General features: G+C 68.8%; 57 protein-coding genes (1 of these 57 running past the window's edge). 32 read left to right on the plus strand and 25 right to left on the minus strand.

The genetic code is table 11. The features are described from left to right. Window positions 1-35 precede the first annotated feature (35 nt). Window positions 36-701: an HAD family hydrolase gene (locus ACFV15_RS14660; protein WP_378350866.1), complete on the minus strand. Its 666-nt coding sequence runs from the start codon at window positions 699-701 to the stop codon at window positions 36-38. 8 nt (window positions 702-709) lie between these two features. Then, window positions 710-4,273 carry a methionine synthase gene (gene metH, locus ACFV15_RS14665; RefSeq protein ID WP_378350868.1) on the minus strand — a complete coding sequence of 1,188 codons (3,564 nt, stop codon included), beginning with the start codon at window positions 4,271-4,273 and terminating at the stop codon, window positions 710-712. A gap of 39 nt (window positions 4,274-4,312) precedes the next feature. Between metH and ACFV15_RS14670 the strand changes: the two genes are divergently transcribed. Next, on the plus strand, window positions 4,313-5,221 hold the full coding sequence (locus tag ACFV15_RS14670; protein ID WP_378350870.1) for a PAC2 family protein: 909 nt from the start codon (window positions 4,313-4,315) through the stop codon (window positions 5,219-5,221). On the opposite strand, the gene ACFV15_RS14675 is transcribed toward ACFV15_RS14670, so the two are convergent. The 3 genes from ACFV15_RS14675 to ACFV15_RS14685 all read right to left on the minus strand — a co-directional run bounded on the left by ACFV15_RS14675 (window position 5,214) and on the right by ACFV15_RS14685 (window position 8,551). Next, on the minus strand, window positions 5,214-6,104 hold the full coding sequence (locus tag ACFV15_RS14675; protein ID WP_378350872.1) for a phosphotriesterase: 891 nt from the start codon (window positions 6,102-6,104) through the stop codon (window positions 5,214-5,216). The genes ACFV15_RS14670 and ACFV15_RS14675 overlap by 8 nt on opposite strands. Before the next feature lie 341 nt (window positions 6,105-6,445). Further along, entirely contained in the window at window positions 6,446-7,525 is a 1,080-nt protein-coding gene (locus tag ACFV15_RS14680; protein WP_378350873.1) for a C40 family peptidase, read from the minus strand. 69 nt (window positions 7,526-7,594) lie between these two features. Next, window positions 7,595-8,551, minus strand: a complete 957-nt coding sequence (locus ACFV15_RS14685; RefSeq protein ID WP_378350875.1) for a hypothetical protein — start codon at window positions 8,549-8,551, stop codon at window positions 7,595-7,597. A 148-nt stretch (window positions 8,552-8,699) separates the two neighbouring features. On the opposite strand from ACFV15_RS14685, the gene ACFV15_RS14690 reads away from it, so the two are divergent. Continuing rightward, on the plus strand, window positions 8,700-10,181 hold the full coding sequence (locus ACFV15_RS14690; RefSeq protein WP_378350877.1) for an exo-alpha-sialidase: 1,482 nt from the start codon (window positions 8,700-8,702) through the stop codon (window positions 10,179-10,181). A gap of 63 nt (window positions 10,182-10,244) precedes the next feature. Beyond that, window positions 10,245-10,571 (plus strand): plasmid stabilization protein, encoded by a 327-nt coding sequence (locus ACFV15_RS14695; protein ID WP_378350879.1) that lies wholly within the window; start codon window positions 10,245-10,247, stop codon window positions 10,569-10,571. Window positions 10,572-10,680: 109 nt separating this feature from the next. On the opposite strand, the gene ACFV15_RS14700 is transcribed toward ACFV15_RS14695, so the two are convergent. The 3 genes from ACFV15_RS14700 to ligD all read right to left on the minus strand — a co-directional run bounded on the left by ACFV15_RS14700 (window position 10,681) and on the right by ligD (window position 13,096). After that, entirely contained in the window at window positions 10,681-11,157 is a 477-nt protein-coding gene (locus ACFV15_RS14700; RefSeq protein WP_378350881.1) for a hypothetical protein, read from the minus strand. An 83-nt stretch (window positions 11,158-11,240) separates the two neighbouring features. After that, window positions 11,241-12,143, minus strand: a complete 903-nt coding sequence (locus ACFV15_RS14705) for a Ku protein (RefSeq protein WP_378350883.1) — start codon at window positions 12,141-12,143, stop codon at window positions 11,241-11,243. 2 nt (window positions 12,144-12,145) lie between these two features. After that, entirely contained in the window at window positions 12,146-13,096 is a 951-nt protein-coding gene (gene ligD / locus ACFV15_RS14710) for a non-homologous end-joining DNA ligase (RefSeq protein WP_378350884.1), read from the minus strand. 112 nt (window positions 13,097-13,208) lie between these two features. Between ligD and ACFV15_RS14715 the strand changes: the two genes are divergently transcribed. Continuing rightward, window positions 13,209-13,646, plus strand: coding sequence for an anti-sigma factor (locus ACFV15_RS14715; protein WP_378350886.1), 438 nt, complete (start codon window positions 13,209-13,211; stop codon window positions 13,644-13,646). A gap of 14 nt (window positions 13,647-13,660) precedes the next feature. Next, a complete protein-coding gene (locus ACFV15_RS14720) occupies window positions 13,661-14,434 on the plus strand; it encodes a SigB/SigF/SigG family RNA polymerase sigma factor (protein WP_378350888.1) in 774 nt (257 codons plus the stop codon). 279 nt (window positions 14,435-14,713) lie between these two features. Here ACFV15_RS14720 and ACFV15_RS14725 read toward each other — a convergent pair whose 3' ends face one another. Next, the gene (locus ACFV15_RS14725; RefSeq protein ID WP_378350890.1) at window positions 14,714-16,219 is read right to left on the minus strand and encodes a CHAD domain-containing protein; all 1,506 of its coding nucleotides are present in this window, start codon (window positions 16,217-16,219) and stop codon (window positions 14,714-14,716) included. 16 nt (window positions 16,220-16,235) lie between these two features. Further along, window positions 16,236-17,177: an anti-sigma factor RsbA family regulatory protein gene (locus tag ACFV15_RS14730; protein ID WP_378350892.1), complete on the minus strand. Its 942-nt coding sequence runs from the start codon at window positions 17,175-17,177 to the stop codon at window positions 16,236-16,238. A gap of 92 nt (window positions 17,178-17,269) precedes the next feature. On the opposite strand from ACFV15_RS14730, the gene ACFV15_RS14735 reads away from it, so the two are divergent. The 5 genes from ACFV15_RS14735 (at window position 17,270) to ACFV15_RS14755 (ending at window position 21,061) form a co-directional block, all read left to right on the plus strand. Next, window positions 17,270-18,064, plus strand: coding sequence for a hypothetical protein (locus ACFV15_RS14735; protein ID WP_378350894.1), 795 nt, complete (start codon window positions 17,270-17,272; stop codon window positions 18,062-18,064). A gap of 55 nt (window positions 18,065-18,119) precedes the next feature. Further along, entirely contained in the window at window positions 18,120-18,737 is a 618-nt protein-coding gene (locus ACFV15_RS14740; protein WP_378350895.1) for a response regulator transcription factor, read from the plus strand. Between the two features lie 71 nt (window positions 18,738-18,808). Next, a complete protein-coding gene (locus ACFV15_RS14745) occupies window positions 18,809-19,210 on the plus strand; it encodes an ATP-binding protein (protein WP_378350897.1) in 402 nt (133 codons plus the stop codon). Further along, window positions 19,167-20,684, plus strand: a complete 1,518-nt coding sequence (locus ACFV15_RS14750) for a PAS domain S-box protein (protein WP_378350899.1) — start codon at window positions 19,167-19,169, stop codon at window positions 20,682-20,684. Before ACFV15_RS14745 ends, ACFV15_RS14750 begins: the two co-directional genes overlap by 44 nt. After that, on the plus strand, window positions 20,681-21,061 hold the full coding sequence (locus tag ACFV15_RS14755) for a response regulator transcription factor (protein WP_378350901.1): 381 nt from the start codon (window positions 20,681-20,683) through the stop codon (window positions 21,059-21,061). The genes ACFV15_RS14750 and ACFV15_RS14755 overlap by 4 nt, the downstream gene beginning before the upstream one ends. Here ACFV15_RS14755 and ACFV15_RS14760 read toward each other — a convergent pair. Then, window positions 21,048-21,428: an STAS domain-containing protein gene (locus ACFV15_RS14760; protein WP_378350903.1), complete on the minus strand. Its 381-nt coding sequence runs from the start codon at window positions 21,426-21,428 to the stop codon at window positions 21,048-21,050. The genes ACFV15_RS14755 and ACFV15_RS14760 overlap by 14 nt on opposite strands. 130 nt (window positions 21,429-21,558) lie before the next feature. On the opposite strand from ACFV15_RS14760, the gene ACFV15_RS14765 reads away from it, so the two are divergent. From ACFV15_RS14765 to ACFV15_RS14780, 4 genes are all read left to right on the plus strand, one after another. Continuing rightward, the gene (locus ACFV15_RS14765) at window positions 21,559-22,287 is read left to right on the plus strand and encodes a GAF and ANTAR domain-containing protein (protein ID WP_378350905.1); all 729 of its coding nucleotides are present in this window, start codon (window positions 21,559-21,561) and stop codon (window positions 22,285-22,287) included. Between the two features lie 78 nt (window positions 22,288-22,365). Beyond that, a complete protein-coding gene (locus ACFV15_RS14770) occupies window positions 22,366-22,521 on the plus strand; it encodes a DUF6131 family protein (RefSeq protein ID WP_378350907.1) in 156 nt (51 codons plus the stop codon). 160 nt (window positions 22,522-22,681) lie between these two features. Then, on the plus strand, window positions 22,682-23,887 hold the full coding sequence (locus ACFV15_RS14775; protein ID WP_378350909.1) for a protein kinase: 1,206 nt from the start codon (window positions 22,682-22,684) through the stop codon (window positions 23,885-23,887). Further along, window positions 23,884-24,966, plus strand: a complete 1,083-nt coding sequence (locus ACFV15_RS14780) for a glutamate--cysteine ligase (RefSeq protein WP_378350911.1) — start codon at window positions 23,884-23,886, stop codon at window positions 24,964-24,966. The genes ACFV15_RS14775 and ACFV15_RS14780 overlap by 4 nt, the downstream gene beginning before the upstream one ends. Before the next feature lie 5 nt (window positions 24,967-24,971). On the opposite strand, the gene ACFV15_RS14785 is transcribed toward ACFV15_RS14780, so the two are convergent. The 4 genes from ACFV15_RS14785 to ACFV15_RS14800 form a co-directional block, all read right to left on the minus strand. After that, complete coding sequence (locus tag ACFV15_RS14785; RefSeq protein WP_378350913.1) at window positions 24,972-25,634, minus strand: PAS and ANTAR domain-containing protein; 663 nt, start codon at window positions 25,632-25,634, stop codon at window positions 24,972-24,974. A gap of 142 nt (window positions 25,635-25,776) precedes the next feature. After that, window positions 25,777-26,229, minus strand: a complete 453-nt coding sequence (locus tag ACFV15_RS14790; protein ID WP_378350915.1) for a hypothetical protein — start codon at window positions 26,227-26,229, stop codon at window positions 25,777-25,779. A 61-nt stretch (window positions 26,230-26,290) separates the two neighbouring features. Next, a complete protein-coding gene (locus ACFV15_RS14795) occupies window positions 26,291-27,124 on the minus strand; it encodes an aldo/keto reductase (protein WP_378350917.1) in 834 nt (277 codons plus the stop codon). 81 nt (window positions 27,125-27,205) lie between these two features. Beyond that, window positions 27,206-27,667: an SRPBCC family protein gene (locus ACFV15_RS14800; protein WP_378350919.1), complete on the minus strand. Its 462-nt coding sequence runs from the start codon at window positions 27,665-27,667 to the stop codon at window positions 27,206-27,208. A 132-nt stretch (window positions 27,668-27,799) separates the two neighbouring features. On the opposite strand from ACFV15_RS14800, the gene ACFV15_RS14805 reads away from it, so the two are divergent. Genes ACFV15_RS14805 through ACFV15_RS14815 form a run of 3 tightly spaced genes read left to right on the plus strand, consistent with a single transcriptional unit; the run spans window position 27,800 to window position 28,763 of the window. Then, window positions 27,800-28,213, plus strand: coding sequence for a phage holin family protein (locus ACFV15_RS14805; protein ID WP_378350922.1), 414 nt, complete (start codon window positions 27,800-27,802; stop codon window positions 28,211-28,213). Next, window positions 28,210-28,500 carry a DUF3618 domain-containing protein gene (locus ACFV15_RS14810; protein WP_378350924.1) on the plus strand — a complete coding sequence of 97 codons (291 nt, stop codon included), beginning with the start codon at window positions 28,210-28,212 and terminating at the stop codon, window positions 28,498-28,500. The genes ACFV15_RS14805 and ACFV15_RS14810 overlap by 4 nt, the downstream gene beginning before the upstream one ends. Then, window positions 28,497-28,763: a DUF4235 domain-containing protein gene (locus ACFV15_RS14815; protein ID WP_378350926.1), complete on the plus strand. Its 267-nt coding sequence runs from the start codon at window positions 28,497-28,499 to the stop codon at window positions 28,761-28,763. The genes ACFV15_RS14810 and ACFV15_RS14815 overlap by 4 nt, the downstream gene beginning before the upstream one ends. A 45-nt stretch (window positions 28,764-28,808) precedes the next feature. Here ACFV15_RS14815 and ACFV15_RS14820 read toward each other — a convergent pair whose 3' ends face one another. Continuing rightward, window positions 28,809-29,189: an STAS domain-containing protein gene (locus ACFV15_RS14820; RefSeq protein WP_378350928.1), complete on the minus strand. Its 381-nt coding sequence runs from the start codon at window positions 29,187-29,189 to the stop codon at window positions 28,809-28,811. A gap of 215 nt (window positions 29,190-29,404) precedes the next feature. Here ACFV15_RS14820 and ACFV15_RS14825 point away from each other — a divergent pair, with 215 nt between their 5' ends. The 3 genes from ACFV15_RS14825 to ACFV15_RS14835 all read left to right on the plus strand — a co-directional run bounded on the left by ACFV15_RS14825 (window position 29,405) and on the right by ACFV15_RS14835 (window position 32,186). Further along, a complete protein-coding gene (locus tag ACFV15_RS14825) occupies window positions 29,405-31,186 on the plus strand; it encodes a thiamine pyrophosphate-requiring protein (RefSeq protein WP_378350930.1) in 1,782 nt (593 codons plus the stop codon). 565 nt (window positions 31,187-31,751) lie between these two features. Further along, window positions 31,752-31,991: a hypothetical protein gene (locus tag ACFV15_RS14830; RefSeq protein WP_378350932.1), complete on the plus strand. Its 240-nt coding sequence runs from the start codon at window positions 31,752-31,754 to the stop codon at window positions 31,989-31,991. A 12-nt stretch (window positions 31,992-32,003) separates the two neighbouring features. Continuing rightward, complete coding sequence (locus ACFV15_RS14835; RefSeq protein WP_378350933.1) at window positions 32,004-32,186, plus strand: DUF2795 domain-containing protein; 183 nt, start codon at window positions 32,004-32,006, stop codon at window positions 32,184-32,186. A gap of 6 nt (window positions 32,187-32,192) precedes the next feature. On the opposite strand, the gene ACFV15_RS14840 is transcribed toward ACFV15_RS14835, so the two are convergent. Then, the gene (locus ACFV15_RS14840; protein WP_378350935.1) at window positions 32,193-33,125 is read right to left on the minus strand and encodes an aromatic prenyltransferase; all 933 of its coding nucleotides are present in this window, start codon (window positions 33,123-33,125) and stop codon (window positions 32,193-32,195) included. A gap of 142 nt (window positions 33,126-33,267) precedes the next feature. Between ACFV15_RS14840 and ACFV15_RS14845 the strand changes: the two genes are divergently transcribed. The 5 genes from ACFV15_RS14845 (at window position 33,268) to ACFV15_RS14865 (ending at window position 39,742) form a co-directional block, all read left to right on the plus strand. Further along, entirely contained in the window at window positions 33,268-34,203 is a 936-nt protein-coding gene (locus tag ACFV15_RS14845) for an ABC transporter permease (RefSeq protein WP_378350937.1), read from the plus strand. Beyond that, a complete protein-coding gene (locus ACFV15_RS14850; RefSeq protein ID WP_378350939.1) occupies window positions 34,203-35,198 on the plus strand; it encodes an ABC transporter permease in 996 nt (331 codons plus the stop codon). The genes ACFV15_RS14845 and ACFV15_RS14850 overlap by 1 nt, the downstream gene beginning before the upstream one ends. Window positions 35,199-35,214: 16 nt before the next feature. Then, entirely contained in the window at window positions 35,215-36,903 is a 1,689-nt protein-coding gene (locus tag ACFV15_RS14855) for an ABC transporter substrate-binding protein (protein ID WP_378350941.1), read from the plus strand. A gap of 3 nt (window positions 36,904-36,906) precedes the next feature. Beyond that, complete coding sequence (locus ACFV15_RS14860) at window positions 36,907-38,481, plus strand: ABC transporter ATP-binding protein (RefSeq protein ID WP_378350943.1); 1,575 nt, start codon at window positions 36,907-36,909, stop codon at window positions 38,479-38,481. A 271-nt stretch (window positions 38,482-38,752) separates the two neighbouring features. Continuing rightward, window positions 38,753-39,742 (plus strand): DUF3800 domain-containing protein, encoded by a 990-nt coding sequence (locus ACFV15_RS14865; RefSeq protein WP_378350945.1) that lies wholly within the window; start codon window positions 38,753-38,755, stop codon window positions 39,740-39,742. On the opposite strand, the gene ACFV15_RS14870 is transcribed toward ACFV15_RS14865, so the two are convergent. Both ACFV15_RS14870 and ACFV15_RS14875 read right to left on the minus strand, forming a co-directional pair. After that, on the minus strand, window positions 39,720-41,129 hold the full coding sequence (locus ACFV15_RS14870) for a phenylacetate--CoA ligase family protein (RefSeq protein WP_378350947.1): 1,410 nt from the start codon (window positions 41,127-41,129) through the stop codon (window positions 39,720-39,722). The genes ACFV15_RS14865 and ACFV15_RS14870 overlap by 23 nt on opposite strands. Window positions 41,130-41,188: 59 nt before the next feature. After that, window positions 41,189-42,193 (minus strand): trypsin-like serine peptidase, encoded by a 1,005-nt coding sequence (locus ACFV15_RS14875; protein WP_378350949.1) that lies wholly within the window; start codon window positions 42,191-42,193, stop codon window positions 41,189-41,191. 579 nt (window positions 42,194-42,772) lie between these two features. Between ACFV15_RS14875 and ACFV15_RS14880 the strand changes: the two genes are divergently transcribed. The 5 genes from ACFV15_RS14880 (at window position 42,773) to ACFV15_RS14900 (ending at window position 48,607) form a co-directional block, all read left to right on the plus strand. Continuing rightward, on the plus strand, window positions 42,773-43,342 hold the full coding sequence (locus tag ACFV15_RS14880) for a DUF4383 domain-containing protein (RefSeq protein ID WP_378350950.1): 570 nt from the start codon (window positions 42,773-42,775) through the stop codon (window positions 43,340-43,342). A gap of 530 nt (window positions 43,343-43,872) precedes the next feature. Beyond that, entirely contained in the window at window positions 43,873-45,072 is a 1,200-nt protein-coding gene (locus ACFV15_RS14885; RefSeq protein ID WP_378350952.1) for a cytochrome P450, read from the plus strand. 226 nt (window positions 45,073-45,298) lie between these two features. Further along, window positions 45,299-46,252: a LysR family transcriptional regulator gene (locus ACFV15_RS14890; RefSeq protein WP_378350954.1), complete on the plus strand. Its 954-nt coding sequence runs from the start codon at window positions 45,299-45,301 to the stop codon at window positions 46,250-46,252. 84 nt (window positions 46,253-46,336) lie between these two features. Then, window positions 46,337-46,828, plus strand: a complete 492-nt coding sequence (locus ACFV15_RS14895; RefSeq protein WP_378351036.1) for a DUF2127 domain-containing protein — start codon at window positions 46,337-46,339, stop codon at window positions 46,826-46,828. 18 nt (window positions 46,829-46,846) lie between these two features. Further along, the gene (locus tag ACFV15_RS14900; RefSeq protein ID WP_378351037.1) at window positions 46,847-48,607 is read left to right on the plus strand and encodes a fatty acyl-AMP ligase; all 1,761 of its coding nucleotides are present in this window, start codon (window positions 46,847-46,849) and stop codon (window positions 48,605-48,607) included. On the opposite strand, the gene ACFV15_RS14905 is transcribed toward ACFV15_RS14900, so the two are convergent. Continuing rightward, on the minus strand, window positions 48,580-49,491 hold the full coding sequence (locus ACFV15_RS14905) for an NADP-dependent oxidoreductase (protein ID WP_378350956.1): 912 nt from the start codon (window positions 49,489-49,491) through the stop codon (window positions 48,580-48,582). The two genes, ACFV15_RS14900 and ACFV15_RS14905, sit on opposite strands and share 28 nt — an antisense overlap. Window positions 49,492-49,635: 144 nt before the next feature. On the opposite strand from ACFV15_RS14905, the gene ACFV15_RS14910 reads away from it, so the two are divergent. Next, the gene (locus ACFV15_RS14910; protein WP_378350958.1) at window positions 49,636-50,487 is read left to right on the plus strand and encodes a helix-turn-helix transcriptional regulator; all 852 of its coding nucleotides are present in this window, start codon (window positions 49,636-49,638) and stop codon (window positions 50,485-50,487) included. Here ACFV15_RS14910 and ACFV15_RS14915 read toward each other — a convergent pair. Beyond that, on the minus strand, window positions 50,471-50,860 hold the full coding sequence (locus ACFV15_RS14915; protein ID WP_378350960.1) for a nuclear transport factor 2 family protein: 390 nt from the start codon (window positions 50,858-50,860) through the stop codon (window positions 50,471-50,473). The genes ACFV15_RS14910 and ACFV15_RS14915 overlap by 17 nt on opposite strands. Before the next feature lie 66 nt (window positions 50,861-50,926). On the opposite strand from ACFV15_RS14915, the gene ACFV15_RS14920 reads away from it, so the two are divergent. After that, window positions 50,927-51,370, plus strand: a complete 444-nt coding sequence (locus ACFV15_RS14920; RefSeq protein WP_378350962.1) for a MarR family winged helix-turn-helix transcriptional regulator — start codon at window positions 50,927-50,929, stop codon at window positions 51,368-51,370. Window positions 51,371-51,385: 15 nt separating this feature from the next. Here the strand turns inward: ACFV15_RS14920 and ACFV15_RS14925 are convergent, their stop codons facing one another. The 4 genes in view from ACFV15_RS14925 to ACFV15_RS14940 are tightly spaced (at most 10 nt apart) and all read right to left on the minus strand, a layout consistent with a single transcriptional unit that may run on beyond the window. Beyond that, on the minus strand, window positions 51,386-52,222 hold the full coding sequence (locus ACFV15_RS14925; protein ID WP_378350964.1) for a DUF4380 domain-containing protein: 837 nt from the start codon (window positions 52,220-52,222) through the stop codon (window positions 51,386-51,388). Next, on the minus strand, window positions 52,216-53,364 hold the full coding sequence (gene dgoD, locus ACFV15_RS14930) for a galactonate dehydratase (RefSeq protein ID WP_378350966.1): 1,149 nt from the start codon (window positions 53,362-53,364) through the stop codon (window positions 52,216-52,218). The genes ACFV15_RS14925 and dgoD overlap by 7 nt, the downstream gene beginning before the upstream one ends. Before the next feature lie 10 nt (window positions 53,365-53,374). Beyond that, window positions 53,375-54,064 carry an SDR family NAD(P)-dependent oxidoreductase gene (locus ACFV15_RS14935; protein WP_378350968.1) on the minus strand — a complete coding sequence of 230 codons (690 nt, stop codon included), beginning with the start codon at window positions 54,062-54,064 and terminating at the stop codon, window positions 53,375-53,377. 9 nt (window positions 54,065-54,073) lie between these two features. Continuing rightward, window positions 54,074-54,932: the end of a hypothetical protein gene (locus ACFV15_RS14940; RefSeq protein WP_378350970.1), read on the minus strand. Its footprint extends 1,181 nt past the window's final position; only the last 859 of its 2,040 coding nucleotides appear in the window; its start codon lies beyond the right edge, outside the window — the gene reads right to left on this strand; it ends in the stop codon at window positions 54,074-54,076.

Consider the following 54,932-nt stretch of genomic DNA (forward strand, 5'->3'; position numbering starts at 1 on the left):
GGAGTGGTATGGCCGGTTAGAACCGGCCGTACCACTCACGACTCCAGAAGCCTGCGCAACTCCGCGACATCCACCCCGACCAGGGAGTCGCGGAAGATCCGGCGCGGGCCCTGGTCGACCGGGACGTCGTTCGGGATGACCAGGACCGTGCAGCCCGCGGTGGCCGCCGACGCGGCGCCGGGCGGCGAGTCCTCGACGGCGACACACAGCTTGGGGTCGACGTCGAGGAGCTGCGCGGCCAGCAGGTACGGCTTCGGGTGGGGCTTGTTGAGGCCGCTGACCTCGTCGCCGCAGACGGTCACGTCGAAGAACTCACGGCCGATCGTGTGCAGCGCGAGTTCGGTCAGCGAACGCTCGGTCGAGGTGACCAGCGCGGACGGGATGCCCGCGTTCCGCACCGCCGCCAGCGCCTCCTGGGCGCCGGGGCGCCACGGGAGCGCGTCGTCGAAGAGCCCGGCCGTACGGTCGCGGATCCACTCCCCCGTCGACGCGATCGCCTCCGGGGTCGCCGGCTTGCCGCACACCTCGAGCAGGTAGCTCGAAGTGTCATTCATGTTGGACCCGACCAGCGTCATCCGCTGCTCTTCCGAGATGGTCCCGCCGAGCCACTCCGCGCACTCGTACAGCGCCACGTCCCAAAGCTTTTCGGAATCGACCAGCGTGCCGTCCATGTCCCACAGCACGGCGGACAATTCGCTCACATTCACTCCTAGGTGTTGAAGTACTTGGCTTCGGGGTGGTGGCAGACGATCGCGTCGGTCGACTGCTCGGGGTGCAGCTGGAACTCCTCGGACAGCTTGACGCCGATCCGCTCCGGCTCCAGCAGCTCGACGATCTTCGCCCGGTCCTCGAGATCGGGGCAGGCGCCGTAGCCGAGCGAGAACCGCGCGCCGCGGTAGCCGAGCTTGAAGAAGTCCTCGACGTCTTCGGGGTCCTCTTCGGACAGTGCGACGCCGCTGGAGAAGCGCAGTTCCTGCCGGATCCGGCAGTGCCAGTACTCCGCGAGCGCCTCCGTGAGCTGCACGCCGAGGCCGTGCACCTCCAGGTAGTCCCGGTAGGCGTTGGCGGCGAACAGCTCGTTGGCGTAGTCGGCGATCGGCTGGCCCATGGTCACCAGGGTGAACGGGACGACGTCGACCTCGCCGGCCTCGAGTGCCAGCTCGCGCGGGCGGTAGAAGTCGGCCAGGCACATGCGACGGTCACGCTTCTGGCGCGGGAAGGTGAACCGGGTGCGCTCCGGCGCGTCCGGCGACGGCTCCGTCAGCACGACGAGGTCGTTTCCGTCGGCCACGCAAGGGAAGTAGCCGTAGACGACGGCCGCGTGCTGCAGCAGGCCGTCGGTGGCGAGGCGGTCCAGCCAGTACCGCAGGCGCGGCCTGCCCTCGGACTCGACGAGGTCCTCATAGGACGGTCCGCTGCCGCCGCGCGCGCCCTTGAGGCCCCACTGGCCCATGAACGTCGCGCGCTCGTCGAGCATCGACGAGTAGTCGGCCAGCGGCACGCCCTTGATCACCCGGTTGCCCCAGAACGGCGGCGACGGCACCGGCACGTCGGTCGCGACGTCCGAGCGGGCCGGCTGGTCCTCGATGGGATCTTCGGCTTCCAGCTTGGCTTTGCGCGCTTCGGCGATGCGCAGTGAACGCTCACGGCGCGCCTTGCGCTCGGCACGCTTGGCCTCCGCCTCGGCGTCGATGATCGGCGACTCGCCGCGCTTGGCGGCCATGATCGCGTCCATCAGCCGCAGGCCCTCGAACGCGTCGCGGGCGTAGCGGACGTCCCCGAGGTACATCTCGGTGAGGTCGTTCTCCACATAGGACCGGGTCAGCGCGGCGCCGCCCAGCAGCACCGGCCAGCGCGCGGAGACGCCTCGGGAGTTCATCTCCTCGAGGTTCTCCTTCATGATCACCGTGGACTTGACCAGCAGGCCGGACATGCCGATCGCGTCGACGTTGTTCTCCTCGGCCGCTTCGAGGATCGTGGTGATCGGCTGCTTGATGCCGAGGTTGACCACCTCGTAGCCGTTGTTGCTCAGGATGATGTCGACCAGGTTCTTGCCGATGTCGTGCACGTCGCCGCGCACGGTCGCCAGCACGATCCGGCCCTTGCCGCTGTCGTCTTCCTTCTCCATGTGCGGTTCGAGGAACGCGACGGCCGCCTTCATCACCTCGGCCGACTGCAGCACGAACGGCAGCTGCATCTGCCCCGACCCGAACAGCTCGCCGACGGTCTTCATGCCGGACAGCAGTGTGTCGTTGATGATCTGCAGCGCCGGGCGCTCCTTCAGCGCCTCTTCGAGATCGGCGTCGAGCCCGTTGCGCTCACCGTCCACGATGCGCCGCTCCAGCCGCTCGAACAACGGCAGCCGCGCCAGTTCCTCGGCGCGCGAGGCCTTGCTCGACGCGGCGCTGACACCCTCGAACAGGGCCATCAGCTCCTGCAGCGGGTCGTAGCCCTCGCGGCGGCGGTCGTAGACCAGGTCGAGCGCGACGGCGCGCTGCTCGTCGGGGATCCGCGCCATCGGCAGGATCTTCGACGAGTGCGCGATCGCGGTGTCCAACCCGGCCTGCACGCATTCGTGCAGGAACACGGAGTTCAGCACCTGGCGCGCGGCCGGGTTGAGCCCGAAGGACACATTGGACAGTCCGAGCGTGGTCCGCACGTCCGGGTACAGCTTCTTCAGCTCGCGGATCGCGTTGATCGTCTCCAGCGCGTCCTTGCGGACCTCCTCCTGCCCGGTGGAGATCGGGAAAGTGAGGCAGTCGACGATGATGTCCTCGACCCGCATGCCCCAGTTCTGGGTCAGGTCCTCGATCAGCCGCTTGGCGATCCGGACCTTCCACTCGGCGGTGCGCGCCTGGCCCTCTTCGTCGATGCACAGCGCGACCACGGCGGCGCCGTGCTCCCGCACCAGCCGCATGATCTTCTGGAACCGCGAATCCGGCCCGGCGCCGTCCTCGTAGTTGACCGAGTTGACCGCGCAGCGGCCGCCGAGCTGCTCCAGGCCGGCCTGCAGAACGGCGGGCTCGGTCGAGTCGAGCATGATCGGCAGCGTCGACGCGGTCGCCAGGCGACCGGCCAGCTCGGCCATGTCGGCGACACCGTCGCGGCCGACGTAGTCGATGCAGAGGTCGAGCATGTGCGCGCCGTCGCGGGTCTGGTCGCGGGCGATCTCGACGCAGTCCTCGAACCGGCCGTCCAGCATCGCTTCGCGGAACTTCTTGGAGCCGTTGGCATTGGTGCGCTCGCCGATCATCAGCACGCTGGCGTCCTGCTGGAACGGCACCGCCTGGTACAGCGAGGACACCCCGGGCTCGGGGCGCGGGCGGCGCACGGCCGGCTGGAGGTCGGCGACGGCCGCGACCAGCTGGCGGATGTGCTCGTCGGTGGTGCCGCAGCAGCCGCCGACCAGCCCGACGCCGAACTCGCGGACGAAACCGGACAGCGCCTCGGCCAGTCCTTCCGGGCCGAGCGGGTAGACCGCGCCGTTCGGGCCGAGCTCGGGCAGACCGGCGTTCGGCATCACCGAGAGCGGGATGCGGGCGTGCCGGGAGAGCTGGCGCAGGTGCTCGCTCATCTCGGCGGGGCCGGTGGCGCAGTTGAGGCCGATCAGGTCGATGCCGAGCGGCTCCAGCGCGGCGAGCGCGGCGTTGACCTCGGTGCCGAGCAGCATCGTGCCGGTGGTCTCGACGGTGATCGAGGCGATGATCGGGACCTGGCGGCCTTCGGCGGCCATCGCGCGGTGCGCGGCGATGATCGAGGCCTTGGTCTGCAGGATGTCCTGGGTGGTCTCGACGAGCACCGCGTCGACGCCGCCTGCCAGCAGGCCGCGGACTTCCTCCTGATAAGCGTCACGCAGCGTGACGAAAGGGGCGTGCCCGAGCGTCGGCAGCTTGGTGCCGGGGCCGACCGAGCCGAGCACGAACCGAGAACGCTCCGGCGTGGAGAACTCGTCGGCGACCTCGCGGGCGAGCCTGGCGCCCTCGATCGACAGCTCGAAGATCCGCTCCGGGATGTCGTACTCGGCGAGGTTCGCGAAGTTCGCGCCGAACGTGTTGGTCTCGACCGCGTCCGCGCCCGCCTCCAGATACCCGCGGTGCACGCTCTTCACGACGTCGGGCCGGGTGACGTTGAGGATCTCGTTACAGCCCTCCAGCCCTGCGAAATCGTCGAGCGAGAGGTCGTGGGCCTGCAGTGCGGTCCCCATCGCACCGTCGGCCACCACGACACGGGTTCGCAGTGCGTCGAGAAGCGGTGACGAAACACGATTGGACATACCCACCAGCTTACGGTGGCCTGGTCGTAGGCTGGTCAAGTGAGTGAGCCCGTCGACGAGACCCAGCAGCGCGAGAACGAGGACGCTGAGCGCCCAGACTTCACCGGCCCGATCATGATCATCGCCTTCGAAGGATGGAACGACGCAGGTGACGCGGCCAGCAGAGCCGTCGAGCACCTGCAGCTCAACTGGGATGCGACGCCGCTGGCCGAGCTGGAGCCAGACGACTACTACGACTTCCAGGTGAGCCGCCCCACAGTCCGCATGGTGGACGGGGTCACCCGGAGAGTGGACTGGCCGACGACCCGGCTGTCGACCTGCCACCCGGAGGCGCTCGACCGTGACGTCGTGCTGGTGCAGGGACCCGAGCCCAACATGCGCTGGCGCGCGTTCTGCGCCGAGCTGCTGGAGCACATCGAGCAGCTGAAGGTGTCCACCGTGGTCACGCTCGGCGCGCTGCTCGCCGACACCGCGCACACCCGGCCCGTCCCGGTGACCGGTACGGCCTACGACGCCGAGGCCGCGACCCGGTTCGGCCTCGAGCGCAACCGCTACCAGGGCCCGACCGGCATCGTCGGCGTGCTGCAGGACTTCTGCGTGCAGGCCGGCATCCCCGCGGTGTCGATCTGGGCCGCGGTGCCGCACTACGTCTCGCACCCGCCGTCACCCAAGGCCACGCTCGCGCTGCTGCACAAGCTCGAGGACGTCCTCGACGTCGAGATCCCGCTCGGCGCGCTGCCCGAGCAGGCCGAGGAGTGGCAGCGGACGGTCAGCGAGATGGCCGAGGAGGACGACGAGATCTCGGAGTATGTCCGCTCGCTCGAAGAGCGCGAGGACGAGAACAACGAGGTCAACCCGGAGGATGTCAGCGGCGACAAGATCGCCGCCGACATCGAGCGCTACCTGCGCCGCCGCCGTCCCGGCCAGGAGGGCTTCGGTCCTAAGTAGGCCAGTCGAACGCACGGGCGGGGTTGCCGACGAAGAAGTCCTTCACGGCGGCCTCGCCCAGTTCTTTCTCCAGGCCGGGCTTGATGACCTTGAGCAGGTGCGGCATCCCCGGCTTGCCCCGCGCGGCCGCCGTGGTGGTGTCGCCGCCGAGCAGCACCTGGGTCGCGTGACCGGCTTCGGCGAGCGCGATGAGCGCGTCGAACAGCCGCCAATCGGTCGCGTGGTTGGCCCGGCTCGGGCCGTCGAAGGCCAGGAACGCGCCCGCTTCGGCGGCCCGGCGGTGCACCCGGAGGTCCGGCGACCGGTTGAGGTGCCCGAGAATCACACGATCGGGTGGAACCTCCAGTCGTCCACAGAGGAGTTCCAGCACGTCGAGCGCGCCGGTGCCGAGTTCCAAGTGGACACCGATGGGTGCCCCGGTCGCCTTCTGCGCCTCGGCGGCGGCGGTCATGGTCGCCACGGCGTGCTCGTCGAGCCCGTGGAAGCCGCCGGCGACCTTGATCATGCCCGCCTTGACGCCGGCGCCCTCGATACCCTGCGTGAGCTCGCCGGTGAAAATCCGGCCCAACTCGTTTTTCACCCGCGCGAGGACCTCAGGTGGCGTGAACTCGGCCGCGTGCAGGCCGGTCGCGGCGATCACGTGCACCCCGGCGGCCTTCGCCACCCACGGCAGGTCGCCGGCCCGGCGGCCGAGCCCGTACGGCGTCCACTGAGCCACGGCTCCCCCGCCGAGCGCCCCGAACGCCTTGAGCTCCGCGGTCGCGGCGTCGGGGTCGTCGAGCTCCTGCCCCGGCAGCTTGGGCGTCGCCATGAAGAGATGGTCGTGTGCGTTGCAGATGCCGAGTTCATCGGCCGGAATGTCCCCCAGGACGGTCCTGATCACGAGCCCAGCGTACTGGGAGTCGTGAGTGTTCCCGACGGTTCCATTTGGGCGGAAAGTCAAAGGTGGCATGCTTCGGACCCGCCGATGAAGGCCCCCTTCACCAAGTTCGGGTTGGTGAAGGGAGCCTTCACCCAGCTATGCGTGGTGAACTAGGCCCTCATCCGGCGGTGCCTGGGTGGTGCGCCACCTTGGCCCTTCCGCTCGCATAATCGTCGCGAAGCGAGGGTCCCCCCGAGTGGGTACTACGCACCCAAGGGCCCCCTCGCTTCATGGCCACCTGAGGCTGAGCGCGCCTCGCCGCATCTGGCTTTCCGCGCAATAGCCGGCCATACACTCACGACTCAGTTGAAGACGCGGATGACGTGGTTCATCCAGTTGGCCTGGCCGTACAACGAGCGGATGTGCACGCTCTTGCCGTCGCGGGGCGGTGCCGACTCGAGGAGCTGGTTGCCGCCGAGGTAGAGGGCGACGTGGGTGGTCGACTCGGAATCGTCGCCGTCGCCCCAGAAGATGAGGTCGCCCGCCTTCATCTGGCTGACCGGCACGCGGGTGCCCGCGTTGTACTGCTCGCCCGTCCAGTAGCCGAGGTCGACGCCCGCGCCCTTCCAGAACGCGTACAGCGTCAGGCCGGAGCAGTCGAAGCCGAAGCGCTGGTAGTCATCGCCCTGTGCGGGGTCGTTGTCCGGGTAGTGGTGGATGCCGTAGGACGGGCCACCCTTGCCGCCGCCACCCCACGCGTAGTCGTAACCCTTGCCCACCATGGACTTCGCGGCCGCGATGACGCGGGCGATCTTCTCGGCGGAGGTGCCGGTCGCCGGGCCTGCCGGGCCGGTGTTGCGGCCGTGCTCGCCGGTGTTGGCCGGTGACTCGCCGTCGGTGTCGCAGCGGGGAATGCCTGGCACGTAAGCGTTCGCGACGTACTGGTCGGGCACCCAGAGCGCGTCGGTGGTGTAGTCCCAGATCGTGCCACCCGCGGTGGCCTGGCACTGGACCGGCACCGAGGCTCCTGCGAGGTACTTGTCGACGACCGCGCCGGGCGCGGTGGACGGGTCGCCCTTGTGGACGCGGCCGTTGAGGTCGACCTTGGCGGGGAACGACTTCGGCAGCACGCAGCGCGGTTGCGCGACGCCATTGGTTTCCACGTAAGCGCCGGGGATCCAGTAACCGTCGGAGGTGAGGTCCCAGACCGTGCTGCCGCCATAGGAGGGCCCGGTGTCCTGGCACACCAGTGAAACCTGGGTACCCGCCGGGTACTTGTCGGACACGCGCTGCGTGCCGACCGGGACGTTCGGGTCCTTGACCGTGCGACCGTCCAAAGTGGTCTTGACCGAGTAGGACTGGGCGGCGGCCGCGCCTGGCACCAGCCCGCCTAGGCCGATGCCCGCGACGAGCAGCGCGAGCGCGATCTTCCTTGCTGACATATTCCTTCTCCTGTAATGGAAAAAGGGGCCGGTGACCACTCGGTCACCGGCCCCTCTAGTGGTGCGTGATCACCAGCTGGACGGAACGTACGCCCAGCCGAGGTAGTCGCTGCGGGACTCGTAGCTGCTGGTCTGGTAGACCGACGGCCCGGTGCTGATGGCCGTGCCGCCGCCGAGCGCGAGCATGATGTGCCCGTTCACGGTGGTGCTGGTGAAGAACACCGCGGTGCCCGCCGGTGCGTGCGTGCCGCGGTGGATGCGGCCGTTGTTCTTCTGCCACTGGTAGTGCGTGGTCGCCGAGGCGAACCGGCCGCTGGTGCCGAACGCGCGCTCGACGAACAGCTCGCACTGGTTGTTCCAGTCGGTGTGGCCGAGACGGGCCTTGGCGAACGCGATCGCCTCGTTGGCGCGCGGGTCGGCCCCGTCGCTGGAGGACGGCGGCTTCAGGCCATCGGTGTCGCAGTGCGGGAGGCCGGAGACGAAGCCCTCGGTGCCCGTCTTGACGAACTCGTCCGGAACCCAGAGGTTGTCGGAGGTCTTGTCCCAGATCTCGTCGCCGGCGGTGGCCTGGCAGACGACCGGGACGGACGCGCCTTCCTTGTACTTGTCCGCGACACTGCCCGGCGCGGTCGCCGCGTCACCCTTGTTCGCGCGGCCGTTCAGGTCGGCCTTGGCGGGGAACGACTTCGGGAACGAGCACTTCGGGGCGACCATCGAGGTCGAGCCGGTCTTGACGTAGGTGTCGGCGACCCAGACACCGTCGGTGGTGAGGTCCCAGATGGTGCTGCCGCCGACCTCGGGGCCGGTGTCCTGGCAGGCCAGCGTCACCATGGTGCCCGAGGTGTAGAAGTTCGAGATGCGCTGCTTGCCGACCGCGACGTTCGGGTCCTTGACCGTGCGACCGTCCACAGTGGTCGAAACGGGGTAGCTCGACGCCGCCTGCGCCGTCTGCGCCCCCACACCGAGACCGGTCACGAGCATGGCGAAACCGGTCGCTGCGACAGCGGCTCTGATGCTTGTCTTCACTTCTGCTCCTTGAATTTCCGAGGTGCCAAGAGCTTCACAGCCGCTCGTACAAGAGGCGTACAACCCGGGAACCGCGCATCTTGTACACCTCTTGTACGTCGCCGACCGAGGCTGAAAGCACCGGAAAAGGACTACAGAGGAGTAAAAGGTGAAATTCACGCGGACAGCGTTCGGCCTCGCGGCCGGGCTCGTCGCGGCGGCGGCGATGACCGCGGCCGTGGCGCCCGCCGCACAGGCCGCGGTCGGCAACACGGTGGTGTTCAAGCAGAACAGCGAGGGCTACGACTGTTTCCGCATCCCGTCGGTGGTCAAGGCGAAGAACGGCGACCTGCTCGCGTTCGCCGAAGGACGCAACGGCGGGGCCAGCTTCTGCAACGACCACGGCGACATCGACCTGGTGATGAAGAGATCGTCCGACAACGGCAAGACCTGGAGCGGCCCGCAGATCGTCATCGAGGGATTCGGTGACACCAAGGGAAACCCGACCGCGGTGGTCGTCCCGTCCACCGGGCGGGTCGTGCTGCTCTCGACCATGGAATGCGTCAAGAGCCCTTCGTGCGGGCGGGTGCCGCGCGTGCAGCACAGTGACGACAACGGCAAGACCTGGACCGTGCCCAAGGTGCTGACCCAGCAGCTCGGGTTCGCCGAGGCGCCTGGCTGGCTCGCGACCGGGCCGTCGCACGGCATCGTGCTCACCAAGGGCGCGCACGCCGGGCGGATCGTGGCCGGAATGAGCTATTCGACCGGTTCGAAGGGCACCGGATCGCTGGTCTACAGCGACGACCAGGGCGCGAACTGGAAGCGCGGCGCCACCGACATCAGCGCCAGCACCGGGCTGAACCCGCAGGAGATCAGCGTCATCGAGCTCGCGGACGGCCGGGTCTACGCCGCCGCGCGCAACGACGCCAACAACGACAACAAGTGCCTGGCCGACGGCACACAGAACCGGGCATACGCCATCAGTTCGGACAGCGGCGCGACGTTCTCGACGAAGTTCACCTTCGAGAAGGACCTCATCACGCCGAAGGTGCAGAGCTCGGTCATGCGGATGAGCGGGCCGTACAACCGGCTCGTGTTCGCCGGACCGTCCGTGTGCGACCGTCGCAAGGAACTCGTCGTGCGCTCCTCGTTCGACGAGGGCGGCAGCTGGCAGAGCAAGTCGGAAGGCACGCTGGTGTGGGGCGAGGACGCCGCGTACTCCGACATGGTGCAGCTCGGCGCCGGCTCGGTCGGGGTGCTCTACGAAGCGGGCCCGTCCACGCCGACGCCCAACGCGAACGAGACCATCCGGTTCTCCACGGTCACCGACGAACTGCTGGGCGCGCCCGCCTGCGGGCACGGCTACGGCGTCATCGACTCCGCGCCGCTGGGCACGGAGGGCACCGTGTACCTGTCCTACAACGCGGCGAACGGCAACAACTGCGTGAGCACCATGAAGAAGGCCAACGCGGGCACGCCGACGGCGACCTCGGCCTACCTGGAGGTCGCGGGCTCCGCGCGGAACACCGACTCCGGTTCGTTCTCGTACTTCGCCGGGCCGGTCAAGGCGCCCGCCGGCAACAAGTGCGTGAAGTGGGGCGGCTCGGCGGGTGGCGTGAAGTACGACAGCCCGTCCGAGCACTGCGGCTAGACGTTTGCTCCCTTCCGGCTTCGGGTAATTCTCGATCAAAGCCCGTGACGGAAGGGAGCAGCCGTGCCGCAGCAGGCCTGGAGTGACAAACGTGAACGCCAGTACCAGCACATCAAGGACTCCACGAAGAAGCGCGGCGCGAGCGAAGACCGCGCAGAGGAGATCGCCGCGCGCACGGTGAACAAGAACCGCGCGCGGTCGGGCGAGTCCAAGACGGCCAGCAAGTCGTCAGTGCGGGACAAGTCGCCGCAGAAGCGCGGTGGGCAGCGCTCGCACCAGGGCGCAGGCGGCCCGACGAAGGACCAGCTCTACAACGAGGCGAAGAAGCGCAACATCAAGGGCCGCTCCAGCATGACCAAGAAGGAACTCCAGAGCGCGCTCGGGCGGTGAAAATGACGAAGCGGGCTTTATCCCGACGATAAAGCCCGCTCCGTCGGGCTCGCGTGGACACAAGACACGGGCACACCCCCGACGGGCGCCCGGTTTCGCGCACGCGGGGCTAGGCGGCCACGGCGCGGAGCCAGCCGGGGATCGGCTGGTTGCGCTCACCGCAGATGTCGAGCAGTTCGAGGGTCCAGCACAGGACGTGGACGAAGACCAGCCGCATCTCGGCAGGGCCGGGGACGGAGGCGACGACGTCGAGCTGCAGATCGGCGTCGGCGGGCCGGTCATGGGCATAGGCCAGCATCACCCTGGTGGCGGCGCGCTGGGCCGGTTCGAACTCGTCGATCGAGATCCGGCCGCCGTCGACGTCCTCACCGTCGATCACGAACAGCGGCATCCCGTCGGACGGCAGCTCGACCAGCGAACGCAGCATCTCGACGTTCGCGACCGCCAGCTGGCGGATCCCCTCGCGGGCGAGCTGCTCCGACCCGGTGGTCAGGCAGTCACAGAGCAGCACGGCTTCCTGATCCGCGCCGCGCCGGGCCGCGGCCACCGCGCCGACGAGCATCGCGCGGAGCTGTTCGTCGTTCATGTCTTTCACCCGGCTTTCGTCGGCAGTCAAGCCGGTGGTGCCCAGAGACGCGCGATCACAAACGTCCTCCGGCGAAAAAGTTGTCAAGAAGCCCGCAGAGCCGCCTCGAGATCGGCCCGGTTCATCTTCGATCGGCCTTTTATACCCTTCTCGCGGGCGAGTTTGTCCAGGTCAGCCTTGGTCACGTCCGACAGGTCCCCGCTCGCGCCCTTTCTGCCCCGCACACTGCGCGAAAGGGCGTCGAACAGGTCGACGACACCGGTGGCCTCCCTCGGTTCCGCCTCGGGCTTGACCTTCCGGCCCGCCTTCTTGTCCTTGATCAGCTTGCGCACCCGCGCGGTGTAGCCGTCGCGGTAGTCCCCTGGCCGCCAGTCGTCGGTCATCGAGTCGATGAGGCTCACGGCCATGTCGAGCTCCTTGGGCTTGGGCTTGGGCTTGGCGGCCTTCCTGGGCAGCACCTTGGCGGGATCGCGCAGGTCGGCGGCGAAATGCAGGGTGCTGAGCAGCAGCAGCGCGTCCTGGGCCCTGACCAGAGCGAGGTACTCCTTGCCGCGCATGACGAACTTCGCGACGCCCGCCTTGCCACTCTTCGCCATGGCCTGGGCCAGCAACGCGTACGCCTTGCCGAACTCGTCCTTGGACGGCGCGAGCCAGTACGTCTTGTCGAAGTACATCGGGTCGATCTCGGCCAGCTCGACGAAGGTTTCGATGTCGAGCGTCTTGGACCGGCCCGGCGCGATGTCGTCCAGCTCGCCGGGCTCGATCAGCACATAGTCGCCGTCGTCGAGCTCATAGCCTTTGACGATGTCGTCGTAGCCGACCTCTTCGCCGGTCTTCTCGTTGACTCGCTGGTAGCGGATGCGGGCGCTGGTGCCACGCTCGAACTGCCGGAAGTGCACGGTGTGGTCCTCGACCGCGCTGAAGAGCTGGACCGGCACGGTCACCAGGCCGAAGTTCAGCGCCCCGCTCCAGATCGGCCTGGCCATCGCTACCTCCTCGGGCGCTCCCGCACCACGTCCGCAGGCTTCTTGTCGGCACGCAACCCCAGATAGCGCGGGTGCCGCAGCTTGCCCTCCGGGGTCCACTCGGCGAACTCGATCTGCGCGACCAGCTCCGGGCGTACCCAGTGCGCGCCCTTCTCGCGCACCGGATCGGCGAAGGGCGGCTTGGCCTGCTCGAGTCCTTCGAGCTCGGCGTGCAGCGAGAGCAGGGTCCGGTCGTCGAAACCGGTGCCGACCTTTCCCGCGTACCGCAGCGCGCCGTCTTGGTAGTAGCCCAAAAGCAGTGCGCCGAAACCCCGGCGGGCGCCCTGCGGGTCGGTGAAGCCACCGAGCACGAACTCCTGGCCGGACGAGCATTTGAACTTCAGCCAGTCGGGTGACCGTCCAGGGCGGTACGGCGAGTCCGCGCGCTTCGCGATGACGCCTTCCCAGCCCTTGCCGCAGGCTTCGGCGAAGAACTGCTCGCCGTCGGCGTTGCGGTGATTCGCGTACCGCAGCGGATCCTCGAAGTCGAAGGCGTCCTTGAGCAGCGCCTTGCGCTGGCGCAGCGGCAACGTGGTGGTGTCGTACTTGTCGAAGTACAGCAGGTCGAAGAGGTAGTAGTAGACCTTGATCCCGGTGGCGGCCGCGCGCTCGGGATCGGTGAGGTGGATCCGCGGCTGCAGCTTCGCGAAGCTGGTCTGCCTGCCGTCGAACGCGACGATCTCGCCGTCGGCGACGAACCGCGGCCCGCCCTGCGCGGCGAGCGCCTCGACGATCTCGGGATACGCGCCGTCCATGACCTTCTTGGTGCGCGACCAGAGCACGGGGGTGCCGCCGTCACGCGAGCAGATCGCGCGGACGCCGTCCAGCTTGCGTTCGAACAGCCATCCGGCCGAGGAGAACCGCCGGTCGGTGAGCGTCGCGAGCACCGGTTCACGCCAGCCGGGACCGGTCATGATGCCTCCTCGGGGGTCGGTCGAGGTCAGTACACCACGTCCTTTGTGCACACTCCCGAGATAAACCTCGCCAGTACGTGTCAGCGGTTCCACGACTGGGTATAGCCCCCGCATGGAGGCAAGGCATGAGAAGACCCCGGACAGCATCGACGAGCTACTCGACGAGGTGGTCGAGCTGCGAGTCCCGGCCCACGCTGGTCAGCTGTCGCTGGTCCGCATGCTCGCGCAGGGCATGGCGGCGCGCGCGGATTTCCACCTCGACGCCATCTCGGACGCCAAGATGGCGGTCGACGAGGCTTGCGCGGAGCTGATCGAGCAGGCCGACCTCGGCGCCACACTCAGGTGCCGGTTCCGGCCCGTGGCCGGTGGCCTGCACGTCACGGTCTCGACCACCACCCTGCAGACCGAGGCGCCCAGCACCAGCTCCTTCGGCTGGCATGTGCTCACCACACTGACCGAGTCGGCTTGGAACTCCATCGAGCCGGGTGAAGGTGCCAGTTCCGTGGTGATCATCGAGTTCGTTCTCAGCGCGGGGACAGGTGCGGTGTGAACGCTGAACGGGAAATGACCCGCCAGCGTCGCGACGAGTACGCCCACTGCGTCCCGCTGCTGGAAGAACTCGGCGCACTCGACCCCGACGATCCGCGCCGCGACGCGATCCGGAACCGGCTCGTCACCGAGTTCCTCCCGGTCGCCGAACACATCGCGTACCGATTCACCGGCCGTGGCGAGCCGCGCGAGGACCTGTTGCAGGTCGCGCGGATCGGCCTGATCAACGCGGTCGACCGCTTCCAGCCCGACCGCGGCAGCGACTTCCTGTCCTTCGCGGTGCCCACCATCATGGGCGAGGTCCGCAGGCACTTCCGCGACACCGGCTGGGCCGTGCGCGTCCCGCGCAGGCTCAAGGAGTTGCACCTCTCGCTGAGCCAGGGCTCGAGCGCGCTTTCCCAACGCCTCGGCCGCGCGCCGACCCCGAGCGAGCTGGCCGAGCACCTCGGCCTCGACATCGACGAAGTGCGCGAAGGACTGCTGGCGGGCAACGCCTACCAGACGCTTTCGGTGGACAAGCCGATCTTCAGCGACTCCGAGACGATGTCGCTCGCCGACACCCTCGGCGAGGACGACCTCGACCTGGTCAACGTCGAGAACCACGAGGCACTGCAGCCGCTGCTGCGGGAGCTGCCCGCGCGTGAGCGCTCGATCCTCGTGATGCGGTTCTTCGGCAACATGACCCAGACGCAGATCGCCGAGAAGATCGGGATCTCGCAGATGCACGTCTCGCGCCTGCTTTCGCAGACCCTGGACCAGCTGCGCGGCAAGCTCACCGGCGACGCCTGACCCCAGGCTCGTTCAGGGGACGTGAGCGAGTCGGTCGGGCCGTCGTCGACGGCCCGACCGCGAGCATCTAACGTCCACAAAGGACTCAACGGGCTGAATTTCGCCCCGCGATGTCGCATTTGCCTGCTTTGCGGGGTGGGGTGGACGGAATGAACGGGGCGTATGCGTCGCTCAGCGTTGCGAACGCCCCGTTCGCAACGTTCAACCGCCCTGCGGCACCCGCCGAGCAGCGGGTTTGACCAACCTGCCCGCCCCAGCCGCCGGAACACTCACGAGTCGTTAGCCCTTGGTCACGGCGGGCAGTTTCTTCCACTGCGTTCGGAACTCGCGTTGCTTCGCGTGCGCGAGTTCGGTGTTGTGGCCGTGGAGTAGGCCGTACGTGAACGAGTTGTCGCCGTCTCGGAAGGCGCCGATGGCCAGGCGGTACAGGGTTTCGCGAGTCACGACCGTGTCCTGGTGCTCGCCCAAGGTGCTTTGCACCGCCTTGACCTTCTTACGCCACTTGCCGAGCTTCTTGCCCAGCACCGGCCGCACCGCGTCCGCGGCGTAACGCGCACGCTTCGCCTTCTTGCGTGTCTCGTGCAAGGCGGTGTCGAGATCGGAGGATGCGTCATGTGTCGCCGCTTCAGCACGCTCGAGCTTGGCGCTCGCCTCGCGCACAGCCTTGCGCAACTCCTTGCGCGCGGGGCGACGGGCTCGCTTGGTCAACGGCGGCGATTCGAGCACATCGTCCAAAGTGGACAGCAACGTGAGGTATCGCTTGCTGTTCAACGCTTCCACCGCACGTGTCCGTCCCTCCTCGCTCTCGCGCGAGAAGTGCCGGACGAGCAGCTGCCGCACGCGCCCGAGTACGAACTCCGGTGGCAGCTCGTCGAGCTGCTTGTTCAGCGTCGCGGCCATGACCTCGGTGTCGCGGGCCGGGCCCAGCTCACCCGCGAGCCACTTGAGCTCGGCGGAGAGGGACTCGGGCACGTCGATGATCTTCTTGAACGTGCGGAACGCGCCGCGGAGCCTGCGGGAGGCGACGCGCATCTGGTGGACGGCGTCGTCGGTGTCCCTGCGGACGCCGATGTCGTTGCGGCGCAGGTGGTCGAACTGCTCGCGCAGGTACCCGAGCACGACCGCGCCCGCGTCCGGTTTCTTGCCGATCTTGACCGGCCGCCGCTTCGGGACCAGCTCGCCCACGAGCCTGCGCACCTTGGACGGGTACTTCGACGCGGACGCGCCCGAGGGCACCAGCGCCCTGTCGAGGTCGTCGAGCAGGCGGGGTTCGGCGCCCTCTTCGAGTTCGACCTCGAGTTCGCGCCAGCTGTCGATGTGCGCCACCGCTCCCCCGGCCTCGCCGGTGACGTGGTCGTCGGTGAGCGTGGCGAGCACGTGACCGTCCGCGTCGGCCAGCCGGTAGGAGAACCGGTCGGTCTTGAGATGCGCGATCGGCACCAGGCGCGAGCCTGCCGTGTACGCGGTCACCAAGCGTGCGAGACGGCCAGGGACCTTCGACGGGTTGTTGCGGCGCAAGGGCACCTGGAGTTCTTCACGGGCGTCGGCCGAGACCGGAAGCTTCAGGTGCCAGCCCGCGTCATCGCCGCCGGTGCGGCGGCGCAGGGTGATCCCGGCGCGGGCGAGCCGGTAGTCCTCGGTGTCGAAGTAGGTCGCGTCCAGCAGTTGCTCGACCGGACCCTCTTGCCGCACCACGGCTCCGGCACCGGCGAGTATCGGTACCTGGCCGCCGGCACCCAGGTCGTATTTGCGTTCCCGTTCCATCTGGCTGACGGGTGCTGCCATGGGACTCCTTCCGTTCTCAGAGGCGGAACCAGGCCCTGATCACCGTGCTGCCCGGCACCGAGTAGACGCGGACCAGGTCCGCGAGCTGGTTGACGAGCAGCAGGCCCCGCCCGCCGAGCTGGCCCGGCTGGGCGGGCGACTTGCCTGCCAGCGGGTCGGTCAGATGGCCGTGATCCGCGGACTCGCACACCAGATGACCGTCCTCGTGCCAGATGCGGATCGACGCGCGGTCACGGGCGTGCACGATGCTGTTCGCCGCGAGCTCGCTCGCCACCAGCACGACGTCACCGACCCGGTCTTCGCCGAGTCCGGCCAGCCGCGCGTGCTCGGCGGCGAACACGCGCAGTGCCTTGAGCCCGTTCAGATCGACCGCCAGCGAAAAGGCCTCACCCGGTTCGGGGAACGGCGTGTTGTAGCCGGTGATGATCTCGTCAGGTGCGTAGTGGCCGCTCTCGTGCTCCCCCGACACGTCGATGACGACGGGATGCGTGCGCAGCGCGTCTTCGAGTACCCGCGCCTTGAGCCGGTCCGCGTCGTACGGGCACAGGATCGTCACAGCACGCCCGGTGAAAGCGTGGTTGATCAAGGCCTCGTGCGCGGCGCAGGCCGGGTATTCGCTCTCGGACCGGTCCGGCCAGATGGGCTCGCCGATGATCCGGACGCGCGAGTTCTGGTGCTTGTCCGCGAACGCGCGCAGCACACCGGGGATGATCCGTCCGGGGTTGCGGCCTTCCTTGGTCATGTCAAGCAGCAGCACGTCGTCCGCCGCGTCACCGAGACCGCCGCGGATGAGGTCCAGATTGGGTCCCGGCACCGAGACGGCGACCGGCTCGCCGAGTGCCAGGCCGTCGAGTATGAACGGGACCGTCCCCGTCAGGTACTCCCGCGGCCCGCGGTAGAACAACGCGGGATGGACGAACGGGTTCGCGGCCGCCTCCACAGTCGCCGTGCTCGTCACTGATACCACCCTCTCTCTGCCCCACGTGTACCCCTGCCCGTACGAGATCAACCATGTGGCTTCCCACACGGTGATGTGGTTCGCTGACGGCGATGGAGTTCGAGTCGGTGGTCGACCAACTGTACGCGGGTGAACCGTCGGAGTTCATCGCCGCGCGGAACGCTCATGCCCGCGAGGCGAAGACCGGCGGTGACGCCGGTCTGGCCGAGCGGATCCGCGCGCTGCGCAAGCCGACCGCGGCTGCCGCCGTCGTCAACTGGCTGGCCAGGACCCATCCCGAAGCACTCGGCGAACTCGCCGCGCTCGGCGAGAAGCTCCGCAAAGCACACGCCGAACTCGACGGCGGAGAACTGCGCGTGCTCACCAGGCAGCGACATGAACTGGTCGGCCGCACGCTCAAGCTCAAGCCGTCGCTGAGCGAGCCGGTCGCCCGTGAGGTCGAGGCGACGCTCGAAGCCGTCGTCGCCAACCCCGATGCCGCCGAAGCGGCCGCCGAGGGTCATCTCACCGCCGCGCTGCAGCCGGACTCCGGAGATCACTGGCTGACCGCCGCGACCGTCGAGCTCCCCCGGCGGCCCAAGCTCAAGCTGGTGCCGAAGCCGGTCGAAAAGCCGAAAGCCAAGCAGAAGCCGAAGGCGGAGGACCCTGTCGCGCAGCGGGAACGCGAGCGGCGGCGGCGCGAGGCGGAAGAACTGGGCAAGGCACGCGACACGGCGCACGTCGAACTCACCCGCGCACGAAGAAAAGCCGACCGCGCCGCCGAGGCGACGGCCGCGCTGCGTGAACGGCTCGCCGAGGCCGAAGCGGCCGAGCGGGAAGCCGGGCAGGCACTCGACGCCGCGCAGGCGGGCTACGACGCGGCGCAGGCCGCCGTCGACGCCCACTGACCGTCCACTCCGGACTGATCGGCCGGATGGCCCGCCCGTCGCTAGGATGACCCGCATGGCGATCCGCGTGGTACTCGTCGAGGACCACGACATGGTGGCCGAGGCGATCGGGCTCGCGCTGGAGCGTTCGGGCATGGAGATCGTGGCCAGGGCGCGGTCCATCGCGACCGCGCTGACCGAGACCGCCCGCTGCCGTCCCGATGTCGTGGTGCTGGACCGGCGGCTGCCGGACGGCGACGCCGTCGGTGCCATCGCCGACCTCGAAGCGGCGGGCTCCAGGGTGCTGGTGCTGACCGGCGAGGCGACCGCGGCCGTCGCCGCCAGGGTCGCCGAAGCGGGCGGCGCGGGCCTGGTGCTCAAGTCGTCGCGGCTCGACGAGCTCGAATCCGCCGTCCGCCGGGTCGCCGCCGGCGAGGTGGTGTTCGCGCCGAGCCTGCTGGGCGGGGTGCTCGACCGGCTGACCGGCCGGGCGCGCGTCGGGGCGCTGACCGCGCGCGAACAGGAGACCCTCGTGCTGCTCTCGCAGGGCTCGGACACCGCGCAGATCAGCGAGCGGCTCGGCGTCGCCAGGAACACCGCGCGCAATCACGTCCAGCGGGTGCTGGAGAAGCTCGGCGCCCGCTCCCAGCTGGAAGCGGTGGCGATCGCCCGCCGCGAGGGCCTGGTCGACTGATGCAAATGCACTAGTCGAGGGGTGACCGTCGCATCTCGCGCGCGCGAGGCCCCGTGCCGCACAGTGCCCTCATGGACAACCGGTCTCGCTCGCGGCAGGCGGAGCTCCGCCTCTCCGGCGACCAGACCACGCTCGTCAGGAGCTTCGTCCGCGACATGCTGACGGCCTGGCGTTATGCCGGTGAACACGAAGATGTCGTGCTCGTCGCGTCCGAGCTGGTCACCAACGCGTTCGCGCACGGCGGCGGCACGCCGATGCTCCGGCTGAGCGGCACCCCGTGGCACGTGCGCGTCGAGGTCGCCGACGCCACCACGCACCCGCCCCGGATCCGCAAGTCCGGCAGCGACGGCGGCTGGGGCCTCAAGCTGGTCGAGAACCTGAGCACCAGGTGGGGCTTCACGCCCGCCGATCACGGGAAGGTCGTGTGGTGTGAGTTCACTCCGGCCCTGGTACCCGTCGAGGCCGAAGCCTGATCGCAGCCTCGCGGCCTGCCACCGGGCGCTGATCGTGCCAAGCTACGGTATGCCAGCTGACGGCCACGAATCAGCGCTGAACCTGCTCGTCCAGAATGTCGTGGACTACGCCATCTTCCTGCTCGACCCCGGTGGCCACATCATCACCTGGAACACGGGCGCCGAGCGCATCAAGGGCTACCGCGCCGAGGAGATCATCGGCAAGCACTTCTCCACCTTCTATCCGCCCGAAGACATCGCCGCCGACAAACCCGGCCGCGAACTCGAAACCGCCATCGCAGAGGGCAGCCTCGAAGACGAGGGCTGGCGCCTGCGCAAAGACGGCACCCGCTTCTGGGCCAACGTCATCATCACGGCGCTGTTCGACGAGACCGGCGAGCTGCAGGGCTTCGGCAAGGTCACCCGCGACCTCACCGGACGCCGGGCGACCGAAAACGCGCTCAGGGAGAGCGAGGAACGCTTCCGCCTGATGGTGCAGGGCGTGGTCGACTACGGCATCTTCATACTCGATCCCGGCGGCCACGTGGCCAGCTGGAACGCGGGCGCCGAGCGCATCAACGGCTACACGGCGGGCGAGATCATCGGCAGGCACTTCTCCACCTTCTATCCGCCGGAAGACATCGCCACCGACAAACCCGGCCGCGAACTCGAAACCGCCATCGCGCGAGGCAGCCTCGAAGACGAAGGCTGGCGCCTGCGCAAAGACGGCACCCGCTTCTGGGCCAACGTGGTCATCACCGCGCTGTTCGACGAGACCGGCGAACTCCGCGGCTTCGGCAAGGTCACCCGCGACCTCACCGAACGCCGGGTGGCCGAGAGCGCGCTCGGCGAGCGCCGCCGCCTGCTCACGCACCTGGTCGAGGCACAGGAACGCGAACGCCGCCGCATCGCCTGGGACGTGCACGACGACTCGATCCAGGCGATGGTCGCCGTCGGCATGCGGCTCCAGCTGCTCGCCGCCCAGCTGCCGGAGCACAGCGCCAGGCTGACCCAGCTCGACGAGGCCGTCACCGGCACCATCGGCAGGCTGCGCAACCTGGTGTACGGGCTGCGCCCGCCCGCCATCGACCGGCACGGGCTGGTGGCCGCGCTCACCAGCTATCTGGACGACGTGGTCGGCCCGTCGGGACTGCGGTTCGGCCTGACCCACGCGCTGGCGGCCGAACCGTCGGCCGCGACCGCCATCACGATCTTCCGCATCTGCCAGGAGGCGCTGGTGAACGTGCGTAAACACGCGGACGCGAGCAGTGTCGAGCTGACACTGACCTCGGAGGACGACGGCATCCGGGTGCGGGTCATCGACGACGGCGTCGGCTTGACCGAGCAGGTGGCGAACGCCGCGAAAGAGCATTTCGGGCTGATCGAGATGCGCGAGCGGGCCGAAGCCGCCGACGGTTGGTGGACGGTGCGGGGCGCACCGGGCGAGGGCACCACGGTCGACTTCTGGGTACCGTCCCCCGGAAAGCGGCCATGACCCGGCTCAGCGTGCTCGTCTCGGACGACGACCCGATGATCCGCGAGGCACTGCGCGACGTGCTCGACGCCGAGCCCGACTTCGACGTGATCGCGACCGCGAGCGACACCGACGAGGCGATCGAGCTCGCCGCGCGGTTCACCCCCTCGGTCGTCGTGCTCGACGTCCGGATGCCGGGCGGTGGCGGGACAAGGGCCACGCGGGAGATCCGGGTGCGCTCGCCGCGCACGCGGATATTGGCGTTCTCCGCCTACAGCGACCTCGGCATGGTGCGGGAGATGGAGAAACTGGGCGCCGCCGAATACCTCGTCAAGGGCGTGACCAACGCGGAGATCGTCGCCGCGGTCCGGCGGCTGGGGTCGGCTAGTCCGGGTTAGCGACGGCCCGCACGGCGTCGTCGACCGTCGGGTGGACCGCCAGCAGCTCGTCCAGCCCGGTCACCCGCATCGGCACCAGCACCTCGCGGCTCGCCGCGACCACCGCGAAGGGCACACCGGCGGTCTTGGCGCGGTCCTCGGCCGCGACCAGCGCGCTCAACCCGCTGGATCCGAAGAAGGTGACGCCGGACAGGTCGGCGACGAGGCCGGTGGGGACGGGCTCGAGGGTGCCGGTGAGCGCCTGCTCGACCGTGGCCGCGCTGACCAGGTCCACTTCGCCGGACACCCGCACGACGCAGACCGTTTCCATCCGGCTGATCCGGATGAGCACGTCATCGCCAGGCGGCGGCAGCGGCTCGGTGGGCATACCTGTCTCCTCCCGGCTGAGGGGCACGATAGCGCCGCCGCGCCACCGCTCACAACCAAGCCGGTCACAGCTTGGGCACGCCTGGTCACCCGCGCCGTGGTTTGGGGTGTGACCGGCAGGGGAACCTGTCATGGCTATGGACGAAAGCGCACTGGCCGCGCGATTCGCGGACCTCACGAGAACACTGCTCGATGCCACCACCGTGGCAGGCGCGCTCGAGCGGATCGTGCTCGCCACCTGTGAGCTCGTTCCCGGCGCCGACCTGGTGAGCGTGACGCTGCGCGGCGACGACGGCTCCTTCCACACGCCGGTGGAGACCGAGCCCGCCGCCACCGAGCTCGACCAGCTGCAGTACAAGTTCGGTGAGGGCCCCTGCCTGGACGCGGCCCGCGCGCCGGGACCCGCGGTCGGCCAGAGCGACGACCTGGCCGCGTCGGCCACCTGGCCCCGTTTCGGCCCGGCCGCCGCCGAGCGCGGCTACCACTCGGCACTGGCGACGGCGCTGATACCGGACGCGAAACCGCCGAGGCTCAGCGGCGCGCTCAATATCTTTTCCTCTCGTAAAGCCGCTTTCACGCAATCGGACGCGAACATCGCGCTGCTGCTCGCCACCCACGCCTCGCTCGTACTGGCACACACGCGGGCGCTGGAACTCGCCGGGCTGCAAGCCGAGCATCTGCGCAAGGCACTCGACAGCCGAGACGTCATCGGACAGGCGAAAGGAATCCTGATGCACCGGCGCGGTGTCGACGCGGAAAAGGCATTCGACATCCTGCGCGCCGCTTCGCAAGAACTCAACGTCAAACTCGCCGAGCTCGCCAAAACTTTGGCGACCCGGCATCTGGACCTTGACCTGTGAAAGAAAAACAAGGTTTGAAGCGCCGGGAAACCGGGCATTCCCGCTGTAGACAGTCCCCACTGGAAAAGGACTCGAAAAGTGATCACTCTCGGAGTCATTCTCTTGATCATCGGATTCCTCACCGGGATTTCGATCATCTGGACGATCGGTATTGTTCTCGTGGTGGCAGGACTCGTCCTGGCACTGTTGGGCCGCACCGGCACCATGGTCGGCGGCCGCGCGCACTGGTACTGACACACCGGATCCCCGCGGCGGAGGGCCGGCACCCCTGGTGGGTGCCGGCCCTCCGCCGCGTCACGACTTCCTGGGGTGTACAACGCCGATAGGCTGACCTTTCCGGGCGCGGAAACCGTTTGGCCTGGCGGCCTGGCGGGTAGCCCCGGACTGCTATTCCATGACACCGAGAGGATCGGGTGCGCTGGCGATGGGCGGCAGAGGGCACGACTCCACGAGCACCTGGCCGAGCTTCACGCTGACCAAGCTGGTGCCCGGTCAGCGCGGGCTGGAACCTCGGCTGATCGCGAACCGCTACGAGCTGGGCCCGGTCATCGGGGCCGGTGCCACCGCGCAGGTGTTCCAGGCCCGCGATCGGCTGGAGAACCGGGAAGTCGCGGTGAAACTGTTCCTCCCCGGCACCGCCACCCGCCAGCCGCGCGAGGCCGCCATCCTGCGTGGTCTCGACCACCCCGGGCTGGTGACGATGTCCGGTTTCGGCACCCACGAGGGCAGGCCGTATCTGGTCATGCGGCTGGTCGACGGGCCGACACTGGGCGCCCGGTTGCGCGCGCGGGTGCTCGAACCGGCCGAGGTGACCACGCTGGCGGTGAAGCTGGCCGACGCGCTGGCGTACATCCACGCGCACGGCGTCACGCACCGGGATCTCAAGCCCGGCAACATCTTGCTGGCGGGCGACGAGCCGCTGCTCGGTGATTTCGGCATCGCGCACCTCGTCGAGGCCACCGCGATCACGCGGACCGGCGAGGTCGTCGGGACCGCCGCGTACATGGCGCCGGAACAGGTGCTCAGCCAGGAGGTAGGGCCGGCGGCCGACATCTACGCGCTCGGCCTGGTACTGCTCGAATGCCTCACCGGATACCGGGAGTACCCGGGCACGGCGGTCGAATCCGCGGTCGCGCGGGTGCACCGGCAGCCGGTGATCCCGCCGCACCTGCCGGGTGAGATGTCGGCGCTGCTGCGGCGGATGACCGCCAGGAAGCCGGAAAAACGCCCGGCCGCCGCCGAGGTCGCGGCGCTGCTCCGCCCGCCGGGCACCACCCCCATCCCCGAGCAGCGCGGTGTGCGCCGCAACCGGGTCGTGGCGGCGCTCGGGTTGCTGACCGCGGTTTCGCTGACCTTCGCCGTCGGCAAGAGCTCGGACACCGACCCGCGGCCGTCGGCTCCCCCGCAGCAGGTCGCCGATCCCGGCACGACGACGCGTCCACCGGACGTCGTGGTGCCCATTCCCGCGGTCGCTTCGGCCGAGCTGCCCGCCGAGGCCGTTCACCAGCAACAGGAGCAGGCCGCGACAGCCCAAAAGGGCGAAGGAAAGGCGCAAACGCCGAAGAAGATCAAAGAGAAGGGCAAAGGGCCCAAGGAATGAGCGAACCACTCACATTCGGGGTGGAAGAGGAATTCTTTGTGGTCGACGCGGCAGGTCACCTTTCCCAGTACGGCGGCGAGGTCGTCGAGGAGGCCGAGGAGCCCGACGGCGAGCTGCAGAAGGAACTCACCCGCGCGCAGGCGGAATCGGCCACCGGCATCTGCGTGACCCCCGGCGAGGTGCTCGCCCAGCTGAAATCGCTGCGCGCGAAACTCGCGGGCGCCGCCGCCAGGCGCGGGCTCCGGCTGCTCGCGAGCGGCACCGCGCCGCTGCCTGAACCGGGCCCGCCCGGCATCACGCGCGGCGCGCGGTATCAGCGGATGGCCGAGCATTTCGGGGCCACCGCCCAGAGCGGCGCCACCTGCGGCTGCCACGTCCACGTCGCCATCCCGGACAGGGAAGCGGGTGTCCGGGTCATCAACCAGGTCCGGCGAAGACTTCCGGCACTGCTCGCGCTGCTGACGAACTCACCGATCGCCGACGGCGCGGACACCGGCTACAGCAGCTGGCGCTACCAGCAATGGACCCGCTGGCCGTCCGCCGGTCCCCCGCCGCGGTTCAGCTCGCTCGACCACTACGAGAGCCTGATCGACGGCTGGCTGCGCGCGGGCGCCATCCTCGACCGCGGCATGGTCTATTGGGACGTAAGGCTTTCCGACAATCAGCCGACCGTCGAGTTCCGGGTAGCCGACGTGGCCGCCGTCCCCGAGCACGCGGCACTGCTCGCCGTGCTGGCGCGCGGACTGGTCCAGACCGCGCTCGACGGCGAGGAAACCTTGCCGGAACTGCCGAACGAGGTACTGCGCGGGCAGCTGTGGCGCGCCTCACGCGACGGCGCGGAGGGCCGCGTGCCGCATCCCGTGCACGGCGACCTCGTCCCCGCCCCGGTGGTGTTCGACGAGCTGCTCACGCACGTGGCGAGCGCGCTCAAGTCGACCGGCGACCACGAGTTCGCCGAAGAGGGACTGGCCAGGCACCGCGCCGACGGCAGCGGCGCGCAACGGCAGCGGCGAGCGTTCGCCGACGGCGGCGGCGCCCGCGCGGTCGTCGACCTGCTCACGGTCCAGCCGCCCTCGTGAGTCGTTCAGCCCGCGCGGCGGCCTAGCCGCAGCAGCGCGGCCTCCAGTTTCGCGCGGGCCGACTCCGGCTGCGCGACACCGGTCTCCATCGCCGCGACCAGGCTCGTGGCCAGTGTCTGCAGTTTGGTGTTCGACTGCTGCGAAGCGTCGATCAGCACCTGGAACGCGTCGGCGGCGTTGCAGCCGTACGCGAGCATGATCATGCCCTTGGCCTGCTCGATCGGCGCCCGCGACGACATCGCGAAACGCATGCCGGCCGCTTCGTCCTCCAAGTCGTGGCGCAGCTCGGCCTCGGCGGCCTTGCTCGAGGTCAGGTCGATGAAGTAGCCGTGGACCGTGCGGACAGCCCGGTCCTCACCTCGGTCGGGCTCCCCCACGACCACGATCGACACGGTACGGCCGTCGACGGCCTTGATCCGGTGCTGGCTGCTGAACGGCGCGCTGGCCGCGACGATCACATCGGCCAGCTGACTGGGGTCGTCCGGATGCCGGTGGCGGCGCAGCAGCTCGGTGGTGGGTTCCACCTCACCCGGCCGCCTGCCGTGCATCTCGAAGATCTCGGGTGACCAGGTCCATTTCGCCGACTTCACGTTGTAATGGAAAAGACCCACCTGATCCGCGTTGGTTCCCTTACTCGAAGCCGGGACAGGCCGCTCCTGCCAAGACATCGGACTCTGCTCCTCCGTGCACAGACGATCGACAAGGTGGTTCCACACCGGTTTGAAAAGGTATCGAACGGCCGATCCACCCGCGCGCGAGCGCACTCGCGGGATGTCCCACGGTTCCGCGAGAGGGCTCGGGCGGGAGGGACTAAGGCCGGTTGTCGAGCGACGGGCTGACCGCGGGGTAGCGGCCTTCCTGTCCGGGAACGGGCGTGACCGTGGTGCCCTGCTGCTCTGGCTCGACGCGCTGCTGGCGGCGGCCGGTCACGGCGGCCTCGTCGACCTGCTCCTCGCGGATGCGGCCGAGCACGGCCAGCGTGATGCCGTGCGCGATCGCCAGCACGAGCAGGAGCACGCCCACGCGGCCGACGATGCCTGGCAGGTCGCTGCCGCCCATGTCGATGGTCGAGAGCAACGCCAGCAGGCCTAGCACGGCCAAGTGGAACAGCACGGTCACGAGGCGGGTCATCGAAGCACCCGCTTCGGCGTCGCCGTAGGAGTTCTCGAGGTACCGGCGGCCGCTGCGGTAGATGATCTGGCCGTCGACCGCGACCAGCGCCACCCCGATCAGCAAGAACGTCAAGTACGCGTTCGTGTCCATGCGGGCGCTCCTTTCTGCGTCTTCACCGGAGGTACCCAGGCGGCGACGCGGGGAAACGCCCTCAGCCCGCGAAGGTGTCCGGATCGGGCCCGGTGCGGCGGCCGGCGTCGAGCCCCGTGATCGACCGCATGTCCTCGTCGTCGAGCTCGAAATCGAAGATGTCGATGTTCTCGCGCAGCCGTTCGGCGTTGGCGGACTTGGGAAAGACGACGTTGCCGAGCTGGATGTGCCAGCGCAGCACGATCTGCGCGGCGGACCTGCCGTGCTTTTCGGCGAGCTTGGCCAGCACGGGGCCGGCGAGCACCTCGCCCTGCGCGAGCGGGCTCCACGCCTCGGTGACGATGCCGTGTCCGCGGTGGTACGCGCGCAGTTCCTCCTGTTGCAGCAAGGGATGCAGCTCGATCTGGTTGACGGACGGCACGACGCCGGACTCTTCGCGCAGGCGGTCGAGATGCGCGGGCTGGAAGTTCGAGACACCGATCGCACGAGCCTTCTCCGCGCGCAGGATGTCACCCAAGGCCGTCCAGGTGGCCGGGTAAAGATCCTTGCCAGGCAACGGCCAATGGATCAGGTAGAGGTCGACGTAGTCGGTGCCGAGCCGCTGCAGGCTGCCTTCGAGCGCGTTGATCGCGTTGTCGTAGCCGTGCGCGTCGTTGGCGAGTTTCGTGGTGATGAAGACGTCTTCACGGGCGACACCGGACTTCGCCACTCCCTCGCCGACGCCTTTCTCGTTGCGGTACATCTGCGCGGTGTCGAGATGGCGATAGCCGGCCTCCAGCGCCTCGCGCACGACCTCGGCCGTGTCGTCCGGCGGGATCTGGAAGACCCCGAGCCCGAACTGCGGGATGGTGCCGCCGTTGGCCAGTTCGACATCCGGAACGGTGATTGTGCTCATGACCTTCGCCTACCCGTGCGCGCGGGCGCGCAAACACGGCGGTGCGGCCATAGGGAGGCCGCACCGCCGTTGTCCACCCGATCAGGTGCCAGGATGATCCACGTCACCGCGCCACGCGCCGGTCTCCCGGCCGCGCTTCTCGATGAACTCCTTGAACCGCTCCATGTCCGACTTGATCCGGCGATCGAGGATGCCGAGCTTGTCGCCCACGTTCTCGACGAAACCCTCGGGGTCGATCGTCAGCTGGGCGGTCACCCTGGTCTTCTGGTCCGCGAGCCGGTGGAACGTGATCACGCCCGCGTGGTCGGGACCGGCGTCCGAACGCCACGCCACCCGTTCGTCCGGGTGCTGTTCGGTGATGGTGGCGTCGAACTCCCTGGTGACGCCGCCGACCTTGGTGACCCAGTGGGTGTGCGTCGCGTCCACCTGGTTGATCCGTTCGACCCCTTCCATGAATTCCGGGAAGGATTCGAACTGGGTCCACTGGTTGTACGCGGTGGATACCGGAACGTCGACTTCGACGATTTCGGTGATCGTGCTCATTCACGCCTCCTTGTCGGTGGTCGGTGAAAAACGGTTACCCGGCGACTCGATCGGCAAACGTGGATACGGGGCGTGATTAGGGACGTCCGCTCCCGGGTACCCGGCACCCATTCGAACCGGGAGGTGTGATCAGTGATCGAAGAAGCACGCAAGCGGCCACCCGAGGAGCGTTCGCTCGGTGAGCTGGTGACGGACCTGTCCGACGAGCTGAAACGGCTCGTGCGCGACGAGTTGCGCATCGGCATGTTCGAGTTGCAGCGCAAGGGAAAGCGCATGGGTCTGGGCGCCGGGCTGTTCGGTGTCGCCGGGCTGATGGCGTTGTTCGGCGCGGCCACGCTGGTCGCCGCCGCGGTGCTCGCGCTGGCGCTCGTCGTGCCCGGCTGGCTGGCGGCCGTCATCGTCGGCGCCGCGTTGCTGCTGCTCGCCGGGATCTCGGCGCTGGCAGGCAAGAAGGAAGTCCAGCAGGCCGTGCCACCGGTGCCGGAAGAAGCCATCGAAGGCGTCCGCGACGACGTCGAAACCGTCAAGCAAGGGGTGCGCTCATGAGCGATTTCCCGAAGAACGCCGAAGAAGCGAAACTGGACCGCGAGGTGACCCGCCAAGAGCTCACCGAGACACTGGAAGCGTTGGGCACCAAGCTCGACGTGAAGACCCGGGTGAAGGAAAGCGTGGACGAGAAGCTCGACGAGGCGACGGCGAAGCTGCCGGAGCCCGCCGCGAGCAAGGTCCGTGCCGGCGCGGAAGTGGTGCGCCGCAACAAGATCCCGGTGCTCGCCGGATTCGCCGGGCTGCTGATCGTCATCAAGATCATCGTGAGCAGGAGCAGGTCATGAGCGCGTTGCTGTACAAACCACTGAGCCTGGTCGTGAGCGGACTCGGCGGCGTGCTCGCGAGCATGGCGTTCAAGCAGATCTGGAAACGGGTCAGCGGCGAAGAAGAGGCGCCGAACGCGACCGACCGCGATTTCGGCTGGGGCCAGGTGATCATCGCCGCCGCGGCGCAGGGCGCGATCTTCGGCGCGGTGAAGGCCGCGACGGACCGCGCAGGCGCCATCGGCTACAAGAAGGCGACCGGCGATTGGCCCACAAAGGACTGAACCCCGCGCTCGGTGCGCCGGCCGCAGTGGCCGGCGCACTCGGGCCTAGGGCGCCGAAGTCGGGCGGCGGCGGCGCGCCGCGATGGCGGTCGCCAGGTCGGGGTACACCTCGAGCAGGCCGTCCATGCCGGTCACCGCGAGGGTGCGCGGGATGACGCGCCCGGCCGCGACCACCACCAGGCTGATCCGCTCCTGGGTCTGGTGCAGCACCCGCAGCGCACTACAGCTGAGGAAACCGACTCTGGACAGGTCCAAGATCACCCGATCGGTGACAGCGGAGGCGTCACCGAGCACGTCGGCGAGTCTCGGCATGGTGGAGGTGTCGACCTCGCCGACCACGGTCACCACCGTCACCCCTGGTGACGGACGGGTGAGCGTACAAGACAATCCGCCCGTGTAATCGGGATCTAAGAACAGCGCGCTCATTGTGTGCTCCTCTCGCAGCGGTTCCCCGCAGGGTGGCTGACCGAGCACGTGTCTGAACAACAGTCAGTGACTACGACGGTACCGCGCTGACGGCTCAGGTCAACCCTGGGTCGTTTCACGTCCGGTTCCTGGGGTACCCGTTCCGTTTCACTGTGAACCAAACCGCGCCAGAGCCCGACGTTTAGCCGCCGCCGACCGGCGGTACCCACCGGTGCATGACTGAAACCGTTGCGGACCATGTGCTGGCCAGGTTGCGCGAATGGGGTGTCGAGCAGGTTTTCGGCTACCCCGGTGACGGGATCAACGGGCTCGTCACGGCGTTCGGCGACGCCAAGAACGAACCGCGGTTCGTGCAGGTGCGCCACGAAGAGATGGCGGCGCTCGCCGCCGTCGGCTTCGCCAAGTTCGGCGCCAGGCCCGGGGTGTGTATGGCTACCTCCGGGCCTGGCGCGATACACCTGCTCAACGGGCTCTACGACGCGAAGCTCGACCATGTCCCGGTGGTGGCGATAGTGGGGCAGACCGCGCGCAGCGCGATGGGCGGCAGCTACCAGCAGGAAGTCGACCTGCAGTCGCTGTTCAAGGACGTGGCCAGCGAGTACCTCGTCGAGGTCAACGTGCCCGAGCAGCTGCCGAACGCGCTCGACCGGGCGATGCGGACCGCGATCGCGCAGCGCGCGCCGACGGTCGTGATCATCCCGGCAGATGTGCAGGAATCCCCTTACATACCACCGAAACACGAGTTCAAGCACGTGCCGTCGAGCCCGCCTGACCATCCCAGGGCCAGTGTGGTGCCGCCGACCGACGAACTCGCCCGCGCGGCCGAGGTGCTCAACGCGGGCCGCAAGGTCGCGATGCTGATCGGCCAGGGCGCGCGCAACGCGGTCACCGAGGTGCGCGAGGTCGCGGAGCTCACCGGCGCCGGGGTGGCCAAAGCGTTGCTGGGCAAGGATGTACTGCCCGACGACCTGCCGTACGTCACCGGCTCCATCGGGCTGCTCGGCACCCGGCCGAGCTACGAGCTGATGCGGGACTGCGACACGCTGCTCATCGTCGGCTCCAACATGCCGTACGCCCAGTTCCTTCCCGAGTTCGGCCAGGCGCGCGCGGTGCAGATCGACATCGACCCTCGCTTCATCGGGCTGCGCTACCCCACCGAGGTCAACCTGCTCGGCGACGCGAAAAGCACGCTGCAGCGGCTGATCCCCTTGCTGGAACGCCAAGACGACCGCAAGTGGCGCGAGCGCGTCGAGTCGGGCGTGACACGATGGTGGGAGACGGTCGAGCATCAGGCGTTACTCGAAGCCAGCCCGGTGAACCCGATGCGGGTGGTGCACGAGCTCTCGCTGCGCATCCCGGACAACGCGATCGTCACCTCGGATTCGGGATCGGCCGCCAACTGGTACGCCCGCAATCTGCGGATGCGCGGGCAGATGCGTGGCTCGCTCTCCGGCACGCTCGCCACCATGGGCGCTGCCGTGCCGTACGCGATCGGCGCGAAGCACGCCTTCCCCGGCCGGCCGGTGATCGCGCTGGCAGGCGACGGCGCGATGCAGATGAACGGGTTGGCCGAGCTGCTGACGATCGCGCGTTACCAGGAGCTGTGGGACGACCCGCGATGCGTGATCTGCGTGTTCCACAACAACGACCTCAACCAGGTCACCTGGGAGCTCCGCGCGATGGGCGGCGGCCCGAAGTTCGAAGAGTCCCAGACACTGCCCGATGTGTCCTACGCGGACTTCGCGACCGGGATCGGCCTGCGCGGCATCACCGTCACGCACCCCGACCAGCTGGGGCCCGCCTGGGACGTGGCGCTCAGCGCGAGCGTGCCGACCGTCATCGACGTGCACTGCGATCCCGAGGTGCCACCGATCCCGCCGCACGCGACGTTCGAGCAGATCAAGTCGATGACCGAGGCGGTGCTCAAAGGCGACCCGAACGCGTGGCATCTGATCAAGCAGGGCATCAAGACCAAGGCCCAGGAACTGCTGCCGTGACCGCGGACTCGGCTTGAGTGAGGGTCAAGACTCTGTTCCCGGATGCCGCGTGGGTCGGTCGAACGCACAAACGCCACGTTTGCAACGCTGAGCGACACATACGCCCCGTTCGTTCCGTCCATAACGCCGACAATCTCGGACAAATGCGACAAAGCGGGGCAGAAGGTGTGACAGCTTGCGTCCTTTGTGGACATTCGCTTGGGCGTGAGCCGTGTCATCCGGGAAAGTTGATCTTCGCGAAACCCGAGTTTGGGCAACTGGATGGCCCGAAGTCGGGTTTCGCGTCGCTGGACAGTCCGGGCCGAGCCTTGAACCACCCGGCATTGCGCATATCTGGGCGAAGGGGGCCTCACCAACCTGGGTCGAGTGAGGGAGGCCCTCACTCGGATCCGTTTTCGTTCGCCAGTGCCGGGAATCGACCCGTTCGGCCTGCTCAAACACCCTTCGCTGACCGTGACGGTCGCCGAGCCGGAGCTGCTCGCGCGGGCGTTGAACCGGGTGAACGTGTGAACATCAGGTTTCTTGGGCACTCTCGGATCACACCGGATCACGAGGGAGATCGATCATGGCCTTCGCCTTCGTCAGTCGCTGGCTCGGGTGGCGCGAAACGCCCCCGGCCACCGTGGTCGAGCTGTCGTGCGGCGGGCGCGTCGCGGTCGCGGAATCCGAGAACGGCCTCACACTGGCCGTCACCACCGCCCCGGACGCGAATGGCGAGGTCCACTTCGCCACCGTCCCACTGTCGGTCGCCGAGCGGCTCGAACTGGGGCAGGTACTGGACGTCGAAAAACCATTGGCCTCTTAGGGAGTTTTCGCGATGCGCGACGAGATCGACTGGTCCAGGTACGTGGGCGAAGCCGAGTACCCGTGCGGCCGCGACGTCTTGCTCAGGTCGGCCGCGGCCCAAGGCGGCGATGACGAAATCCTCGGTCAGCTCGGCAAACTCCCCGAGCGCGAGTACGACTGCTTCGAGACCGTCCGCACCTCGCTGGCCTCGTGAAGGGGCTCACGAGTCCTTGAGCGCCGGCTCGCGCCAGTGGGGTATCGCCTTGGCCATCGAGTCCCAGAACTCGCCCGCGTAGTACCGGTAGATGTTCTCGACCTTGAAGTAGTACCCGACCGGGGTCATCGCGGCCGCGTGCACGAAATATCGCGGCCCGGCTTCGAAGGGCGCGTGCTCGGCGAAGCTCAGCAAGATCGGGTTCCTGGTCAGCGGCGCGAACTCGGCGGCGGGCACGAACAGCGGGAAGCACACCCGCTCGATCCGCGGCGAAGCCCAGCTGAACGTGAAGTACACCGAGAACGCGTCGGCACAGCGCCGTACCACCGCCTCGTCGGCCGGGATCGCCAGATCCAGGTCGGCCAGCATGCGCGAGACGATCTCCGGGGTGAGTGTGCCCGGCGCCGGGTGGAAGTACAGATTGACCGTGCGGCTGCGGAGGTCGACCGCCATCAGGCCCACGTCACCGAGGCCGTACCTGGCGATGAACCCCGCCTCGGCGTCGATCGCGCTCGGCATGGACGGCAGCGCGGCGATCCGCGAGACCGGCTGCGCGTCACCGACGCCGAAGGTCGCGTAGATCTTCTCGATCCCCGTCGTGGTACCGAAATCGGCGCCCCAGATGTCGACGGGCAGCCTCGCCGCGATCTCGTGGTGTGCCGTGCCGACCAGGCCGTCCGGCTCGGGCAGCAGCCCGTGGCGCAGCGCGATCGGGTACGGATCGGGGCTCGGGCCGCCGAAGCCGGTGTAGCGGTAGCTGAGGTCGGGCGTGCCGCCCGCCTTGGTCGTCGTGCGGAACGCCAGGCCGGTGCCCGCGAACCCGTCGGCGAAGGCGGTTAGGCACGGCATCACCGTGTCCCGCTCGCAGACCGCGCCCATGGCGCCCGCGAGGTGTTCGATGTCCCGGTAGAGCTGCTCGATCGGCGACATGAACGTCATGGGGTCCGATCCTTCTCCTCGCCTGCCCGTTCCTCAACCGGCCGAAGTCGCTATTACACAACGTGATGATCGTTGGTCTCAAGGGGTGAAATAGCGACGCACCCTCCCCCCAGGTAGGTACTCACCGCCCTAGATTGACGCGGTGTCCGAGTCCCAGCTGCCCATCGGGGTGCCCGCGAGCCGTCGTTCGGCGGGCGAGCTGCTGCGCACGCTCAAGCGGGATCGATGGGCGCTGACCAGCGCGATCGTCATCGGCGCGCTGGCCGTCACCGGGGTCGCGGCACCCCTGATCGCCGGGATCGAGGGGCAGGATCCGTACACCTTCCACACCGAGCTCCTGACCGGCCCCGGCAGCACCGGGGGCGGGCCGCTCGGCGGGCTGGACTGGGACCACTGGTTCGGCGTCGAGCCGCTCACCGGGCGTGACCTGTTCGCCATCGTCGTCTACGGCGCGCGCACGTCGTTCCTGATCGGGCTCGCGTCGACGGCCGTCGCGATGGTGCTGGGCGTGGTGCTCGGCGCGAGCGCCGGCTACCTCGGCGGCTGGTGGGACCGGATCGTCATGCGGACCATCGACGTGCTGCTCGGGTTCCCCTCGCTGATCTTCATGATCGCCATCGGCGCGGTCGCGCCGCCGTCGCTGCCCCGGCCGGTGCTGCTGATCGCGCTGATCGCGGTGTTCAACTGGCCGCGGACCGCGCGGGTGATCCGCGCGCAAACGCTCTCGCTGCGCAAACGCGACTTCGTCTCGGCCGCGCGGGTGCTCGGCGCGGGGCCGTGGCACGTGTTCCGGCATGAGCTGCTGCCGAACCTGCTGGCGCCGGCGATCGTGCTGACCACCATCAGCATCCCGCAGCTGATCGGCCTCGAAGCGGCGCTGTCGTTCCTCGGCGTCGGGATCACCGCGCCGACGCCGAGCTGGGGCCGGACCATCGGCGACGCGATCGGCTGGGTGCAGACCCAGCCGACCTACCTGCTCTTCCCCGGCCTCGCGTTGTTCGCGGCGACGCTGGCGTTCAACGTGCTCGGCGACGCGCTGCGCGACACGCTCGATCCCCGATTCGGGGTGCGCGGCTAGTGCACGTGCTCCGCGTTCTCGCCGGCAGGCTGGCCGGAATGCTGTTCGTGCTGCTGGTGATCAGCCTCTGCACCTACGCGCTGTTCGCGCTGCTGCCGGAGGACCCGGCGCGGATGTCGTGCGGCAAGCCGTGCACGCCGGAGAGCCTGGCGCTGGCCCGCGGGTTCATGGGCTTCGACAAGCCGTGGATCCAGCAGTACCTCGACTTCCTCGGCGGCATCTTCGCCGGGCGCACCTTCGGCTCCGGCCCGACGGCGATCACCTGCGACGCGCCGTGCTTCGGCTACTCGTTCCTGCAGAACGCGACCGTGACCGACCTGATCACCACCCGGATGCCGGTGACCGTCTCGCTCGCGCTCGGCGCGGCGGTGATCTGGCTGGTCGGCGGCGTGGCGCTCGGCGTGTTCTCCGCGCTGCACCGCGGCAAGGCGGCGGACCGGCTCAGCATGGCGTTCACGCTGGCCGGGGTGTCCGCGCCGACCTTCCTGCTCGGGCTGCTCGGCATCCTGATCTTCGGCTTCACCTTCAACATGGTCCCGGTCAGCGGGTACGTCGCGCTGGCGGACGACCCGGTCGGCTGGGCCTGGCACCTGATCACACCGTGGCTGGTGCTGGCGATCGTGCACATCGCCGTCTACGCCAGGCTCACCCGCGCCCAGATGCTCGAGGTGCTCGGCGAGGACCACATCCGCACCGCGCGCGCGATCGGGCTGCGCGAGCGCACGGTGATCGGCAAGCACGCGCTGCGCAACGTGGCGCTGCCGGTGGTGACGGTGTTCGCGATGGACCTCGGCGGGCTGCTCGGCGGCGCGGTGATCACCGAGCGGCTGTTCGCGCTGCCGGGGCTCGGCGGCCTGCTCATCGACGCCGTCTCGTCGAAGGACCTGCCGCTGCTGCTGGGGATCACCGTGTTCGCCGCGGTGCTGGTGATCGTGGCCAATTTCGTGGCCGACATCTGCTACGGGCTGCTCGACCCGCGAGCCCGTGTCCACTGAAGAGGGGAAACACCACATGGATCGGCGGACATTTCTCAGAAGCGTCACCGCGGCCGCCGCGCTGACCGGCACCGGCGGCCTGCTCGCGGCGTGCAACGCGAACCCGCAGGGACCGTCGAACGCCTCGGCCGAGGTCACCAAGGGCGGCACGCTCTACATTCTCAGCGACCTCAGCGTCCAGCAGCTCGACCCGGCGAAGAGCCAGAACCTGGCGATCACCATGCTCGGGTTCGTGCACCGCAGGCTGACGTCGTGGAAGATCGAAGAGGGCAAGCCCGCCACCGTGGTCCCCGACCTCGCCACCGACACCGGCCGCGCCAGCGACGGCGGCAAGACGTGGACGTTCACCCTCAAGGACGACATCCACTACGCCGACGGCACGCCGATCGTCGCCGCGGACATCAAGTACGGCATCGAGCGCACCTTCGCCGACGCGTTCACCAGCGGGCTCGGGTATCACAAGAAGCTGCTGGCGGGCACGGACGGCTACAAGGGGCCGTTCCAGGGCTCGGAGCTGGCGTCGATCGAGGTGCCCGACCCGAAGACGATCATCTTCCGGCTCAGCCAGCCGTACGGCGACTGGACCTGGATCGCCAGCACCCCGCCGTTCGCGCCGGTGCCGAAGGGCAAGGGCACGGACGCGTCGTACACCGAGAAGCCGATCGCCTCCGGTCCCTACCAGGTGGCCTCCTACGCCAAGGGCGTCGAGGTCAAGCTCAGCCGGAACCCGCACTGGGACAAGGGAACCGACGAGGCGCGAGCGGGCCTGCCCGACGAGATCGTGATCCAGCTCGGGCAGCAGACCGACGTCATCTCGCAGCGGCTGATCGCGGACGCGGGCAATGACAAGTCCGCTTTCGCCGTGTCGTTCGTAGCGCCGGCGCAGCTCGCGCAGATCCAGGGCAACCAGCAGGCGAAGCAGCGCGTCGTGACGTCGAAGTCCGGCGCGCTCGCCTACCTCGCGCTGAACGTGCGCCGCCCCGCGCTCGCCGATCCCAAGGTGCGCCAGGCGTTCCAGTACGCCATCGACAAGGCGTCGTACCAGATCGCCTCCGCGGGCAGCGCCGAACTCGCGGGCGGCGTCGCCACCACGCTCATCACCGAGGGCATCGCGGGGCGCGAGGTGTACGACCTCTACCCCGCGCCGCCGGGCGGCGACGTCGAGAAGGCCAAGCAACTGCTGCGCGAGGCCGGGCACCCCGACGGCATCGGCCCCCTCGACTTCGTCCTCTACAACAGCAACAACTACCCGAAGAAGGCGGAAGCGGTGCAGGCCGCGCTGCTGCGTGCCGGGATCAAGACCGAGCTGCGGGTGATGGACTCCGAGGCGTGGGAAGCGCTGGTCGGCGGCCCGGAAGGCACCTACGACCTCACGCTGACCTCGTGGCAGCCGGACTTCCCCAGCGCCAACGGCAACATCCAGCCGCTGTTCGACTCGAAGGAGATCGGGAACGGCGGCTACAACTACTCGCGGTACTCGAACCCCGAGGTCGACAAGCTCATCACGCAGGCGCAGGGCACCGTCGACCCGGCGGAGGCCGGGAAGGTATGGGCGAAGGCCGACCGGCTGGTCATGCAGGACGCGCCGGTGGTGCCGCTGATCTACACGCGCAACTCGTTCCTGCGCGGGTCCAAGATCGGCAACTTCGTCATCGGCGCCTTCCCCGCCTACCCGAACTACCTGCAGATCGGACTGACGAAGTAGCCGATGGACACCCTCCTGTCGCTGCGCGACGTCTCAGTCGACTTCGCACTGCCCGGCCGCGTCGTGCACGCGGCCAGGCAGGTGAGTTTCGACGTCGCGCGCGGCGAGGTCGTCGCGGTGGTCGGCGAATCGGGGTCGGGCAAGTCGGTGACCGCCATGTCGCTGCTCGGCCTGCTGCCCTCGTCGGCCACCGTCTCCGGCTCGGCGCTGCTGGCCGGGCGCGACCTGTACGGGCTCTCCCCCGCCGAGCTGCGCGCGGTGCGCGGCGGCGAGATCGGCATGGTGTTCCAGGAGCCGATGAGCGCGCTGAACCCGGTGTTCCGCGTCGGCGCGCAGCTCGTCGAGGCGATCAGGGTGCACAGCCGCGAGCCGCTGGCGGCCGCGAAGGAACGGGCGCATTCGCTGCTCGAGAAGGTCGAGCTGACCGATGTGCGCCGGATCATGCGGGCCTACCCGCACGAGCTCTCCGGCGGGCAGCTGCAGCGGATCGTCATCGCGATGGCCATCGCCAACGACCCGGCGCTGGTCATCGCGGACGAGCCGACCACCGCGCTGGACGTGACGGTGCAGGCGGGCATCCTGGAGCTGCTGCGCAAGCTCGGTCAGTCCATTCTGCTGATCACGCACGACCTCGGCGTGGTCTCGGCGCTGGCCGACCGGGTGGTCGTGATGCGCGAAGGCGAGGTCGTCGAGCGTGGCACGGTCACGGAGCTGTTCACCGAGCCGAAGACGGCCTATACCAAGCACCTGCTGGATTCGGTGCTGACACTGGGTTCCGGCACCACGCCACCCGCGTCGTCCACTGTGGACTACGCGGTCGACATCACCGAGCTCGCGGTGTCCTACCCCCGGTCACACGGCGTCCGCGCGGTCGACGGCGTCAGCCTCCGCATCGCGCCCGGCGAGGTCGTGGGCCTGGTCGGCGAGTCGGGGTCCGGCAAGAGCACGATCTCCGGCGCGATCACCGGCCTGATCCCGATCACCGCCGGGTCGGTCCGCGTGGGCGGCATCGACATCGCGGGTGCGGGCCGCCGGGCGCTCAAGCAGGTCCGCAAACGCATCGGCGTGGTCTTCCAGGACCCGGCCTCCTCACTGAACCCGCGCGCCACCATCGGCAAGAGCATCGCGGAACCCCTTGCCCTGCACCGATTCGAGGGCGACTTCACGGCTCGCGTGACCGAACTGCTCACCGCGGTCCGGCTGGATCCCGGCCTGCGCGACCGCTACCCGCACCAGCTCTCCGGCGGCCAGCGCCAGCGTGTCGGCATCGCGCGCGCGTTGGCACTGCGCCCGGCACTGCTCATCGCGGACGAGCCGACCAGCGCGCTCGACGTCTCGGTGCAGGCGTCGATCCTCGACCTGCTCGACACATTGCGCGCCGAGTTCGGCTTCGCGTGCCTGTTCATCAGCCACGACCTCGCGGTCATCGAGCGCGTCGCCGACCGTGTCGCCGTGCTGCACAAGGGAAAGCTCGTCGAAGAGGGCACGACGGCCGCGATACTCGACTCGCCGTCCCATCCGTACACGCAGCGCCTGATCGCCTCGGTGCCCAAGATCGGCCGCGATTTGGGGTCGTGAAGCCGCGTGAAGGGAGCCTTCACACAAGCCGAGTTGGTGAAGGCTCCCTTCACGAGCCATAGCTGCGTGAAGGCTCCCTTCACAGGCCACAGCTTGGTGAAGGGAGCCTTCACACCTTGACTTCAGGGTCCCAGCAACGTCCAGCGAGCGTCCACGGAGGACTCAAGCCGCCAACTTTTGTTCAGCATTGTCGCTTTTGTGCGACTTTTCGTGCTGTCTGGACGGAACGAACGGGGCTCATGTGTCGCTGAACGTTGCATAAGTGGCGTTTGTGCGCTCAACCACGGGGGTCGCCAATGCTCCGGCTTCGTGTGTGGTCGGCCGGTCGTCGGGCTGGCTGGGTAACTGGATCGACGTGGGCGCGCCGACCTGGCAGGATCCGGTCATGCGGGTGGTCGCGTGCGATGAGTCGGGGTCGGAGGGCGAGAAGCTCATCGGCGGCGAGACCGATGTTTTCGCGCATGCCGGGGTGGTGCTCGGGGCCGAGGCCGCCGACGCGTGCCTGCGGGAGCTGCGGGGGCGGATCCGGTCGCCCGCGGTCGAGTACAAGGCGAACCACCTGCTGCGGAGCAAGCATCGGGCGGTGCTGGTCTGGCTGCTCGGGCCCTCGGGGCCGATCCATGGGCTCGCCCGCGTGCATCTCACCGACAAGGCGTTGTTCGTCGCGGGCGCGCTCGCGGGCCTGCTCGGGCGGGACGCGGTGGCGTTCCATCGGGAAGGGTGCCGCGCGCTCGGGAACCGGGGCCGGGAGAATCTGCTCGCGTCGTTCAACGACCTCGTGCGCGCCAAGAACCGGCAGGGCGCCAGTGCGGCCGAGCCGTTCTTCGTCCAGGTCGAGGCGCTGCGCGGGACGCACGAGATCGTCGAGGCGCTCGCGGTGGCCCGGCCGCGACTGGAAGCGTTCCGGGCGCGGCAGCTCGACCCGGCCATGCCGTTCAACCCGCTGTTCCCCGCGCTCATCCGCGCCGTCGAGTACTGGAGCCGGGACGGCGAGACGGTGTCGATCGTCCACGATGAACAACTCGCGCTGACGGAAACCCTGGTGGCGCAGGTGAAAGCACGGACAGGGCTGCACGAGATCCGGTTCGTCGACTCGCGGGCCGACGCGCGGGTGCAGGTGGCCGACTTCCTCGCCGGGACGGCCAGGAAGATCGCGTCCGAGGAGCTCAACGGGCGCGGCGACGACGAACTCACCTCCCTGCTAAGCCCCTACGTGGACGAGCACTCGCTCTGGGCTCCTAGCGTGTGTACCGGTGCTTGACGCCGACCGGGAAGTACTCGGGATCGCCTGCCTCCTTCATCACCACCTCGGGTAGCTGCCGTTCCTCGGGGACGTAGTGCGCGAACTCGCTGTTCAGCCTGGCCACGTGCGTCCTGATCGACTCGGCCAGTACCGCTGGGTCGCCGGTGCGGCCGGGCGCCAGCTCGACGGTCACCCGCAGACGGACGTCACGCAACGCGTCTTCGACGGTCTCCAGCACGAACTTGCCGGTCACCCAGTCGCTGATGCCCGGCTGTTCGAGGCCGACCGTGACGTTCTCCGGGTACACGTTCGCGCCGAAGTACGAGACCGTGAACAGGGAGCGCCCGAAGACGTACACGAACGGCAGCTCCGGGCCCGGTGTCGGCGTGAAACCGTGCCTGGCACAGAATTCGAGCATGTCCGGATAGGACACCACGCCGCCCTCGTCGGCGATGTGGTAGCGGACCAACGGGATCCCGTTGTCGCCGGTGAAGAGCAACGTGCCGTTCTCCTCCTCGAAGAACCGGCTGCCGGGGTCGTACTGCACGAGCGTCGGCAGCCGCACTCCGCCGAACAGCTCGTGCGCCAGCTCCGGCCGGTCGGCGAGGAACCGCCGGATCGACACCGAAAGCGCCGTCTCGGTGCCGAGCACGCCCGCGTCCGCCGTGCCATAGAGCGAAACCACGTCGCGCTCGCGGTCGCGCAGGCCGGTCCGCTCGGCCATCAGATCACGCCACGGCTCGCTGAACACCTCGCCGGCCAGCACCAGCTTGACGTCGTAGCGATCCCAGCCCTCGCCGCTGTCGACCACGTCCTTGAGGAACGGCGGATAGCCGAGCAGCACCAGCTGCTCGCAGTGCGGCGCCAGCTCGGGGATGACCCGCAGGATCTCGGCCTTGTTGTTGCCGGGCGCGACCACGGTGACCGGAAAGCCCTTCGCCGCGAGATGCCGGACGCACGCGGTGGTGAACAGCCCGCCGACCCAGGTGCCCAGCGGGAAGCACACCACCGCGAGCGTGCTGCGCCGATCGGCCTCGAAGGCGCGGAACACCTGCTCGAACCGCCGCGCGATGGCCAGCTCGTCGGCCAGCGAACGGGGCCAGATGGTCGGCGTGCCGCTGGACCCCGACGACACGGCGATCATGTCGCACCCGTCGAGCCTGCCGTCACGGCACAGCTCTGGCAGCGGGTACCGGCGATGGTAGGAATCCTTGTCCAGCAACGGAAGCCGCCGGAAGTCCTCGAGCGTGCGCACCGACACCGGGTCGATGCCGCGCTCGGCCAGGAACTTCCGGTACGCGGGCACGGACGCGGCGACCCGCGCGAACAGCCCGACCGGGTCGAGCCGCTCGGGCTCGCCCGCGAAGAACCGGCCGTACGCCTGGTTGACGAGTTCAGGATCCATGCCGACATCGTAGAGCCGGGGACCGACGGAAATCGGTCCCCGGCTGCCAGGCGGAACGATCAGACGTTGGTCTGCGCGTTGTAGACGTTCACCGCCGCGTCGCCGAAGTGCGGGCTGCGCTCCTCGTCGGACCACTCGTACGGGTGATAGCTGACGTTGCCGACCAGGTAACCCCAGCCGCGGGCGAACTGCAGGTCGTCGAGCCACGGTCCGCCACTGGCACCGTGCCCCTGGTCGCAGTGGATCGCCTGCTGGCCACCGGCCTGCCAGGTACCTGCCGCGCAGTAGCGCAGCTGCTGGCCGTTGATGCCGGCGCGGGCGGGGTGGGTGTCATACGGGTAGCCGAACTCGTAGGCGAACCAGTTGTAACCCCAGTTGAACTTGTAGCCCTGCCAGCCGACGACATCGGCGACCTTGCGGCCGTTCGACGGCCACAGCGTGATCGCCGCGACGTCGTAGTCGAAGTTGCGCCCGTTGAGGTAGGCGGTCGGCGTCGAAGCCGACTTCCACACCCACGAACCGTACGGCCACACGCCATCGTGATAGTCGGGCACGAACTGGAAGTTGGTGTACCAGTGCCCGGCGCCGTCACTCGCGCAGTGCCCCGCGGTCCAGATCATGCTGTGGTTGTTCGACGCGATCACCGACGCCGTGCATTCGCTGTTGCCCTTGGGCGTGGTGAAGTAGAGCTTGCCGACCGTGCTCGCCGGCATCTGCCCGTGCGCGGTCCAGACCCCTGACTGCGTCACGTCCTGCACGCTGTCGGCACCGAACCCGGACGTCGCCGCCTTGCCGAAACCGGGCGCGGACATCGCGGGCAGTTTGTGCGTTTGCGCTGGCACGCTTGACAAAGCACTCGCCGAAGCCGCGGGAACTGGCATCGGCACCGCCGATCTCATCCGCTCGGGAGTCCAATATGCCTGGACGTCCTTGGCGTCCTGTGTGGACTGCTGAACGACAGCCGCGTTGGGATCTTTCGCTTTGGTGGCGGCCGCCGCGTTGGCACCCGCCCCTGTCAAAGCGACGACAGCGAGCATCGGCACGATCATCTTTTTGAGCTGCATCAGGCCCCCTCAAGCCTTGGAATACAGTGAGTCCGTTCAGCGCTCTCCGGTGACCGGAACACCGTGGCCCGAACGACACACATAGGAGCCGGGCTCCGTCGCGGGAAATACGTTCACCCGCAAGATCTTTTGCCTTGACGCGAAGTGCGTGGGTCGAGCGGACGAGCGTGCGCACCTTCGGGCGTGCTTGAACGCATGAACGCCACTTTCACAACGTTCAATTGTGAAAGTGGCGTTCACGTCGTCCAGATCGCCGAGCCACCCGAGCCGCGTGTCTACAAAGGACTCAAGAAGTGACCTTTTGCCCAGTATTGTCGTTTTTGCGCGGGTTCTCGAGCGACATCGGACGGAACGAACGGGGCGTATGTAACGCTCAGCGTTGCGAACGTGGCGTTCATGCGTTCAGCCGACCCGAGTGAGGCGACTTTGCCCTTCACTCGAAGAGAACCGCCGGCGACACTCGCGACCCGGGACGTGGGTGGTGCCGTGTCCGCGAAGGTCCGAGGTCCCGGGTTTGGCCGCGTCCGTTTTGGGTACCCCTGGTCGAGACGGCCTGACCTGAAGGAGAGGACCGCTGAGATGACTCGCGCGAACAAGGCCCGTATCAAGGTGAAAGGACTGCAGCCCGTTCAGGTCCTGGCCGGGCTGACGGGTATCGCCTTCGTCGTGGCCGGCATCATCGGCTTCACCCGCACCGGGTTCGGCGACTTCGCCGGGCCCCATCACACCGCGCTGCTGGGGTTCGCGATCAACCCGCTGCACAACACCGTGCACCTGGTGGTCGGGCTGGTCGGCATCATGCTCGCCACCGGCTCCGGGCTGGCGCGCTTCTACGGGTGGCTGCTGCTGCTCGGCTACGGCGCCGCGTTCGTCTGGGGCCTGATGATCACCGGGGCGCTCAGCTCGAACCCGGTGTCCGCCATCGGCAACCCGCTCGACCTGAACACCGCCGACAACTGGCTGCACCTCGGCCTCGCGGTGCTCGGCCTCGTGATCGCGATGCTGCCGGCCCGTAAGCAGGTCCTGATCGAAGAGGAGCCCCCCGAGGTGGCCGCCGAACCGATCCAGGCCGACCACACCGTGACCGAGCCGATCCCCCGGCCGAAGCACGCCGCTCCCGACACCCACCGCGAGCAGGCAGCGCACTAGCGAACCACCGAAGCCGCAGGCACGGGACCATCCCATGTCTGCGGCTTTTTCATGCCTCCATTAGGGGCCACCTTGCCGAGGCCGCCCGCGCTGTGCCATCACCATCGGTGACCCGCCCGGACCCCAATGGCCGCCGCCGTGCCCGCGTTGTCACCTCTTCGCCCGCCCAGGTCTGTCCACAGCCTGGTGCGCACCCCTGCCGATTAGCCGATTCGGGCGGGCACTGCCCCATTGGGCGGCACATCCGCCGGCCGGCCCCGCGGTCTTGTGAGCTGGCTGGGGCGTGAGTATCTTCCGGTACCGCAGGCGGCGCGGATTCCATTCATTCACACCCTGAAGAAAGGGCGGCTCCGTCGTGCGCGTGACTTCGGGCAGGTGCCGCGTCCGCCTGCCCGCCACCGCCGTCCCGGGCCCGGCGAGCCACGGGCGGGGCTCACCGGGTTCCGGGACGGCGACAGTCCTTTGTGGACTGTCAGCCGCTGATCCGAACGGCGGTTGCCCCGGCGGCTCCGGCTCGGGAAGATCGGCGGATGATGGCCGGCGCTCACCCGACACAGCTCGCCAGCGCCCGGCTGAGCCGGGATTTCGACCACCACGACCGGGATCTGACCCCGGACATGGCCGTGCTCGTGCATCGCGCGCTGCGCGAAGGACAGCGGGTCGCGTACTCGCACGCCCACGGTGGCATGTGGATTCTCTCGCGCTACGACGATGTCGAGGCCGCGCTCAAGGACCACAAGACGTTCAGCTCCGCGGAAGGCGTGCTGTTCCCCCGTGCCGCGGACACGCCACGCTTCGCGCCGCTCGAATACGACCTCCCCGAACAGGCCGTCTTCCGCGACCTGATGCGGCCGCCGTTCACCATCCCGGCCGTGCGGCGGCTGAAGTACGACATCGCGAAACTGGTGCGCCACTTGGTCGAACCACTGGTGCGACGCGGTGGCGGTGATCTAGTCACGGAATTGGCGGCGCCGTTGCCACTCGCTGTCGTCTCGCTCGCGGTCGGATTCTCCTCCGGCGCGCAGCGGCGGATCGCGGAACTCGCCGGGATCAGCTGGACGCGAATGCCGAGCGACGGCCCCGCGGAACGATTCTGGCCGCCGTTCGCCGAGTTGTTCCGCGCCGAGATCAAGCGCGCCAAGTCCGAACCGGGCGAGGACTACCTGTCCGCGCTGGTCCGGTCCCGGATCGACGGCAGGCCGGTCACCGAATCCGAATTGCACGCGATGCTCGTCGCATTCGCCATCGCGGGGCACGAGACAACAATGAACTCGTTGTCACATCTGTTGTGGCAATTGGGTGAGCGCGCCGATCTGCAAAGCAGGCTGCGCGGCGATCCCGGCCTCATTCCGGTCGCCATCGAGGAGACACTCAGGCTGTGGTCGCCGGTCGACCACGGGACCAGGGTCACCACGCGGGAGGTGACCATCGCGGACGTGGTCATCCCGTGCGGCGCCAGGGTCGTGCTGCTCACCGGCGCGGCGAACCGCGATCCTCGCCAGTTCGCCGCGCCGGACGAGTTCCGCCTCGACCGGGGCCCGGTGCACCATCTGGGTTTCGGGGCGGGCATCCACTTCTGTATCGGTGCACATCTCGCCCGCCTGGAATTCGAGGCGGTGCTGGCGGAACTCGCGCGGCATCCCGACTACCGGGTGCTCAACCGGCCGATCAGGTACTTCCAGAACGGCAGGCACGTCTGTCTCGACCGGCTGGACGTGACGTGGCCATGACCGAACTGACATTCCCGCGAACCGCTTGTCGCCGGGTGCACGTGCGGACGCACGGACACCGTCACCGATGTCCGGCACGCTGTTTTTCCTGCGGAGACGGGAAAAACGAATGCATCCGCCGAATTTCGGGGTAACGCGCCGCGCATTCCACGGACACGTTTTTCCCGTACCAGTACCCATTACCGGGTAGTTTCGTGCCAAACGGTTTACTTGTATGCTCGTCCGCATGGAGCTCGAGGTCCGTCAGCTCAGAATGATTCGTGCCATCGGCGACGCGGGAAGTCTCACCAAAGCGGCTGCCAGCCTCGGGCTGACCCAGCCGGCGCTCACCTATCAGCTACAGCGGGTCGAGCGGATGCTGGGCGGTTCCCTGTTCTTCCGTGACAAGCAAGGGGCGAGACCGACGGCGCTCGGCCAGCTGGTGATCGACCACACCCGGGTTCTGTTGCCCTCACTGGACAAACTCCTCGAAGAGGCCCAGCTCCGCACCGCTGATCGGGACAGCGCGCCCAGGGTGATCCGCTTCGCCGGTCATCCGACGCCGCTCGCCGGTCCGGTGATCCAGCGCCTGCGCGAGCTGGCGACCAACTCCGAAATCACCATGCGCCAGCAACGGGGCGGCCATGACGCGATGGACCTGCTCGCTTCCGGCGGACTCGAACTCGCCACGCTGCTGGAGCATCCGAACCTGCCGCTGCCCCGCCCGCCGGACGTGATCGTGCGCGACGTGGTCACCGAGCCGGTGTTCGTCGCGATGGCGAGCACCAACCCACTGTCCAATCAGGACGAAGTGTGTCTCGGCGACCTGGCCGGGCAGAGCTGGATACTGCCCGCCGATCTGGAGATCGGCTGCGGCGAGTACCTGCGCGGGCTGTGCGAGCAGGCCGGGTTCACCCCGCACGTGGCGTACCGGCTCAGCGGCTACAACGCCAGGGACGTCCTGGAACGCGGGCTCGGCATGATGCTGGTCCAGGCGACCACCATGACGGCCAAGGGAATCGCGGTACTGCCGATCAAGGACATCAAGACCGAGCTGCGGCACGTGCTGGCGATGCACAGTGAGAGCCCGGTCGCGCGTTACTGCGAGCAGCTGGCGAGCGCGGCGGCCACGGGGTACTGGGACCAGGCACGCCGCTCACCCGTCTACGTCAACTGGCTCGGCAACACCCTCTCGAAGTAAGTCGTGTTTCTCGGATCGGGCACCAGCTCCGAGAAACACGACTTCGCCGGGCATCCCCGCCGGTTTTCGGGCAAGCTCGCGGACATGGCGGACCGCACGGAGAAGCTGTTCAGGATCGCGATCGCGCTCAAAGGACTCGACGGCGCGGCGCAGCTGGCAGCCGCGCTCGTGCTCGCCGTCATCCCCTCCTCCGTGGTGACCGGCTTCGCGCACGCGGTGATCACGCGTGACCTGCTCGGCGACCCGAGTGGCACGCTCGCCCGGCATCTGCAAGCGGCGGCCGACGGCTTCGCGAACGGCGGCTCGAAGACCTTCGCGATCGTCTACCTGCTCGCACATGGACTGATCAAACTCGCGCTCGTCTGGGCGCTCGCGCGCAAGATCGTGCGCGCGTATCCGATCGCCGCGGTCGTGCTGGGCGCGTTCGTGGTGTATGAGGTGCTGCGGGCCGTCCACACGCACTCGATCGCGCTGCCCGTGTTCGCCGCGCTCGACCTGGCGATCATCGGGCTGGTCCTGCGTGAATACCGCGAGCTCAAAGGTGTCGGGCTTGCGTCAGGACGGGAAACCCCCTAAGAGTTGACCGTGCCCGAAATGGAACCGGTGGTCGTGCTGACGGCTTTCCACGACCTCGTGGAGAACCAGCCGTCGCGGCCGCTGTTCACCTTCGTGGACGACCAAGGGCACGACGAGCTGACGGTCACCGCCGCCGAGCTGGCCGCGGCCGCCGAAGGGGTCGCCGCCGCTTTGCGGGACTGGGGTCTCACCCCCGGCGAACGGGTGGTGCTGGCGTATCCGCCGTCGCCGGACTTCCTCAGCGCGCTGACGGGCTGCCTGATCGCCGGGGTGATCCCGGTGCCCGTCCATCCGCCGCGCCCGTTCCGGCTCAAGCCCGATCTCGCCGGTTTCGGCAACGTCGTCGACGGCTGCGGCGCGCGGGTGGCGTTGACGAACACGGCCTACGACCGTTCGCGCACACTCGGGTCCGTCACGTCGATACTGAGCCGCGACACCCTGCGCTGGCCCAAGCTCAAGTGGTACCGGACGGACACGATCGCGCCCGCACGGGTGCTCGCGCACGACTGGCACGAACCGGAAAGCCCCGACGAGCCCGCGCTGCTGCAGTACACCTCGGGGTCGACGTCGGCGCCGAAGGGCGTGGTCGTGACCCACCGCAACCTCGCGCACGAGATCTTCGCCAACGCGCGCGACCTCGGGCTCGGCGACGGGACGCGTGCCGTTTCCTGGCTGCCGCAGTACCACGACTTCGGCTTGATCAGCATGATCATCAGCACGCTGGCGGGCAACGGCCACAGCTGGCTGATGGCGCCGCTGACGTTCCTGCAGCACCCCGCCGTCTGGTTCGAGGTGATGAGCCGGGTGGGCGCGACGCACGTGGCCGCGCCGAACTTCGCGTACGAGCTCGCCGTCCGCAAGACGACCACCGAGATGCGGAAACGCTGGGATCTCGGCACGCTGCGCTCGGTGCTGTCCGCCGCGGAGCCGATCCGGCCGTCCACAGTGGACAACTTCTTCGCCGCCTTCTCGGTCAGCGGGCTGCGGCCGGAGACGTTCTGCCCGGCCTATGGGCTGGCCGAGCACACGGTCAGCGTCACCATGGGCGGCAAGAGCAGGTTGTGGGTGGACAAGGCCGCGCTCGAGAAGGGCCTCGTCGTGCCGCGTCCCGGCGAGGACGGCGTCGAATACATCGGCTGCGGCGCCCTGACCAAGGACGGCGCGCGGCTGCTGATCGTCGACCCCGAGACCCGCCGCCCGTGCGCGCCGGACCGGGTCGGCGAGATCTGGGTCGACTCGCCGACCAAGGCACTCGGGTACTGGGGCCAGGAGGCGGAGACCGCGGCGACGTTCCGCGCGCGAGTGGACGGTGACGCCCGCGGCGAGTTCCTGCGCACGGGTGATCTCGGGTTCGTCCACGAAGGCGAGCTGTACCTCACCTCGCGGCTGAAAGACCTGATCATCGTGCACGGCAACCATGTCTACCCGGTCGACATCGAGGAGAGCGTGCGCGACTGCCATCCGCAGGTCCGCCCCGGCGGGCTGGCCGCGTTCGGCGTGCCCGGCGACGACGACGAGCGGGTGGTGCTCTTCGTGGAGACCCGCAAGGACCGGGTCCCGCACGCCGAGATCGAGGAGATCGCGGACGTGGTGGCCTCGCGGATCCACAAGGACCACCAGCTCGTCTGCCACGCCGTCGTCGTCGGCAAGCCGGGCCTGGTCTTGAAGACGACCAGCGGCAAGGTGCGCCGCGCGGCCTGCCGGTCCGCCTACCTCGCCGGCTCCTTCGCCGGGACGGCGTTCGAAGCGGCTCAGGGTTCCAGGACGATCTTGCCGTGAGTATGCCCGCGCTCCAGCTCACGGAAGGCTTCGCGGACCTCGGCGAGCGGGTAGGTGGCGGCGACGGTGATCTCCAGCTTGCCCTGCTGGATCAGCGCGATCAGCTCGGCGAGCGCCTCGGTGGTCGCCGCCGCCTCGTTGCCCTCGGCCTTGACGCCGTGCTTCGCCGCGGCGGCGAAGTCGATGATCGTGTTGATCCGCTCCTTCGCGACGCCGAGTCCGAGCGCGAGGTCGACATATCCACTGCCGAAGGTGTCGATGAACGCGACCGGCGTGCCTTCGGCCTTGATCCGGTCCGCGACGCCCTCGCCGTACGCGACCGGAATCGCGCCGAGCTCCTTGAGCCGCGCGTGGTTGCCGGGGCCGGCGAGCCCGATCACGGTCGCGCCCGCGTTGACCGCCAGCTGCACGACGATCGACCCGACACCGCCCGCGGCGCCGGACACGACGACGACATCGCCCTGCCCGAGGTCAACGGCGCGGACAGCGGCGACCGCTGTCGTACCCGCGACGAACAGTGAGCCCGCCACTGTCCACGGCACGTCCGCCGGCTTGATGAGCAGCTCGTCGTCCTCGACGAGCACGAACTCGGCGTGGCTGCCGCGCTTGTTGGTGAACCCGAACACCTCGTCGCCGGTCTTGAAGCCCTCGACGCCGTCGCCGGTCGCGACGACGATCCCGGCGAGGTCGCTGCCCTCACCCGAGGGGAAGGTGGCCGGCCACATGGCGTGCAGGTCACCGTTGCGGATCTTGGCCTCACCGGGGTTGATCCCGGCCGCCTTGACCTGAACCAGCACCTGGTGCGCGCCGGGCACCGGACGCTCGACGTCTTTCACCTGCAGGACGTCGATGCCGCCGTAGTTGTCGAACCTGACTGCCTTCATGGTGTTCTCCCTGTTTCCGAAGTGGACACCACCGAATCTGGCAGGCCGCGAGCCGCGTAAAAACGGACCGGTTTCCCTAGGACCGGCGATCCCAGGGAGCGCCGGAATGCCAGGCAGCGGGCTTCGGTTGAGTAGGTCATGGCCATGAACCGCGACGATCTCGCCGACTTCCTGCGCCGCTCCCGCGAGCGCTTGCGCCCCGTCGACGTGGGCCTGTCCCCTGGCGCCCGCCGCCGCACGCCGGGCCTGCGCCGCGAAGAGGTCGCCATGCTCGCGGGCATGTCCACCGACTACTACATGCGCCTCGAACAGGCACGCAGCCCGCAGCCATCGACCCAGCTCCTGGGTTCGATGGCGCGTGCGCTCCGCCTGAACGACGACGAGCGCGACCATCTGTACCTGCTGGCGGGTCACCGTCCCCCGGCCGGCCGGCAGGCCGGCGAGCACATCCGCCCCGGCCTGCAGTTCCTGCTGGACCGCCTGAGCGACACCCCCGCACAGATCCTGAGCGACCTCGGCGACGTGCTCGCCCAGAACGCGCTGGCCGAGGCTTTGTTCGGCACGGTCTGCACGACGCGCCCGAAGGACCGCAATATCTTCTGGCGCTGGTTCACCGACCCGGTGCTCCGCGCGGCCTACCCGGTCGAGGAGCACGAGTACTACAGCCGCCAGCACGTCGCCGACCTGCGCGCGGCCGTCGCCAGGCGCGTCGACGACCCTGCCGCGACTGAGCTGGTCAGCCGCTTGCAGGCGGCCAGCCCCGAGTTCTCACGGTTGTGGGAGCTGCACGAGGTCGGCATGCGCCGCCGGAGCAGGCTGCACGTCAAGCACCCGACGATCGGGCTGCTGGAGCTGGACTGCGAGATCCTGCTGACGCCGTCGGAGGATCAGCGGCTCGAGGTGTTCACGGCTCCGCCGGGTACCTCGTTCGGGGAGTACCTGGATCTGCTGCGGGTGGTGGGCCGGGAGGAGTTCCCGGTCAGCGCGTCCACATGAGCGTCGTCCACGACTCGGCCAAGCGCCAGCCGTCAGGCGTCCGCACGACGGTGCAGTCCATGCGCAGACCGCTGGTCCGGTGGGGCGCTTCGCCGTCGCGGTAGAAGTACACGACCGAGTTCGCCGACGTGGCCGCCCGATCCCCGTCGATGTCCGCCAGCAGATCCGTGGTCGTGTGCTGGGTGGACTCCCCCGGCACTTCGGCTTGCCGCATGAACGCGACAACGTTGTCCAGGCCCCGCAATTCGCCGTTGCGCGGCGAGTGCAGTGCGACATCGTCGGTGAACACGGTGGCCGCGTCGTCCCAGCGCTTGTCGTCGAGCAGGCGGGCGAGGCGGGAGAACAGGTCGGCGATCTCGATCCGGTCGGTCATGGCATCCTTCGGTTGTTGGTGCCGCCAACTATACAGTTGGCCGCGCCAACGATGTAAGGTTCCGCCATGGAGGACACCCCCGCGCGCTTGGCCGCGAAGCCGAGCTGGCTGCTCACCCAGCTCGCCGTGCACGCCCACCGGCTCGCCTCCGAGGGCTTCGCCGAGGCGGGCGCGCGCGGCTACCACTACCGCGTCCTGGTCGCGCTGCACGAGTTCGGGGTCGCCAGCCAGGCCGAACTCGGGCGCCGGGTCAGCATGGACCGCAGCGATGTCGTCGCGGCGATCAACGAACTGGCCGAGCGGGGTTTCGTCGAGCGGACCCCGGATCCGGACGACCGGCGGCGCAACATGGTCTCCCTCACCAAAGCCGGTGACCGGCAGCTGCGGCGCCTGGAGCAAGCACTCGACAAAGTGCAGGACGTCCTACTCGAGCCACTGCCGGCCGACGACCGCCAAACCCTGACCCGTTTGCTGACCCGGCTGCTCACCCACCACCAGCAGGGGTCGTGAGTGGTACGGCCGGTTCTAACCGGCCGTACCACTCACGAGCTCGTAGTCGATGTCGAGGATGGTTCGCTCGCCCGGCGCGAGGGTCGTGAGCGGGCCGAGTACCTCGCATTCGACGATGTGGTCGGGTGGGTTGAGGCCGCCGAGCCAGGCGATCGGTTCCGGCTGCGGGGATTCGAGCCAGACTTCCAGCGGGGAGCCGGAATCCGGGTACTCGGCGCCGATGTCCACTGTGAACCGCTGCGTCAGGCTGACCTCGGGGCCGACATGCGTGACCCAGCCGGTGCTGCCGGGAAAGCCCAGTTTGCCCACAGTGGACTGGATGGGGATCACGCCGTCGCGGCACGAGACCGAGCCGATCAGCTCGACCGGCGGACCGTCCAGTCCTACATGGACGACTCCAGGCGGTAGCTGGGTGACGTTCCACAATGCCCAGCGCACCGGGCGTGAGCTGATGTTCACGGCGGTCAGTCGCAAGTGGAATGACGAGGCACCGGGCAGCAGACTGAAATGCCGCGACAGCTGCAACCCGGTCCGGGGATCGGGAGCACTGGTCAGCACCAGCTCTCCGGACACCGTGTACGGGCCGGAATCCAGGACCGGGTCCGGCGGGCCGAGCCACTCGTCCTGGGGCGCGGGCCAGGTCTTGTCGCCGCCGTAGTTGACCCAGTCGCCCATGGTGCCCGACACCGGCGCGGGCGTGTGGCCGATCGGCTGCAGCGAATCGTCCAGCAAGGAAGCGTTGCGCCACAACACTTCCGAGCCTTCGAAGACGAGCGAGAGCAAACGGCCGCCCAGCGCAGGGACGAAGCCCAGGCGCAGGACGCCGTTGTCCAGCCAGATGACCTCTACCATTCGGCGAGGCTGCCGTCGTCGTGGCGCCAGACCGGGTTGCGCCAGGCGTGGCCGGTCTCGTCGGCCCGGCGGACCGCCGCTTCGTCGATCTCGATGCCGAGGCCGGGACCGAGCGGGCGCGTGGCGTGGCCGTCGACGAAGTCGAAGGGCGTGGTGTCGACGAGGTAGTGCACGAGTTCCGTGCCGACGTTGTAGTGCATGCGCAGGCTTTGTTCCTGGATCAGGAAATTCGGCGTCGCGAACGCCACCTGCAGACTCGCCGCGAGCGCGATCGGCCCGAGTGGACAGTGCGGGGCGAGCTGGGCGCCGTAGATCTCCGCGAGTGACGCGATGCGCCGCAGTTCCGAGATACCGCCCGCGTGCGCGGGGTCCGGCTGGACCACGGCGACACCCGCGTCCAGCGCGGGCTTGATGTCCCAGCGCGAGTACAGGCGCTCACCGACCGCGATGGGCACGGTCGAGGCGGAGACCACCGAAGCCAGCGTGCTCCCCTGCAGTTCCGGGACGACCGGTTCCTCGACGAACATCGGCTGGACGTCTTCGAGCATGCGGACCAGGCGGCGGGCCATGGCCGGTGACGCGCGGCCGTGGAAGTCGATCGCGAGGTCGCGGTCCGGGCCCAGCACCGAGCGTGCTTCCTCCGCGCGTGCCACGGCGGCAGCCGCCTCGGCCGGGGTGGCGATCGGCGTCAACGGGCCGGAGACGTTCATCTTCACCGCGGTGAAACCGGCTTCGACCTGCTCGGACACGGCCTCGGCGATGTTCGACGGGCGGTCGCCGCCGACCCACGAGTACACGCGGACGCGGTCGCGGACCGGACCGCCGAGCAGCTCGTGGACGGGGACATCGCGGACCTTGCCCGCGATGTCCCACAAGGCGTGGTCGAAACCGGACAGCGCGCTCGACAGCACCGGGCCGCCGCGGTAGAAACCCGCGCGCCGCAACACCTGCCAGTGGTCTTCGATGCGCAGCGGGTCCTGGCCGATGACGAGCTCGGCCAGTTCGTGCACGGCCGCGCGGACGGTGCCCGCGCGGCCCTCGACGACCGGCTCGCCCCAGCCGCTGACGCCTTCGTCGGTGCTGACCTTGAGGAACAGCCACCGCGGCGCCACGAGGAACGTCTCGATCCCGGTGATCTTCACGCTTTCCCTTTCACGAGGAGTCCTTGGCGGCCGACCAGCCGCCGTCGACCACGAATTCGGCGCCGGTGACGAACGAGGCCGCCGCCGACAGCAGGAACGCGATCACTTCGGCGACCTCCGCCGGATCGCCGAGCCGCCCTGCCGGGGTCGCGGCCGCGCTGCGCGCCCGGTCCTCGGCGCTCACCCTGTCCCAGGCCCTGGTGAGCACCGGGCCCGGCAGCACCGCGTTGACCCGCACCTGGGGCGCGTACTCGACGGCGAGCTGCCGCGCCATCGCCACGAGACCACCCTTGGTCGTCGCGTAGGCGGGATGGCCCGGCAGCCCGAACTTGGCGTGCACCGACGAGACCAGCACGATCGAGCCGTGCCGTTCGATCAGCGACGGCAGGCACGCCCGCACGCCGAGGTACGCGCCGGTGAGGTTGACCTCCAGCTGGCGTGTCCATTCAGGACGGTCCATCTCGTGCAGTGGCTTGACCACGGCCGTGTAGGCGTTGCTGACCAGGCCGGTCACTCCCCCGGCCACCGCCAGCACCTCCTGCCAGGTCTCCTCCGAGGTCACGTCGCCGACGACGGACGGCACACCGAGGTCCACGGGCGCGACGTCCACCGCGACGACCCCGATCCCGGCCGAAGCCAGCCTCCGCACGGTCGCGGCGCCGATCCCCGACGCCGCTCCCGTCACCACCACGCTCGACATCGGCACTCCCTAAAGCTTCGCCTGGTGCACGCGGTCGTCCGGTCCGCGGACCACGACCCACGCCGAGCCGTTCGCGCCCGCGGCCGCGCCGACCGCGCCCACCAGGCTATTGCTCGCGAACTCCGTCCGCTTGAACCAAGTGCCCCACGCGCCGTCGGCCCGGTTGATCTGCCAGAGCGTGTAATCGCTGGCCCGCGCGAACAGGTAGACACGGCCCTCCGTCGCCAGCAGCGTCGGGCTACCGCTGACCACGCCGCCGAGCGTCGCCCAGGAACCGTTCGCGTAGGTCCACACACTGTCGTCCGCGGCACGCACCGCGACCTGCCCGCCCGCCGCGCTCGGCCGCCCGTAGATCGGCTGGTCCTTCGGCGCGCCGATGCTGCTCCAGCCGCTCTGAGCCGTGCGTTTCCAGACCTTGCCGTCCGTGCCACGCCCGGCCAGCGTCCACGAGTTCGGCGAAGTGAAGTCGACCGAAGGCGAGTCGGTCAGCTTGCCGCCGAGGTTGACCCATGGTCCCCAGTTACCCTTCCACGAGGTCCGCTGATAGGCGGCATCGTCGGTGCCGCGCACGAAGACGTCCACCCGGTCGCCGGCGGCGAACGCGGAGGGCTGGCCGAGGATCCGGCCGCCGACCGGGGTCCACTTGCCGGACCAGGTGGTCCCGTTCAGCACCTGCTGCTGCAGCTCACCGCGCTGGTCGCGGACGAACGCGACGGCGTGCGTGTCGTCGGCTCTGGCGATCGCCGGGCTCGCCGAAGCGGTGCCGCCAAGATCGTTGCCCGGCACCAGATCCGTGCCCTTGAGCTGGACGAACACCGTGCCGTGCGCGGGCACCGTCGCGGTGTACGACCCGGTCGCGACACCACGG

The organism is Amycolatopsis sp. NPDC059657 (assembly GCF_042734395.1).
Lineage (GTDB): Bacteria > Actinomycetota > Actinomycetes > Mycobacteriales > Pseudonocardiaceae > Amycolatopsis.

Excerpts from the sequence above, each read along its gene's own strand:
- ACFV15_RS14920 (WP_378350962.1), top strand. The coding sequence starts at position 50,927 with ATGGAGGACACCCCCGCGCGCTTGGCCGCGAAGCCGAGCTGGCTGCTC.
- ACFV15_RS14915 (WP_378350960.1), bottom strand. The coding sequence starts at position 50,860 with ATGACCGACCGGATCGAGATCGCCGACCTGTTCTCCCGCCTCGCCCGC.
- ACFV15_RS14855 (WP_378350941.1), top strand. The coding sequence starts at position 35,215 with ATGGATCGGCGGACATTTCTCAGAAGCGTCACCGCGGCCGCCGCGCTG.
- ACFV15_RS14740 (WP_378350895.1), top strand. The coding sequence starts at position 18,120 with ATGGCGATCCGCGTGGTACTCGTCGAGGACCACGACATGGTGGCCGAG.
- ACFV15_RS14925 (WP_378350964.1), bottom strand. The coding sequence starts at position 52,222 with ATGGTAGAGGTCATCTGGCTGGACAACGGCGTCCTGCGCCTGGGCTTC.
- ACFV15_RS14905 (WP_378350956.1), bottom strand. The coding sequence starts at position 49,491 with ATGAAGGCAGTCAGGTTCGACAACTACGGCGGCATCGACGTCCTGCAG.
- ACFV15_RS14705 (WP_378350883.1), bottom strand. The coding sequence starts at position 12,143 with ATGGCCAGGCCGATCTGGAGCGGGGCGCTGAACTTCGGCCTGGTGACC.
- ACFV15_RS14875 (WP_378350949.1), bottom strand. The coding sequence starts at position 42,193 with ATGCAGCTCAAAAAGATGATCGTGCCGATGCTCGCTGTCGTCGCTTTG.
- ACFV15_RS14775 (WP_378350909.1), top strand. The coding sequence starts at position 22,682 with ATGACACCGAGAGGATCGGGTGCGCTGGCGATGGGCGGCAGAGGGCAC.
- ACFV15_RS14735 (WP_378350894.1), top strand. The coding sequence starts at position 17,270 with ATGGAGTTCGAGTCGGTGGTCGACCAACTGTACGCGGGTGAACCGTCG.
- ACFV15_RS14790 (WP_378350915.1), bottom strand. The coding sequence starts at position 26,229 with ATGGACACGAACGCGTACTTGACGTTCTTGCTGATCGGGGTGGCGCTG.
- ACFV15_RS14885 (WP_378350952.1), top strand. The coding sequence starts at position 43,873 with ATGATGGCCGGCGCTCACCCGACACAGCTCGCCAGCGCCCGGCTGAGC.
- ACFV15_RS14725 (WP_378350890.1), bottom strand. The coding sequence starts at position 16,219 with ATGGCAGCACCCGTCAGCCAGATGGAACGGGAACGCAAATACGACCTG.
- ACFV15_RS14745 (WP_378350897.1), top strand. The coding sequence starts at position 18,809 with ATGGACAACCGGTCTCGCTCGCGGCAGGCGGAGCTCCGCCTCTCCGGC.
- ACFV15_RS14840 (WP_378350935.1), bottom strand. The coding sequence starts at position 33,125 with ATGACGTTCATGTCGCCGATCGAGCAGCTCTACCGGGACATCGAACAC.
- ACFV15_RS14890 (WP_378350954.1), top strand. The coding sequence starts at position 45,299 with ATGGAGCTCGAGGTCCGTCAGCTCAGAATGATTCGTGCCATCGGCGAC.
- ACFV15_RS14825 (WP_378350930.1), top strand. The coding sequence starts at position 29,405 with ATGACTGAAACCGTTGCGGACCATGTGCTGGCCAGGTTGCGCGAATGG.
- ACFV15_RS14795 (WP_378350917.1), bottom strand. The coding sequence starts at position 27,124 with ATGAGCACAATCACCGTTCCGGATGTCGAACTGGCCAACGGCGGCACC.
- ACFV15_RS14715 (WP_378350886.1), top strand. The coding sequence starts at position 13,209 with ATGGAGGCAAGGCATGAGAAGACCCCGGACAGCATCGACGAGCTACTC.
- ACFV15_RS14755 (WP_378350901.1), top strand. The coding sequence starts at position 20,681 with ATGACCCGGCTCAGCGTGCTCGTCTCGGACGACGACCCGATGATCCGC.
- ACFV15_RS14700 (WP_378350881.1), bottom strand. The coding sequence starts at position 11,157 with ATGAACGACGAACAGCTCCGCGCGATGCTCGTCGGCGCGGTGGCCGCG.
- ACFV15_RS14760 (WP_378350903.1), bottom strand. The coding sequence starts at position 21,428 with ATGCCCACCGAGCCGCTGCCGCCGCCTGGCGATGACGTGCTCATCCGG.
- ACFV15_RS14910 (WP_378350958.1), top strand. The coding sequence starts at position 49,636 with ATGAACCGCGACGATCTCGCCGACTTCCTGCGCCGCTCCCGCGAGCGC.
- ACFV15_RS14830 (WP_378350932.1), top strand. The coding sequence starts at position 31,752 with ATGGCCTTCGCCTTCGTCAGTCGCTGGCTCGGGTGGCGCGAAACGCCC.
- ACFV15_RS14935 (WP_378350968.1), bottom strand. The coding sequence starts at position 54,064 with ATGTCGAGCGTGGTGGTGACGGGAGCGGCGTCGGGGATCGGCGCCGCG.
- ACFV15_RS14720 (WP_378350888.1), top strand. The coding sequence starts at position 13,661 with ATGACCCGCCAGCGTCGCGACGAGTACGCCCACTGCGTCCCGCTGCTG.
- ACFV15_RS14835 (WP_378350933.1), top strand. The coding sequence starts at position 32,004 with ATGCGCGACGAGATCGACTGGTCCAGGTACGTGGGCGAAGCCGAGTAC.
- ligD (WP_378350884.1), bottom strand. The coding sequence starts at position 13,096 with ATGACCGGTCCCGGCTGGCGTGAACCGGTGCTCGCGACGCTCACCGAC.
- metH (WP_378350868.1), bottom strand. The coding sequence starts at position 4,273 with ATGTCCAATCGTGTTTCGTCACCGCTTCTCGACGCACTGCGAACCCGT.
- ACFV15_RS14780 (WP_378350911.1), top strand. The coding sequence starts at position 23,884 with ATGAGCGAACCACTCACATTCGGGGTGGAAGAGGAATTCTTTGTGGTC.
- ACFV15_RS14680 (WP_378350873.1), bottom strand. The coding sequence starts at position 7,525 with ATGTCAGCAAGGAAGATCGCGCTCGCGCTGCTCGTCGCGGGCATCGGC.
- ACFV15_RS14810 (WP_378350924.1), top strand. The coding sequence starts at position 28,210 with ATGAGCGATTTCCCGAAGAACGCCGAAGAAGCGAAACTGGACCGCGAG.
- ACFV15_RS14860 (WP_378350943.1), top strand. The coding sequence starts at position 36,907 with ATGGACACCCTCCTGTCGCTGCGCGACGTCTCAGTCGACTTCGCACTG.
- ACFV15_RS14765 (WP_378350905.1), top strand. The coding sequence starts at position 21,559 with ATGGCTATGGACGAAAGCGCACTGGCCGCGCGATTCGCGGACCTCACG.
- ACFV15_RS14900 (WP_378351037.1), top strand. The coding sequence starts at position 46,847 with ATGGAACCGGTGGTCGTGCTGACGGCTTTCCACGACCTCGTGGAGAAC.
- ACFV15_RS14800 (WP_378350919.1), bottom strand. The coding sequence starts at position 27,667 with ATGAGCACGATCACCGAAATCGTCGAAGTCGACGTTCCGGTATCCACC.
- ACFV15_RS14870 (WP_378350947.1), bottom strand. The coding sequence starts at position 41,129 with ATGGATCCTGAACTCGTCAACCAGGCGTACGGCCGGTTCTTCGCGGGC.
- ACFV15_RS14820 (WP_378350928.1), bottom strand. The coding sequence starts at position 29,189 with ATGAGCGCGCTGTTCTTAGATCCCGATTACACGGGCGGATTGTCTTGT.
- ACFV15_RS14880 (WP_378350950.1), top strand. The coding sequence starts at position 42,773 with ATGACTCGCGCGAACAAGGCCCGTATCAAGGTGAAAGGACTGCAGCCC.
- ACFV15_RS14785 (WP_378350913.1), bottom strand. The coding sequence starts at position 25,634 with ATGTCTTGGCAGGAGCGGCCTGTCCCGGCTTCGAGTAAGGGAACCAAC.
- ACFV15_RS14815 (WP_378350926.1), top strand. The coding sequence starts at position 28,497 with ATGAGCGCGTTGCTGTACAAACCACTGAGCCTGGTCGTGAGCGGACTC.
- ACFV15_RS14895 (WP_378351036.1), top strand. The coding sequence starts at position 46,337 with ATGGCGGACCGCACGGAGAAGCTGTTCAGGATCGCGATCGCGCTCAAA.